The following is a 41,923-nucleotide window of genomic DNA, read 5'->3' on the forward strand; positions in this document are numbered from 1 at the left end:
CCGTCCGGTGTTCCGCGTTCCACCCCGGGCCGTGCGGCGGTGCCGACAGCACGGGGCGGCGGTGTCAGCCGGCGGGATAGGCGTGGGTCTCCGCCGCCTTCACGGCGGCCCAGACCGGCTGCCCGGGCGCGAGGCGGAGCTGGGCGGCGGCGGCCGGCGTGACGTCCGCGGCCACCCCGATCGGCCCGTCGAGGCGCACCCGCAGGTTGTCGCCGTGCCGCTGCACGCCCGCCACCGTCGCCGCCCAGGTGTTGCGCGGGCTGCCCTCGGGGCGGGTGGGGTGCAGGGCCACCGCCGAGGGCCGGAAGGCGACGAAGGCCTCCCCGTCGAGCCGGTCGGCGACGGTGAGGACCAACCCGTCGGCGACCCGGACCCGGTGCCCGTCGGCGTGGCCCCGGTGCAGGTTCAGCCCGACGAGCCGGGCAACGTAGTCGGTGCGCGGCCGCGCCGTGACGCTCGCGGCGTCCCCCTCCTGCACCACCCGCCCCTCCTCGACGACGACGAGCCGGTCGGCCAGCACCAGCGCGTCCAGCGGATCGTGGGTGACCAGTAACGTGGCCCCCGGGTGCGCGGCGAGGTGCCGGTGCAGCTCCGCGCGGGTGTCCAGTCGGGTACGCGCGTCGAGCGCGGCGAGCGGCTCGTCCAGCAGCAGCAACGCCGGCTCGACGGCGAGGGCGCGGGCCAGCGCGACCCGCTGCGCCTGCCCGCCGGAGAGCTGCCGGGGCCGGCGGTCGGCCTGCCCGGCCAGGCCGACCCGCGCCAGCCAGTCGTGGGCCGTCCGGCGGGCGGCGCGCCGGTCCGCACCGTGGCGCCGGGGCCCGAAGGCCACGTTCTCCAGCGCGCTGAGGTGCGGGAAGAGCAGGTAGTCCTGGAAGACCACGCCGATCGGGCGGCGCTCGGTCGGCGTCCAGACGCGCCCCAGCGGCCGGTCCAGGTCGACGCCGCCGAGGGTGAGGTGCCCGGCGGTCAGCGGGAGCAGGCCGGCGAGCGCCCGCAGCGCGGTGGTCTTGCCCGCCCCGTTGGGGCCGAGCAGCGCGACCACCTCGCCGGCGGCGACGCGCAGCGGCACGTCGAGGCGGAAGGCGTCCCGCTGCACCACGAGGTGCGCGTCCAGCAGCGGCGTGCTCACGGGCTGGTGATCCAGCGGTCGCGCAGCCCGGCGAGGATGACCACCGAGACGGTGAGCAGGACGAGGCTGAGCACCACGGCGGCCTGTACGTCCGTCTCCAACGCCAGGTAGACGGCCAGCGGCATGGTCTGCGTACGCCCCGGATAGTTGCCGGCGAAGGTGATGGTGGCGCCGAACTCGCCCAGCGCCCGGGCCCAGCACAGCACCGCGCCGGCCGCCAGGCCGGGAGCCACCAGGGGCAGGGTGACGTGCGTGAACGTCGTCCAGCGGCCGGCGCCGAGGGTGGCCGCCGCCTCCTCGTACCGGCCGTCGGTGGCGCGCAGCGCGCCCTCCACGGCGATCACGAGGAACGGCATCGCCACGAACGCCTCCGCCAGCACCACGCCGGCGGTGGTGAACGGCAGGCTGATCCCGAAGGTCGCGTCCAGCCAGCCGCCGAGCAGGCCCCGCCGCCCGAAGACGAGCAGCAGCGCCACCCCGCCGACGACGGGCGGGAGCACCAGCGGCACGGTGACGAGGGCGCGTACCAGGCGTCGGCCGGGGAACTCCACGCGGGCCAGCAGCCAGGCCAACGGCACCCCGAGCAGCAGGCAGAGCAGCGTGGCCAGGGTGGCGGTCAGCAGGGACAGCCGCAGCGCGGTCAGCACGCCCGGCGCGGCGAGCCGCTGCGGCAGCTCGGCCCACGGCGTACGGGCCAGCAGCCCGACCAGCGGCAGGACGAGGAAGACCAGGCCCAGCGCGGCCGGCAGCAGCAGCGCGACGGGCACCCCGGCACCCCGCCGCCGGACCCGCCCGCCGTGGGTACGCGTCACGGCGCCTGGAACCCCGCCTCGGCGAGCACCGCGCGACCCCGCTCCGAACGGACGTACGCGACGAAGGCCCGCGCGCCGTCGGGGTTCGGCGCGTCGCGCAGCACGACGATCGGGTAGTCGTTGAGGGCGCGGGCGGACTCGGGAAACTCGACGGCCGTCACCTCGGCCGCGGTGGCCAGCGCGTCCGTACGGTAGACGAGCGCCGCGTCGACCTCGCCGAGCCGCAGCTTGGCCAACGCGCCCCGTACGTCCTGCTCCAGGGTGACCGGGGTGACGGCGACGGAGGCGGCGTCGAGCGCCGTGCGCGCCGCCGCGCCGCAGGGCACCTGCTCCGCGCAGAGCGCGACCTTCACGCCCGGCCGAGCCAGGTCGGCCAGCCCGGCGACGCCCCGGGGATTGCCTCTCGGCACGGCGACGACGAGCTGGTTGCGGGCGAAGACCGCCGGGTCGCCGTCGGCGTTGCCCGCCCCGGTGACCGTGGCCATGTTGCGCGGCGCCGCCGAGGCGAACACGTCGGCCGGCGCGCCCTGGTTGAGCTGCGCGGCCAGCGCCGCGCTGCCGGCGAAGTTGAACGCGACGGTGGCGCCGCCGGACGCCTCGAAGTCCCGGCCGAGCCGGGTGAACGACTCCGTCAGCGAGGCCGCGGCGAACACGGTCACCGTGCCGCCGGCGCGCGGGCCACCCGCCGATCCGCCGCCGGAGGCGTTCCCGCCGCCGCACCCGGCCACGCCGGCGAGGACCAGCGCCACCGCCGCCACCCGCTTCGCCCTCACGACGCGTGCCTCCCCCGGGAGCCGCCGGGCGGTGAGAGTCGTTCGACCACCACGGTGGTCGACTTGATCACTGCGACGGCCAGCGATCCGACCCGCAGATCCAGTTCGTCGACCGCCTCCCGGCTCATCAGCGACACGATCCGGAACGGCCCGGCCTGGATGTCGACCTGCGCCATCACGGTGTCCTTGACGACGTTGACCACGATGCCGCGCAGCCGGTTGCGGGCCGAGGAGGCGTCCGACCGGTCGTCCGGGTCGGTGGCCTGGCCGCGCGCGAACGCGGCGAGGTCGACCCCGTCGATCACCCGGTGGCCCTGCGCGTCGCGCCCGGCGGCGAGCCGCCCCGCGTCGACCCAGCGGCGTACGGTGTCGGCGCTGACCCCGAGCAGCTCGGCGGCCTCCCCGATGCGGAACGACGTCACCGGGCCACCCTACCGGGGCGGCAGATACGAGGTGCGACGGCGGTTCCGTCTCGTGGCTGCTGCCATCATCTGCCAGCGGCCCTGGCAGACGCGTAGCAACCGGCCCGGCGACACGACCGCCCGTGCGCATGCTGTCCCCACGGGACGGGATAGACCACAATGAAGGGCTCGCACCGGGGGACGGCGACGGGGAGGGCCGAGTTGGATCGGGACGACGAGACCAGCAGCACCCCACCGCCCCCGGCGGCGCCCGCCCGCGCCTCCCGGTCCCGGCAGCTGCGCCTGGCGGCCCTGCTGTTCCTGCTCGTGGTGGTCGTGGCGGCGACGGTACGGGTCATCGTGGCCACCGGGCCGCCCACCTGGGACGAGCTGCGCGAGCGGGCCGGGCTGACCAACCGGGACCGGCTGATCATCGGGGTCAAGGACGACCAGCCGGGCGTGGCGCAGAAGCTGGAGAACGGCGCGTTCGAGGGCTTCGACATCGACATCGCTTACATGATCGCCGAGGACCTGGGCTTCGACGCCCCGGAGGTGACGCTGCTGTCGATCGAGAGCGAGGACCGGGCCCGCCGGCAGGCGCGCGACGCCGACGGCAGCTTCGTCACGGTCGACCTGGTGGTCGCCTCCTACAGCATCACCGAGCAGCGCCGCGACCAGGGCGTGACCTTCTCCTTCCCCTACCTGGAGACCGAGCAGTCGGTGCTGACGCTCGCGTCGGATCCCCGACAGGTCGCCAGCCTGCGCGACCTCGAACGGGCGAAGGTCTGCACGCTGGGCACCTCCACCTCCGAACAGCGCCTGCGCGAGGCGGGCGCGAACCCGATCGGCCGCAACCGGATCAGCCAGTGCATCCAGGCGCTCTACGACGGCGAGGTCGACGCGGTGACCACCGACGCCGCCATCCTGGCCGGCTTCGTGGGCCCGCGCCCGCCGGGCGAGCTGCCGCCGGCGACGAAGCTGCTGCGGCCCAAGGAGCTGCGGCACTGGGACATCGGCGCGGAGTCGGCGGAGAAGTGGGGCGTGAACACCGGCCCCGTCCCCGAGATGCGCGACCTGGTCAACCTGTCCCTCCAACAGTCGGCGAAGGGCCCCGACGGCGACCGGTGGAAGGCGGCGTTCGACCGGTACCTGGCCTCGGAGCAGCAGTACAGCAACCCGCAGCAGGTGGCGGTCGGCCGGCAGCCGGAGCCCGAGGAGACGGTGGAGGTGCGGCAGTGGCCGTGGGAGAGATGGGCCCTGCCGTCTCCGGGTCGGCCGCGATCGGGGGTGCCGAGCGCCGCCCGGGCACCAAGCAGGCGCAACAGGCGCAGCAGTGGCTGCTGACGCTGCTGCCCGCGTTCCCGGTGCTGCTGCTGGTGCTGCGGCTCTGGCGGCTCAGCCGGCAGGACATGCCGACGATGCTGCTGCTGGTGCAGTACGTCAGCCCGCTCGGGCTGCTCAGCGCCCTGCTGATCGCGCTGGTGTGGGCGTTCCCGCTCGTCGTACTGGTGTTGGCCGTCCTCGGCCGGCTGCTCCAGGTCAGCGCGCCTGACCGGTTCGACCCGGAGCGCTCGCTGCTGGCCTACGGCACCGTGCGTACGCCCGGTTGGGTGCTGGTGGCGGCGATCGCGCTGGCGGCACTCACCTGGCAGCTGCGGTTCCTGCCGTTGCTGCTGATGCTGGCCCTCTGGCTGCTGGCGCTGCGGACCCGGCTGCGTCACCCGGACCGCCCCCGCCGGATCCTCGCCACCGCCCTGGTGCTGCCGGTCGTGGCGGCGGCCGCGAGCTACGCCTGGCTGGCGCCCGCCGTGCCGAGGGCGGTCGGCGAGGGCGAGCTGGCCACGGCCCTGCTGCTGGTCGTGCCGCCGCTGGGGGCCGTGGTGCTCACCGGCCCGGTGCCGCGCCCGGTCGCCCCGGCGCTGACCCGCGTCCTCGCCTACGCGGTGGCGGCGGTGGTGCCACTGGTGACGGGCGTGGTCTTCCTGCGGGTGCCGCTGCTGCCCGCCGTCGCCGTGGAGGTCGGCCCGGAGGCCGGGCCGGTCCGGGAGGTGGTACGCGGCGAGGCGGTCACGGTGACCGACCGGATGACGATCGTGCTCGACGGGCGGGGCGAGGTGCGCTTCCTGCCCAACGACCACGTACGCGGGCAACTGCTCTGCCCCGACCCGGGGCGGATCCCGGTCAGCCGGGTGGACGTCTACGGCTGGCACGTGGAGGAGACGGCGCTGGACTGGATGATCCCCCGGCAGGCGGTGGGCCGGCCGGACCCGCGCTGCCTGGGCCGGCTGCCGGCTGCCGATCCCACCGGGTCGTCCGCGCCGCCGTCCCCGGGGCCCGCCCTGCCGTCCTCGCCGCCGCCGCGCGCCCGCTGACGTCCGGCGGGCGGTGGTCAGCCCCGGCGCGCGGTGCGGCCCTTGAGGTGGCGGCCCAGCTCCCGGGCGATCTCCCGCTCGGCGTCCCGCTCGGCCAGCGCCTGCCGTTTGTCGTACGACTTGCGGCCCTTGGCCAGGGCCAGCTCGACCTTCGCCCAGCCGCCCGAGAAGTACATCGACAGGGGCACCAGGGTCAGGCCACCCTCGCGGGTCCGCTCCAGGATGCGGGCGATCTCCACCCGGCGCAGCAGCAGCTTGCGGGTGCGCCGGGGCGCGTGGTTCGTCCAGCTGCCGAAGCCGTACTCGGCGATGTGCAGACCGTAGAGCATCAGCTCGCCGTCGCGTTCCTGAGCGAACGCGTCGACCAGCGACGCCCGGCCCTCGCGCAGCGACTTGACCTCCGTGCCGGCCAGCACGATGCCCGCCTCGTAGGTCTTGAGGACGGTGTAGTCGTGCCGCGCCTTCTTGTTGGAGGCGATCAGCCTGCGCTCGGTCTGCCGGGCCGCGTTCACCCGGTCGAGGATATCGCCTCGCGGCCGGTTCCTCCCCGCGCCACCGCCGCTCGCGGCGGGCGTGCGGTGCTCGGCCCGGCCCTCCCGCGTCGCCGCAGCAGGAGGGGCGCCGTGGCCGAATCCGATGGCGCCGGCCGGGCCTGGCGGGGGAGACTCCGCCAATGGATCATCGGACGATGGTGCGGCTGAGCAAGCGGATGTCCCTGGCGTTGCGGCACGAGCCCGCCCGCTTCGGCCTCGCGCCCGACCGGGCGGGCTGGGTGCCCGTCGACGACCTGCTCGCCGCGCTGCGGATCGACCGCGTCGACCTGGACGCCGTGGTGGCCGGCAACGACAAGCAGCGCTTCGCCGTCGAACGCGGTGCCGACGGCGCCGAGCGGATCCGCGCCAACCAGGGGCACTCGATCCCGGTCGACCTGGGCCTCACGCCCAGCGACCCGCCGGCGCGGCTCTACCACGGCACCAGCCGCGTCGCGCTCGACTCGATCCGCGCCAGCGGCCTGCACCGGGCCGGCCGGCACCACGTCCACCTGTCGCCGGACGTGGCGACGGCCCGGCGGGTGGGTGCGCGCCGGGCGGGCGAGCTGGTGGTGTTGACCGTGGACGCGGCGGCGATGGCCCGCGACGGGCACGCCTTCTACCGCAGCGCCAACGGCGTCTGGCTCACCGACGCGGTGCCCGCCCGCTACCTGGCGGACTGAGCGCCCGGCTCAGCCCGCGCGTCGGGCGAGGAACTCGGCGAGCACCCTCGTGTGGGTGGAGAAGGCCAGCTCCGTCGGCTCGGTGAGCACCAGCCACTCGGTGGCCTCCTCGGTCGGCGCCGACGGGGGCAGCGCCTCGGCCGGCCGCTCGGGCAACTCGCCGAAGACCATCATCGTGCCGCCGGCCGGAGCGCCGTACACCGAGAGCAGCCGGGCGTCGGCGGCGTCGGCGCGCAGGCCCGTCTCCTCCCACAGCTCCCGCACCAGCGCCTCCTGCCACTCCTCGCCGTACTCGACGAAGCCGCCCGGCAGCGCGAGCTGGCCGCGCGCCGGCTCGATGTCGCGGCGTACGACGACCACGCCGAGGCCCCGGGCCGTGCGGACCGGCAGCACCGCCACCGCGACGGGCAGCGGGTTACGCCAGACCGTCTCGCCGCAGACCGCGCAGATCCGCGGCCACCCGGTCGCCGCCGGGTAGGCGGCGCCGCAGAAGGAGCAGTGGGAGTACGCCGCGGCGGTCATGCCGCAGCACGTTACCCCGCGCGCCCGGCGCCCCCGCGACCTGCCGCCCGTCGCGCCCCACGGCGCATCCCCACGGCGGGGGACGGGCACGAGCGGTGAGCGGCTCCGCCTTCCTCCGGGCCGGATCCCGGCGCTCACGGGCGGCCCGCGCCCAGGGCGTCGCGGGCCGCCATGAGGGCGAACCCGAGCAGGTTGGCGCCCTGCCAGCGCGCCGGATCCTCCGCGCGCGGGTCGTCGGCGGCCAGGCCGATGCCCCAGACGCGGTCGACCGGGCTCGCCTCCACGAGCACCCGCTCGCCGGTGCCGAGCAGGAACTCCCGCAGGTCGTCGTGCTGGCCGAACTTGGCGACGCTGCCCGCCACCACGATGTCGTGGCGCCGGGCCTCCCAGGTCGCCTGGTCGAAGCCGCGCACCTGGCGGCCGAGCGACTTGGCGCGGTGGGGATGCCCGGCCGCCAGGATCCGCCCGGCGACCGCGGTGTCGCCGAACAGCATCGCCTTGTGCCACATCATCCAGTGCTCGGCGGTGGCGTAGGTCCGCTCGCCGTCACTGAACGGGGCGGGCCACCACTGGCTCAGGCAGCCGGGCCCGACGCTGCCGTCGCGCTGCGGTCGGTGACCCCAGAAGCACAGGTAGCGGATCTTCCCACCGGCGCGGACGGCGGCGACGAGCTCGTCGACGGATCGAGGCGACATGGCGGCGAGTCTGCCGCAGGGGTCCGACGGAACGCGCGCGATTTCCGGGCCCGTCGGCTCCGCGCGGTCAGGCCGTCGGCGCGCCGGTGTAGAACGCCGTGGTGCGTTCCATGGCGGCCCGTGCCTGTCCGGCGTCGGTGCCGTGGGCGACGCTCGCCTCGCCCCACCGCTCGCTGCTGGCCGTGACGAACTGCCGGCCCTGCTCGGAGACCATCCAGGCCTCGCTCTCCTGCGGGGTGACCCCGCTGCCGTCGGCGGCGAGGTGCGAGGCCAGCCCGAGCAGTCCCAGGTCCCAGCCGACCCCGAGCGCGCCCGGACCGAACTGGTCCCAGCGCTCCTGGTCGACGTGCGCGACGTGCTCCAGCTCGAACCGGGTCCGACCGTCCTCCACCGGCGTCAGGCGCACCTCGATCCAGCTCACCTCGCCGCCGAACTCCCAGGTGGCGGCGAAGCTCTTCGGCGGGTCGCAGCGTTCGACCGTGCCGCCGGCGTTGCCCTCGAGCTGGTAGCGGCCGTGCAGCCGCAGGTCGCCCGAGACGGGCAGGAACCAGCGGGGGATGCGTTCGGCGTTGGTGCAGGCGTCCCAGACGTCCTCCAGCGGCGCGTCGTACGTCTGGCTGATGGTCATCACCCGGGCCTCGCCGGCCTCCAGCACCCGCCGGCCGAGCTGGCGGCGTACGGCGTTGATCTGCTCGGTCGCGTCGATCATCGGTCTCTCCCGTGGTCGGTCGTGTCGTCGGTCGGGGGCGGCTGCTCGCGCAGCCGCCGTTCGCGCTTGCCTCGGGCCAGCTCGGTGGCGAGGGCGTGCAGGGGCGGCGTCCAGAACCGCCGGAAGTTCTCGAGCCAGCGGTCGACCTCCCGCAGCGGGCGGGTGTCGACGGCGTAGAGGCGTCGGGTCCCCTCCGCCCGGACGGTGGCGAAGCCGTTGTCCCGCAGCACCTTCAGGTGCTGGGAGACCGCGGGCTGGGAGATGCCGAACTCCCGCCGGATCACGTCGCACAGTCCGCCGGCGGTCATCTCGCCGTCGGTGAGCAGTTCGAGGATGCGACGCCGCACCGGGTCACCGAGTACGTCGAAGGCGTGCACGGAAACCTTTATATCAGCCGCGCCTTATTTAAGCGACTCATGATGTGGCGGTGTGTCGCCGACGCCTGCGCGGAAGCGTCGGGGATACGACTCTCCACGGGTCGGTGCGAAGATCCGCACGACGCTACCCTGGCATCGACGGACATATACTTTCCGTACGATCGTGGAACCCGTGAGCGGAGGCGGGCGTGCCACTCTTCTTCCTGAGCTACGCCCATGAGGACAACCGCAACGGCCAGGTGCAGGAGTTCTTCGGCGATCTCAGCGAGGCGGTGGCCCGGCTGGCCGGCGTGGGCTGGGACCAGGCGGGATTCGTCGACGGGCAGATGCCGCTCGGCGCGACCTGGTCGCAGGAGTTGGCCGACGCCCTCGCCACCAGTTCCTGCCTGGTGGCGCTGACCTCCCCCCGCTACGTGGTCAGTGACTACTGCGGACGCGAGTTCCGGGTCTTCGCCGACCGGGTCGACGCGCACGAGCGGGAGTTCCGCCGCCGTCCCCCCGCCGTGCTGCCGATCCGCTGGATCCCCTGCGACCGCGTGCCCGGGGCGTTGACCGGCTTCCAGCACAAGAACTTCCCGGCCGGCGCCGTGTACGCCCAGGACGGGCTGCTCACCCTGAAGCAGCGCCGCCGGCACCACGACGAATACCAGGACTTCGTCGACGCGCTGGCCAAGCACATCGTGCAGACCGACCGCGACCACCGCCTGCTCCGGCCCGCCCGACGGCCGGTACTCGCCGAGGTCACCAGCGCCTTCGAGACCACGCGCCGGCGACCGGCTCCCGGGTCGTCCGCAGCCCGGTCGCCCCGATCGACCAGCGCCCGGCACGTCTGGTTCGTTCTGGCCGCCGGCAGCGCGGCGGAGCTGGCCGGCACCCGGAGCGGGGCGGAGGAACGCTACGGCGCGCTGGCCCGGGACTGGCGGCCGTACCGCCCCGAGCTGGAGGCGCCGATCGGCAGCTACGCCGGGGCGGTCGCCACCACCAAGAGCTACGGCTGGACGGTCGAGGACGCCGTCGACCTCGCCGAGGTGCGGGAGTGGGCCCGGGCGCACAACCAGATCGTCGTGCTCGTGGTGGACGTCTGGTCGGCCGGCCTGCCGCGCTACGAGCTGACCCTCGTCGGCTACGACCGCGACCCCGACACCACCACCCCGGTGCTGGTGCCCTGGACGGCCGCCGACGACGCGGCGGCCGACGGCAACCAGCGGTTGTGGGAGACCCTCGCGCGCGTCCTGTCGCACCACGTCGTGCGCAACGATCCCGCGATGTGGCGACCGGAGATCGCCACCGCCGGCCGGTTCCACGCCGAGCTGGAGGACGCGCTGGTCGTGGCCCAGAGCCGCATCTACCGTACGGGCACGGTCTACCAGGAGCCGCCGTCGGACGGCCCGGTGCACCGCCCGATCCTCGAAGGTCCCTGATGGAGGCGGGCAGCCGATGACGGTGAACGACGCGGCACGCGGGCAGATCGTCACGTTCTATTCGTACAAGGGCGGCACGGGACGCACGATGGCGCTGGCCAACGTCGCCTGGATCCTGGCCAGCCAGGGCCTTCAGGTGCTCGTGGTGGACTGGGACCTGGAGTCGCCCGGCCTGCACCGCTACTTCCACCCGTTCCTGCGCGACTCGGAGCTGCGCGCCACCCCCGGGGTCATCGAGATGATCTGGGATTACTCGATGGCCACGATGCAGCGCAACCCCGGCGACGACCCGCAGGAACTGCTCGCCGGGCACGCCAAGATCCAGCGGCGGGCGGTCTCGCTGAACTGGGAGTTCCCGCACGGCGGCGTCATCGACTTCGTGGCGGCCGGCCAGCAGGATTCGGCGTACTCGCGGTTGGTGAGCACCTTCGACTGGTCGAACTTCTACGAACGCCAGGGCGGGGCGGCCTTCTTCGACGCGGTCCGCGCGCAGATGCGCGCCGAGTACGACATCGTGCTGATCGACAGCCGTACGGGCCTGAGCGACGTCGCCGGCATCTGCACCGTGCAGCTGCCCGACACCGTCGTCAACTGCTTCACCATGTCGACGCAGAGCATCCGGGGCGCGTCGGCCGTGGCCCGCTCGATCCGCGCCCAGCGCCCGGACGACCCACCGCTGCTGGTGCCGGTGCCGACCCGGGTGGAGGACGCCGAGCTGCGCAAGCTGGAGACCGGCCGGGACCTGGTCCGGGCCGAGTTCGCGTCGTTCCTCGACCACCTCTCCGACGCCGCGCGGGCCCGCTACTGGAACACCATCGAGGTGCCCTACCGCGCGTTCTACGCCTACGAGGAGATCCTCGCCGCGTTCGGCGACCGTCCGGAGCAGGCGGGCACCCTGCTGGCGGCGTACGAGCAGCTCGCGTCGGTGGTGACCGGTGGCCGGGTCACCCGGCTGGAGCCGATGCCGGAGGAGGAGCGGCGCCGCTCGCTGACCGCGTTCGAGCGGTCCCGGCTCACCGCCGAGCAGACCGTGCTGGTCGGCTACGCCTCGATGGACCGGCTCTGGGCGGAGTGGATCAGCGACCAGCTCGAGGAGGCCGGGCTGCGGGTGGACCGGCGCGCGGTCGACGTGCCGGTCCGCGCGGGTGGCCGCACCGAGTTCGACCGGGCGCTCGCCGCCGCCAGCCGGGTGCTGGTCGTGCTGACCCGGCACTTCGCGGCCACGCCGCTGGCGGGGGAGGCGTGGAAGGCCGCCGCCAGCCGGGACCAGGTCGCCGGCACCGGCGTGCTGGTGCCGCTGCGGGTCGACGAGTCCCGGCTAGCCCTGCCGTACACCGACCGCACCCCGGTCGACCTCAGCGACGTCGACGCCGGCACCGCCCGGACCCTGCTGCTCGAGGAGGCGGGCGCACCCGCGCACGCGGTGACCGGCCGGGCGGTCGGCCGGTTCCCCGGATCGTTCCCGGCGGTGTGGAACGTGCGCCAGCACGGCACCACCTTCGTCGGCCGGGCGGCGCAGCTGGAGGCGCTGCGCGACCGGCTGATCGCCTCGCCCGCCTCCGGCGTGCAGGTGATCCACGGCCTCGGCGGGGTCGGCAAGACCCAGCTCGCCGCCGAGTACGCGCTCCGCTTCGCCCGCGACTACGACATCGTCTGGTGGATCCCCGCCGACAGCGAGGAACGGATCCGGGGCGGGCTGGCCGACCTCGCCGAGGCGATGGGGCTCGGCGCCGGCGGCGGTGGCGAGGCGGTCCGGCGGGTGCTCGACGCGCTACGCCGGGGCGGCCCCGGCCGGCGCTGGCTGATCGTCATGGACAACGCCGACGAGCCGTCGCGGGCCACCCGGGCGCTGCTGCCGCAGGGCCCCGGGCACGTCCTGCTCACCACGCGCGACCAGACCTGGAGCGAGTACGCGGGCGCCACGGAGCTGACCGTCTTCGACCGGGTGGAGAGCGTCCAGCTGCTGCGCGACCGTGTCCGCGGCCTCACCGAGGAGGAGGCGACCCAGGTCGCGGAGAAGCTCGGCGACCTGCCGCTGGCGGTGGAGCAGGGCGCGGCCTACCTGCGGGCCACGGCGCTGCCCGTGCAGCAGTACCTCGCCTCGCTGGACACCCCCGGCCTGCTGCGCATCCTGGAGGGCCGGCAGTCGGCTGGGTACTCCAAGACGCTCGCCGCGACCTGGCTGGTCACCCTGCGCCAGCTGCGGCAGGAGAAGCCCGCCGCCGCGCGCCTGCTGGAGCTGTGCTCGTACTACGCGCCGGAGCCGATCCCGGTCGCGATGCTCACCGGCGAGCGGTTCGCCGTCTTCATGGCCCCGTTCGACCCCACCCTCACCGACCCGATCCTGCAGGGGCTGGTCACCGCCGAGCTGGGCCGCTACGGCCTCGCCCAGGTCGACGCGGAGAACAACACCGTCCGCATCCACCGGCTGGTGCAGCTGGTCATCAGGGACCAGCTCGACGACCCCGCCGAGACCCGTCGCCAGGCCCAGTCGCTGCTCGCCGCCGCCAGCCCCCGCGACCCGGACAAGCCGGCCAACTGGCCGCGCTACGCCGAGCTGTGGCCGCACGTACGTCCCTCGGCGCTGCACGAGTCGACGGCCGAGGAGGCCCGCCAGCTCGTCGCCGACACGGTGCGCTACCTCTACCGGCGCGGGGACTACGAGTCCGCGCGCTCGCTGGCCGAGGACGCGTTGGAACGCTGGCGCGACACCGACGAGGACGACCCCACCAAGCTGCGGATGCGGTTCCACCTGGCCAACGTCCTGCGCGCGCAGAGCCTGTTCGACCTGGCCTTCGACATCGACCAGGACGTCTACGACCGGCAGCGGCGGATCTTCGGCGAGCACCACCTCTACACCCTGATGACGGCTCGCAGCCTCGGGGCCGACCTGCGTGCCCAGGGCCGCTACCACGACGCCGAGCAGCGCGACCGACGAACCCTGGAGCTGAGCGTCCGCAGCTTCGGCGAGGACAGCGGCCGTACGCTGACCGCCGAGAACAACCTCGCCGTCTCGCTGCGGCTCGTCGGCCACTTCCGGGAGGCGGCCCAGCTCGACCAGCACATCTACGAGCGGCGCCGGGAACGCTTCGGGGACGAGGACCCGTCCACTCTCGCCTCCGCCAGCAACTACGGCCGGGGGCTGCGCGACACCGGGGAGCTGTGGCGCTCGCACAGCGTCCTGCAACGCACCTCCGCCAACCAGCAGAAGATCATCGGCCCCGACCATCCGGAGACCCTGCGTACCGCCAAGGAGCTGGCACTGACCCTGCGCCAGCTCGGCCGCTTCGCCGACGCGCACCGGGTGCTGGAACGCACGGTGGTGCGTTACCAGCGCACCCTCGGCGGCGAGCACGCCGACACCCTCTCCTGCGAGATGGCGCTCGCGACCACCTGGTCGGCGGTGGGCGACAACCCGACCGCGCTGCGGATGGCGCGGCGGCTGCGCGACGCGTACACCGAGGTCCTCGGCGCCGACCACGCCATCACCCTGGCCTGCCTCAACAACCTCGGCGTGTTCCTGCGCAAGGGCGGCGAACACCCGCAGGCGCTCGACCTTGCCCAGCGGGTCCGCGACCAGCTGCTCGCCAGCCTCGGCGAGCGGCACCCGCACACCCTGCTCGCCACCCTCAACCTCGCCAACGACCTGTTCGCGCTCGGCGAGCGAGACGCCGCCCTGCTGCTGGACACCACCGCGTACGTCGAGCTGATCCGGGCCCTCGGCGCCGAGCACCCGGACAGCGTCTCGGCGGCGCTCAACCTCGCGGTCAGCAGGATCGCCACCGAGAGCGAGGCCGACGCCGGCCGCGCCCTCTACGACGACGCGTTCGGCCAACTGGTGCAGCTGTTCGGTGGCGACAACCCGCGGGTGGTCCAGGCCCGCCAGCGCGACCGGTTCAACGGCTACATCGAGCCCGCCCTGCTCTGAGCGCCCGCCCTGCTCTGAGCGCCCGGGCCGGTCCGTGCCCGGCCTGGACGAGCGCTGCGGTCTGCTTCACAGACCGTGACTGGCTGCGCCGGATCTCGCGACGGCGGTGTAGTCCGTTCGTCCGATACCGGACAGGTATCAGCGTTCCGGTGGCAGTGGTTCGTCGGGGTCGCCGGCCAGCCAGGTCGCGACCGCCAGGGGGTCGGCGCCGGGCAGCCGGTGGCACAGCGCCCGGACCAGGTCGGCGCGGGCGGTCAGCACCCGCGCGGCGGCGGTACGCCCCAGCCGTCCGGCGACCAGCGCGACGCCGACCAGCGCGTCGGCGTCCCCGGGATCCTCGGCGAGCCGGCGGCGGTAGCCGGCCAGGGCGCCCCCGGTGTCACCCGCCGCGTACGACCGGTCGGCGTGGTCCACCCGTTCCGCCTCGCTGGGGCTGGTGCCCGTACCGCCGTGGTCCGTCGCCAGCAGCCGCCGCCGCACCGCCGCCTCCGGGCCGGTGTCGCCGGTCGACGCGGGCCGGGCCGGGCCGGGCACGACGGCGGGTGCGGCGATCGGGGGCGGGCGCCGACCCCTCCGCCACGCGTACGCCACCTCCGCCACGGCGTCGTCTTCGGGGGCCAGGTTGGCCAGCGCCCAGCGCACCGCCCCGCCGTCCGCGACGTCGCGCGCCGCGGCCTCGACCCGCGCGTCGCCGGCGGGCTCCCAGCCGCGCAGGGTGCCGGCCATGCCCGCCACGAAGGCCCGCCCGTCGTCCGTCAGCTCCGCGCTGCCGGCGAGCTGCGCGACGGCCCGCGCGGTCTGCACCCGCCAGTAAGCGTACTCGAACGCGCAGCGGACGTCCTCGTGCCGCCGGCAGCGCCACACCTCGGCCACCCCGAGGTGGGCGTACGCGCCCTGCAACAGCGCGCCGACGGGGCGGGGGTCCCACCGCCACGGCGCCCGGTAGCGGGCCGGACCGCCCGGCGCGTGCAGCGGCAGCAGGTCCAGCAGCGCGCCCAGCTTGGTGTGCTGCAACTCGTGCACCAGCAGCAGCGCGAGTGTCTGCGGGTCGGCCGGCACGGAGAGCGCGATGGCACCCAGTGCGGCACGGCTGGTGGCGCTCACCGGGTGCCCGGACGGCGCCGGCGTGAGCGGCACCAGCGTACGCAGCAGCGTGGCCAGGCCCCGGGCGTGCGCCGGCAGCCGGTCGGTCAGCCAGTGCCACGCCTGCCCGGTCAGCCGGTCGAGCCGGTCCGCCGTGGCGTCGTCCAGGCGGCTCGTCGGCGGTCGGTGGTAGCGGCTCCGGTGCGGATCCTGGTCGTCGACGAGCACCTGGGCCGGGGGCGCGTCGCGGCCCGGGGTGAGCCGGCGGCTCGGCAGCCACCCGCGTGCCGGGGCGTGACCGTCGCCCGACCCGTCGGTGGCGTGCACGGCGCCGGCCGGCCCGTACACCGACAACCCCGGCGGCGGTCGACCGTCGCCGGCCGACCCGGGGTCGTAGCGCCGTCCCCTGCCGCGGACGACTGCGGTGCCGGCGCCGAGCCCGACCGCGCCGCCCACCGTGGGCAGCAGCAGCGCACCCCGCGGGCAGGGCACGGCGAGCGTGAAGGGAAGGCCCGCGCGCAGGGCGGCGGCTGCCGCCAGCCCGCCCAGGTAGGCCGTGTCGGGGCGGCCGTGCAGGGCGTCGGTGGCCCAGCCGGTGACCGGCGGGTGTGCCAGGACGTGGGCGACGGCCGCCGGATCCGCCCGCTCGGCGAGGGTGAGCAGGGCGAGGCACTGCGCGGCCGGCGAACCGGTCCCGCCCGCGCGCGCGGCGGCGACGGTCAGCAGCCGCCGCCGGCCGAGCTGACCGACGCGCAGCACCTCGAGCGTGGCGTCGTCACCGTGCCCCGCGGCGAGGCCGGCGAGCTGGGCGGGGGAGAGCACCACCGGCTCACCGCCGTCGCGAGGCAGGCCGCCGGGCTGGGGCGGCGTCGGGCGAAGCGGCCAGGGCGCGGCGGCGCAGGGCGTCGACGTCCGCGGCCACCACCCGTCGTACGTGTCGGATCAGCCGGTAGAGGTCGGGGCAGTAGACCGAGGGGTGCGCGAACCCGGCGCCGGCGCGGAAGCGGTGCGCGTACAGGCCGCCACCGCAGGCGCTGAGCACGGGGCAGGCCCGGCACGCGGCGGCCAGGGCGGCCGGACCGGTCGGCCGGCCCGCCAGCGACGGGTGCCGCAGCGCCTCGTCGAAGGAGTGGCGGAAGACGTCGAGGCCGGTACGCATCGACGCGTCGTCGGTCGTCTTCAGGGTGTCGGTGCCCTCGATGGTGCCGTCGGTCTCGATCGTCATGACGTCGGGCTCGGCGAACCCCACCGCCCGGGTGCCGCTGCGGCCGCCGAGCAGCAGCGCGATCAGCGACTCGAACAACCGGATCCCGGTGCGGCGGGGCGTCGTGGCGTACCAGCGGTCGAAGACGGCCACCAGCCAGTCGCCGTACGGGGTGTCGGTGCCGCCCGGCCGGCGCCCGGGCGGGGGAGCGGTCCAGTTGCCGTGCGGCAGCAGCAGGTCCAGGCGGGGCGGGTCGAACGCGAGCAGCGACTCGTAGACGTCCACCGGATCGTTGGCCAGGTCGACCGTGCAGAGCAGCCCCGCCCAGCGCGACCGGTGCCGCGGGTGGTCGAGCAGCCGCAGCGCGGCGGCCACGTCGGCGAAACTGCCCCGTCCGTCGGGGTAGCGGCGATGCCGGTCGTTGGCGGCCCGGTCGCCGTCGAGGCTCACCCCGACGTCGATGTCGTGGCGGTGGCACAGCGCCAGGAACTCCTCGTCCAGCAGTACGCCGTTGGTCTGCACGCCGACGTCGAGCGACGCTCCCGGGGGCAGTGCCGCCCGCAGGGTGCGTACGGTCCGGTCGAGGGTCGCCGGGCCGGCCAGCAGCGGCTCGCCGCCGTGCAGCACGACGCGTACCCGGTCGGGGCCGTGCCGTGCCAGGTGCTCGCCGAGGCGCCGCGCGACCTGGGCCACGGTGCCCGGCGCGATCATCCGTGGCCGCTCCCGCCACCGCTGGTCGGCGCTGCGGTAGACGTAACAGTGGTCGCACGCCAGGTTGCAGCGGCTGTGCACCTTGAGTACGAGCTGCCGGACCCGGGTCGGCGGATCGGCGTGGTCAGGGTGGGGTGGGGCGGCCGACGTCGGGGCGTCGGCGGACACGTCAGAAGCTCGACTCGAACGCCGACACGTCGAGCTGCCGGCCCGGCTCGTCGCCGGCCACGAGCGTGCCGAGCACGTGGGCCAGCACGCCGTCGCCGGCACCGGCGAGCAGGTCGGCCAGCGGTACGTCCCCCAGCCGCACCAGGGCGGCCCCCGTGTCGACCGACGGTGGCGGCAGCTCGGTCTCAGCCACGGTGGACCGTCCGGCGACCATGTGTCCTGCCGCGCGTCATCGCTGCGCTCACCCCGCCTTTTCTACACCATCGGGTGCCTGTCCCGACGGCCCGACACCGCACCCCGGGGTGGGCGTCGGCGGCACCCCGACGGCCCCGGCCGACCGAACCGCCGCCGGTGTGTCCGGCCACGGGGACGCGTCCGGCGGCGCGCGGTGACAGGCGGTGGACCCGGGTGGCACCGGCACTGCCCACGACCGCGATGACCGGTGACATCCCGCCTCCCGTCGGCGTCGGTGTCCGAAGCATAGGGGCGCGGCGGCCTCCGCAGCGACCACCGTCCGTAAACCCGACTCAGGGTCGTGTCGTACCCGTGGTCCATGATCCTTGTCGTCACAGCGACGCCGGCGACCCTTCCGGCGTCCGGGTCGTCACGGGCTGCGCGGAGCGGCGGACGGGAGGTCGGACAGTGGCTGACGCGGAACGGACCGCGTGGCGACGGCGCAGCACGGTGCGGGTGGTGCCGCCCTCGCGGCCCCGCAAGCTGGCCAAGGTGCCCTTCGTCGAGTTGGCCGACGGGCGGTTGCAGGGAGTGGTCTCCAGCGGGTCGGACGTCGACCGGGTCTACGTGTCGTCGATCGCCTCCGGCACCCACGCCTACCACTGCAGCACCAACAACAACCGGCCCTGCGGCGGGCTGCGCGGCGCGCCCTGCAAGCACCTGCACGCCCTGGCCGACGAGGCACTGCTCCAGTACGGCGGCGACCGGGTGGCCCGCTACCTGCGCGTCGACGTCGGCGCGGGGGCGGACAGCGCCCGGGAGCTGCTCGCCGCCCTGGACGGGCGGCACGAGCCGACCCCCGCCGCCGTCGTGTTCAGCCGCTTCCTGCGCCACCTGTCCTACCTGGAACTGCCCGGCAGCACGGTCCCCCTGCCCGAGCTGCACTGGTTCCCGGCCACCGGGACGGTTCGCTGATGCTCGGCACACAGCTCACCGTCCTGCGCGACGACACGCCGACCGGCCTGGCCGACGCCCTCGACCTGGTCACCGGCCTCGACGACGCCCTGGTCCGCGGCCTCGCCCGGGTGGGTGCGGACGACGCCGCCGCGCTGGCCGCCCTGGCGGGCGCGCTGGCCGCCACCCCGCTCGGCGACCGGCTCGCCGAGGCGGCCGCCAAGGTCACCGCCGGCTCGGTCGCCGAGGAACACCTGCTCGCCCTCGCCGGCGCCCGGTGCGCGCTGCTCGGCGCCGCCCACGACGCGCTGCTCGGGCAGCTCGACGCCGCGCTGGGCAGGACCCGCACCCCCTGGACCCCCGGCCCGGTCGAGGCCGCGGGTGACGGGTCCCCGGCCCGCGCCGGCGCGCGCGCCTGGCTGCACGAGGTTGCGGTGACCGGGTGGGCCGGCCTCGACCACGAACTCGTGGCCGCGGCCGGGGCGCCGGTCGAGGCGGCCCTCGCCGAGCCCCACCTCCGCAGGCTGGCCGTGCTGCTCGACGGCCTCGCCGCCGAGCTGCGGGCCTGCGTGCCGGTGGCCACGATGGCGCAGCCGCCGGTCCGGCGCTGGGCCGATCTCTGGGCCCGGGGTGTGCTGCTCGCCCAGGACGCGGCGGCCGCCGCCGTCCCGACGGCCGTCGAGGAGGTCTCCGGGCGGCTGCTCGTGCTCGGCGTCGACGTGCACGAGCACGACACCGCCGTGCAGGCGCAACTGCACGCGATCCTCGAACCGGCCGACGGCGGGCCGCCCCGGCTCGTCCGCAGCGCGGTCGGCGCGGTCAAGGTCGAGACGATCGTCGGCCCGGCGCTGTGGCGCCTGCTGGACGCCCATCCCGTGCTGCTGGCCGCGCTGGCCGAGCGGCGCAGTGTGACGGTCACCGGCCTGCCGCTGCGCGGCGCGGACCTGATCTGGCACGACGAGCGGGTGCGACCCGGCGAGCCCGCCGACCCGTTCGCCACCGCCCGCGTGCTGTTGCCGGCGGCGGTCGCGACGGCGTCGGCGCCGCTGGAGCGGCACCCCGTGGGGATCGCCGAGCCCGTGCTGGTGGAGGGCTACACCGTGCGCGACGACGACGGCACGACGACCTTCGCGCTCGACGGGCAGGCGATCGACGTCGCGGTCGACCGGCTGCCCTCCTGCGGCCCGCTCACCCCCGAGCTGGTGGCCACCTCCTCCGCCTGCCTCGGCCTGCTGCGGTGGGACGACGGTCGGTGGCTGCTGCAACCCCTGGCCGTGCGGGCCACCGTCAAGCGCCGGCCGGTCGACGTGCACACCGGCGACTGGGCGGGCGGCGTCACCGATCCGAAGATCGCCAAGGCCGAGGCCAAGGCGGGCGATGCCGTGGCGGTGCTGCGCGAGCGCGCGGGACGGTTGCTGCGCCGATGACCGACACCCCGAACCCCGCGGACCTCACCGACGCCAACCGGCGTCAGGTGCTCTACTGGCGGCTGCTGGCCCGGCTCTTCGATCCCGAGGAGCAGCCCACCCTGGAATCGGCCAGCATGGCGGTCGTCGACGACCTCGGCCTGCCGGCCGCCCTGCTGGACCCGGCGGTCTCGGTGGACACCGTCGTCCAGCGCTTCCCGGCCGTCGCCGACGAGCTGCGCGGCCTGCTCAGCCCGACGCCCGACGTCCCTGCGGCCGCTGACCTGCCCGACGTCCCTGCGGCCGCTGACCTGCCTGACGCGCCGGCTGCCGAGGAAGAAGGCGACGGGCCGCCGGGCGCATCCGGTGCGCCCGGCGCCGCCGAGGTACGCCGCGCCGCCCTGGTGTCGAAGCTGCTGCTCAACGTCTTCGCCACCGGCCATGGGCCGGTCGACGCCGGCCAACTGGCCCGGTGGCAGTCCGACGCCGGCTGGTTCGAGCAGGCGCTCGGACTGGAACCGGGCGGGCTGCGCCGGCAGGGCGGCGGCGACGGCCTGGGCGGGGTGCTGGCCGGCCTCGAGGGTGACCTGGTCCGCCGGATGCACCTGCGGGAGGTGCTCGCCGACCCGGTGCTGGCGAGCCGGCTGACGCCGAGCATGTCGCTGATCGAGCAGCTGCTGCGGGACAAGGCCAACCTCTCCGGGGTGGCCCTGGCCAACGCCAAGGCACTCATCCGGCGCTTCGTCGACGAGGTCGCCGAGGTGCTGCGTACGCAGGTCGCACAGACCAGCGTCGGCGTCGTCGACCGGTCCGTGCCGCCCAAGCGGGTCTACCGCAACCTCGACCTGGACCGCACGATCTGGCAGAACCTGACCAACTGGAGCCCGGAGGACGAGCGCCTCTACGTCGACCGGCTCTACTACCGGCAGACCGCCCGCCGGGTCACCCCGGCCCGGCTCATCGTGGTGGTCGACCAGTCGGGCTCCATGGTCGACTCGATGGTCAACTGCACCATCCTCGCGTCGATCTTCGCCGGCCTGCCCAAGGTGGACGTGCACCTGATCGCGTACGACACGCGGGCGCTGGACCTCACGCCGTGGGTGCACGACCCGTTCGAGGTGCTGCTGCGTACGAAGCTGGGCGGCGGCAACGACGGGCCGGTCGCCATGGCGCTGGCCCGCCCGAAGATCGTCGAGCCGCGGAACACGGTCATGGTGTGGATCTCGGACTTCTACGAGTTCGACCGCTCCCAGCCGCTGTTCGACGGCATCGAGGCCGTGCACCGCTCCGGCGTGCGCTTCATCCCGGTCGGCTCGGTCAACAGCTCGGGCCAGCAGAGCGTCAACCCCTGGTTCCGGCAACGCTTCAAGGACCTGGGCACGCCGGTGATCTCCGGCCACATCCGCAAACTCGTCTTCGAGCTCAAGAGCTTCCTCACCTAGGAGAACAACCCCTCATGTCCGAGATGTTGCGTGCCCCCGCCGAGGTCAAGTACGCCGAGGAACTCGACTTCCTGGAGTCGGTCGACACCGACCCGAAGCCGTTCTCGTGGCGGCTGAGCCCACGGATGGTCCGACTGTTCATCCTCGGCTCGGAACGGGCCGACGGGCTCGACCGGGAGATCCCGCAGAAGTGGTTCGGCGACCGCACGTTCGTCGAACGCAGCATCGTGACCCTGGCGTCGGACCGGGGCCTGCTGCTGATCGGCGACCCGGGCACCGGCAAGAGCTGGCTGGCCGAGCTGCTGGCCGCCGCCGTCTGCCGCAACTCGACGCTGGTGGTCCAGGGCACCGCCGGCACCACCGAGGACCACATCAAGTACTCGTGGAACGTCTCCATGGTCATCGCCCGGGGCCAGTCCCGGGAGTCGATGATCCCCTCGCCGATCATGACGGCGATGGAGCAGGGCACCGTCGGCCGGTTCGAGGAGCTGACCCGTTCCACGAGCGACGTGCAGGACGCGTTGATCTCGATCCTGTCGGAGAAGTACGTCTCCATCCCGGAGCTGGACCACGACAACATCGTCTTCGCCAAGCCCGGTTTCTCGATCATCGCCACCGCGAACAGCCGGGACCGGGGCGTGAACGACCTCTCCTCGGCGCTCAAGCGGCGGTTCAACTTCGTCCGGATCCCGGTGGTGACCAACAAGCGCAGCGAGGCCGAGATCGTCCGCTTCCGCACCGAGGAGCTGCTGCGCCGTCACCAGATCACCCTGGACGTGCCGCCGACCCTGCTGGACATCCTGCTCCAGAGCTTCGCCGACCTGCGCGCCGCCGCCTCCTCGGCGACCAGCGACGACGAGAAGCTGGAGTCGGCGCTGTCCACCGCCGAGCAGATCGGTGTCCTGGAGGACGCCATCCTGCACAGTCAGTTCTTCGGCGACCGCACCCTGCGCGCCGCGACGCTGGCCGGATCGCTGGTGGGTTCGCTGGCCCGCCGCAGCCCGGAGGACCTGGCGATCCTCAACAAGTACCTGCACGGGGTGGTCGAGCCGCGCGCCAAGCAGGACGGCGGCGGCTGGGAGGGCTTCCTCGACGGTGGCCGCCAGGCGATCGCCGCCCTGTCGTGACCGCCCCCACCACCCCCGGGCCGTTCGGCGCGCTGCGCGAGCAGCTCACCGCCGCCGCCAGCACCTTCGCCGGCAGCTCGGACGCCGTCGCGGAGATCCTCGCCGGCATCGTCGACGACGTCGACCGTGCCCTCGGCGAGGAGCTGGAGATCTTCCCGGTCTGCCACCACTCCCCGTCGTCGGCGCTGGCCATGGTGCGCAGGCTGCGGGCGAAGCAGCCGAAGGTGATCTACCTGGAGCTCTGCGAGGACCTCCAGCCGCTGCTGGGCGAGCTGCGCAACTGCCGCCTCCCGGTCGCCGTGCAGGCGTTCGCCTCGGAGCTGGACGGCTTTCCGGCCGACTGGGGGCCGCTCAGCGTGGTCGCGCCGATCACCGAGGCCAGCGCCGAATACCAGGCCATCGCGTACGCGCTGGAGACGCCGGGCGTCGAGCTGGTGCTGGTGGACCGCTCCACGGACCACGTCTTCCAGTGGCTGCCCCGCCCGCCCGGCACCGCCGACAAGGTCCCGCCCGGCACCGCCGGAGAGGCCCCGTCCGGCGGGGACGTCGAGACCGCCACGCCGGCGGGGGAGGAGGCGGCCCTGCACGGCGACGCGATCGGCGTCGAGATCGGCGACCTGCGGCCCCGCTTCGCGGAGCTGGAGGCGTACCTGCTGCACCACGGCAAGGTCCGGCACTGGTCGGAGTGGTGGGACCAGTACGTCGAGCAGCCGCTGGCCGACGCCGACCACGACACCTACCGGCAGGTGATGGTGCTGATCGGCAGCCTGTTCCGGCGGCTGCGTCCGGCCGGGTCGGACGCCCGGGACCGGGACGAGGACCGCGAGCGCTACATGTGGACCCGGATGCGGCAGCACCTCGCGGCCTCCGGCGCCGACCCCGCCGACTGCCTCTACGTCTGCGGCGCGTTCCACGCCGCCAGCCGGGTGGAGCAGTTCGGGCTGCGGGCCGACGCCCCGTTCGACATCGGTCCCCGCACCGGCACCCGGTGGCACTACGGCCTGATTCCGTCGAGCCACTCCGCCATCGAGGCGCAGTTCGGCCTCGCTCCCGGCTCGGTGTCGATCGCCGCCGCCACCTGGACCAAGGCGGTCGCCCGCACCGGGCTGGCCCCGTTCCGCCTGGAAGGGCAGCGCGGCGGCCGCACCCGCACCGCCGGCCGCCGCCGGGCCACCGCGGCCCCCGCGCCCGCCGCCGGCCTCGCCGACCGGCTCTCGGGCTACCTCGCCCGGCCGCCGGTGGCGCAGGGCCTGGACGAGGCGGAGCTGCGGGGCTGGTGCGTCGACATCGTCCGGCTTGCCCGGCGCAACGGCTACCTGGCCAGCACCGCCGACGCGATCGCCGTCTTCGAGACCTCGATCCTCCTCGCCGGCCTGCGCAACCGCGCCCGCCCCACGCCGTACGACTTCGCCGACGCGGCGGTCACCTGCATCGAGAAGGACGTCGTCCCGGGCCGCCGCGACGTCCGCCGGCTGTGCGAGATCCTGTTCGGCGGCGACCGGGTCGGCCAGGTGGGCTACGAGGCCCTTCCGCCGCTCGCCCGCGACGTCCACGACCGGCTCGCCCCGCTCGGGCTCGACCTGGAGAAGCGCACCATCCAGCGGGCCCTGGTGGACCTGCGGGCCAGCCCCGAGTTGGTGCCGTGCTCGGATCTGCTGTGGCGGCTGCGGCACCTGCTGCCGTCCGACGCGGTCCGGCCCATCATGGGCGAGCGCCGGCTGGGGCAGCGCTCGATCCAGGAGAGCTGGGACCTGGCGCTCGGCCGCAACCAACGCTCGCTCATCGAGCTGGGCTACGAGGGGGTGACCGTCGAGCAGGTGCTGGAGCAGCGCCTGCGCCGCGCCGTACGGGGCCCGGACGCGACGGCCTCGGTGGCGTTGGGGGCCGTCGAGGACGCCATCCGGCTGCTCGACAGCCCGCGCCTGGTCGACGAGCTCGGCACCCGCGCGGTGGAGCTGCTGGCCGCCGAACGCACCGTCGACGACGCCCCCGAGGTGCTGCGCCGGATCCGGCGGCTGCTGGCCCACCACCGCGCCACCGGGCCGCTGCCGGCCTGGTGCGAGGCGTTCGTGACCACGGGGTACGCGCACTACTGCACGCTGCTGCCCACCGCGTTCCTCGACGAGGACAGCGGCGTACGTCAGGTCGGCGCCATGCTCGGCTTCCTGTTCGGCATGGAGAGCCTGGCGCTCTCCCTGGGCTGCGACCGCTCCCAGCTCGAACTCGCCGTCGCGCAGTCGCACCCGGAGGCGCCGGCCAAGGTGGCGCTGCTCTGGGCCGCCCGTCACCAACTGGGCCTGCTGCCGCTGGCCGAGTTGCGCGAACGGTGTGCCGAGCTGCTCGGCAATCCGCTGGTGGTGCCCGCCTTCCCGCAGTACCTCAGCGGCTTCGTGCAGGCCCTGGAGCCGGTGCCGGGGCTCGCCCCGTTCGTCGTGGAGGTGATGTCGTCCGCGTTCGCCCGGTTGCCCGACCCGGTCCTGCTGCCGTGGCTCCCCACGTTGATCACCACCCTGCGCGAGCACGGTGCGGAGCTGGTGCCGCTGCTGGTGCGGGAGGCGGGGCGTACGTTCCCCGGCTCGCTGGCCGCGCTGGACGCCTGGGTGCCGCCATGGTCGGCCCCGACCCCGCCGACGTCGCCGCTCGCCGCCGTGGTGTCCGGTCCGGTGGCCGCCCTGCTGGCGGCCAACCCGCAGAGCGTCGACGCCGTCGCCGCGTTGCTCGGCTGCGACGGCGGCTGGCGCGAGCCGGACGGCGACGCCGCCGCGTCCGCCGGCCTGACCGCCCTGCTGGCCGCGCATCCGGAGACCACCGACGCGGTGGCCGGCCTGTTGGCGGCGACCCCGCGCTGACCGCCGGCCGCGAGAGCGGGTGCCGGCCTGGCCGCCCGGCGCGTCGGGCCGGCCTGCGGCTCGGCCGCTCGGCGGCCCGGCGGCCTGCGGCTCGGCGGCCTGCGGCCCGGCGGTCCGGCGCGTCGGGACGGCCTGTGGCCCGGCCGGCGGACCGCGTCCTGGCCTGCGCGTTTCCCGGTCGGCGGGCCGGGAATCCGGGTCGTCCGGCAGCGCGGCGCCCGGCGCGCCGCCCGACGAACGGACGCCGCGCCCATGACGTACCGTCCGACACTTGCCACCGCCTCCGACACTGCGACGCTGACGCTGGGGGTCGAGGAGGAGTACCTCCTGCTCGACCCGGACACGGGGGAAAGCCTGCCGGTCGCCGACCGGGTGCTCGCCGCGCTGTCCGGCAGCGCCCGGGACCAGAGCCGGCAGGAGTTCCGGCACAGCATGGTGGAGATGGTCACGCCCGTCACCGCCGACCTGGCCGAGCTGCGCGCCCACCTGGTGGCGCTGCGTCGCTCGGTCGGCGACGCGGCCGAGGCCGCCGGGGCCCGGCTCGTCGCGGTCGGCGCCACGCCCGTGCACGAGCCGCACCGGACGGTGCCGGACAAACCGCGCTACCACGCGATGTCCCGGCGGTTCGGGCCGGTGGCGCACGATCCGGCCGTGTGCGGCTGCCACGTGCACGTGGGGATGGCCGACCGCGAACTGGCCATCCAGGTCTGCAACCACCTGCGACCGTGGCTGCCGGTGGTGCAGGCGATCACCGCCAACTCGCCGCTGCACGACGGCCGCGACACCGGGCACGCGAGTTGGCGTTCCATGCAGCTGGAACGCTGGCCCAGCATCGGGCCGACCCCGCACTTCGAGTCCGTCGCCGACTACGACGCGACGGTGGCGGAGCTGATCAACGCCGGGATCATGCTCGACGCGGCGATGGTCTACTGGTACGCCCGCCCGTCGGCCGCGTACCCCACGGTGGAGGTGCGGGTGGGCGACGTCTGCCCCGCCGTGGACGACGCCGTGCTGGTCGCCGGGCTGGTCCGGGCGCTCGTCGCGACGCTGGCCGACGACGCCCGTGCCGGGGTCCCCGCCCGGCGGATCCGCGACTGCCTCGTCTCCGCCGCGCACTGGCGGGCCGCCCACGACGGGTTGGAGGGCGACCTCATCGACCTGCGCGCCGGCATCGCCCGTCCCGCCTGGGACATGGTCGGGGAGCTCGTCGACACGGTCACGCCGGCCCTGGCCCGCCACGGCGACCTCGACTACGTACGCGACCAACTGCTCCGGCTGCGCCGCGACGGCAACGGCGCCACCAGGCAACGCCGCGTCATGGCCCGCACGGGCGACGACGTGCGCGCCGTCCTGGACCATCTCGCCACCGAGACCCGCGCCGGCTGAGCCGTCCCGTTGCCATGACGCCCCCGGGGCGGCGCGGTCAGCGGACGTCGTGGGACTGTAGCCAGAGTTCCAGCAGGCCGAGCTGCCAGAGCTTGTTGCTGCCGGCGGCGGCCTGCGCCCGATCCGGCTCCGCCAGCAGCTCGGCGACGTATTCGCGGCGGAACAGGCCGCGCTCGCGGGCGGCGGGCGCGGCGAGGGCCTCGGCGACGAGCTGCCGTACGGGGCCGTCGACGTTGCGCAGCGCCGGCACCGGGAAGTAGCCCTTCGGCCGGTCGATCACCTCGGCGGGCAGCACCTGACGGGCCACCGCCTTGAGTACGCCCTTGCCGCCGTCGGCCACCTTGTGCTCGGGCGGGCAGGCCGCCGCCAGGGCGACCAGGTCCTGGTCCAGGAACGGGGTGCGCACCTCCAGCCCCCACGCCATGCTCATGCTGTCCACCCGCTTCACCGGGTCGTCGGGCAGCATCAGGTGGGTGTCCAGGCGCAGCACCGCGTCCAGCGCCGTCTGGGCGCCGGGCGCGGCCAGGTCCGCGGCGAGCAGCTCGCGGCTGGCGTCGCGGTCGCAGGCGTACGCGGGGTCGACCACCCGGTTCAGCTCGGCGTGGTCGCGGTCGAAGAACGCCTCGGCGAAGGCCGCCGCCGCGCCGTCGAGGGGCACCCGCGTCAGGGGCTGGTGGTAGCCGTAGCCGGCGAAGACCTCGTCGGCGCCCTGGCCGGACTGGGCCACCTTCACGTGCCGGGCCACCTGCTCGGAGAGCAGATGGAAGGCGACCACGTCGTGGCTGCCCATCGGCTCGGTCATGGCGTGGACGGTCCGTCGTACGGCCGGGACCAGGTCGTCGTCGGCGAGCCGGATGCGGTGGTGGTCGGTGTCGAAGGCGCGGGCGACCAGGTCGGAGTAGTGGAACTCGTCGCCGGCCTCGCCGCCGCGGCTGTCGAAGCCGATGCTGAAGGTCCGCAGGTGCTGCTGCCCGGCCTCGGCGAGCAGGGCCACGATCATGCTGGAGTCCAGGCCGCCCGAGAGCAGCACACCGACGGGGACGTCGGCGACGAGCCGTCGCCGTACCGCCTCGCGCAGCGCGTCCCCGACGGCCGCCCGCCAGTCCTCGGCGTCCATGCCGGCGTGGGCGGGGTCCCGGGCGTAGTCGGGCCGCCAGTACACGTGTTGGCGGCTGCGCCCGTCGGCCTCGACGACGCGCACGGTGGCCGGGGGCAGCTTGCGGATGCCGCGCAGGACGGTGCGGGGCGCCGGCACGATCGAGTGCCAGGAGAGGTAGTGGTGCAGCGCCACGGGGTCGATCGAGGTGTCCACGTCGCCGGCGCGCAGCAGCGCCGGCAGGGTGGAGGCGAAGCGCAGCCGCCCGGGTGACTCGGCGAGGTACAGCGGCTTGATGCCGAGCCGGTCGCGGGCCAGCACGAGCCGGCGCCGCCGCCGGTCCACGAGCACGACGGCGAACATGCCGACCAGGTGGTCGACGAAGCGCTCGCCCCACTGCGCGTACGCCACCAGGACGACCTCGGTGTCGCTGGTGGAGTGGAAGGTGTGCCCGGCGCCGCGCAGCTCCTCGCGCAGCTGCGGGTAGTTGTAGACGCAGCCGTTGAAGACCAGCGCCAGCCCCAGGTCGTCGCGGACCATCGGCTGGGAGCCGGCCTCGGTGAGGTCGATGACGGTGAGGCGGCGGTGCCCGAGGATCACCCAGCCGTCGTCGAACAGGCCCTCACCGTCGGGGCCCCGGGAGCGCATCGCCTCGGTCATCCGGGTCACCGCGTCGGCGTCCGGCGTCGATCCGTCGAACCTCGCCTCGCCGCTGATGCCGCACATGGTCAGTGGTCACCGGGCTTGCGGGGCGTCGGACCCACCGTGATCACTCCCGTCGGCGTCGTGGTTGCGCCGGACCGCCGCTCGCGGGGGCCCGGTCCCGTCCGCAGGACGGGCGGCTGGGCTACCCGCCGCCGGGGGCGACAAACCCGGGTGGGGACCCGGCTGCGCTCCCCGGTGGGCGCGGGCTCGGTGGGCTGCGTCAGTCGCGCAGCGTACGCAGGATGCGGGCGAGCTGTTCCCGGTCGGCGGGCGCGAGGCCCCCGAACAGCTCCTCGGCGGCGGCCCGGCGGGCGGCGCGGATGGCGGCGCCGGTGCGCGTACCCTCCTCGGTCGGCGCGACCAGGGTGGCGCGCCGGTCCGCCGGATCGGGCCGGCGCCGCACGAGCCCGCGCGTCTCGAGGTCGTCGACGACCTCGGTGGCCGAGCGCGGGGCGATGCGCAGGTGCTCGGCGAGCGCGCTGAGCCGCAGCGCGCCGTGCCGGTTGAGTACGCCGAGCGCCCGGGACTGGGCGGGCGTGACGTCCCAGGGCGCGAGTGCCTCGCGGGTGCGGTGGCGCAGTCGACGGCTCACCGCCCAGAACGTCTCGGCGAGCCCGTCCTCGCCGCCGTCGTCGCTGCGGTGCGTGTCTGCCGTCACGGGAATACGGTAGCAGCGAAAGCTGTTGCTCCCTCATGTTGAGGCAACCTCAGCATCTCCGACGTGAGGAAGTACGCCTTGGAACCCGTCCCCGCCGGCCGCGACCGCGGCCCACACAAGGTCAGCGCCGCCGAGAAGGCCCAGGCCCGCCAGGTGTCCCTGCGGCGCATCGGCGCCCTATTCGCCCGGCACCGGGCGGCGCTCGCCGCCGTCACCGCGATCATCGTGGTCTCCTCGGTGCTCGCCATGGCCTCGCCCTTCCTGCTGCGCGCCGTGATCGACCGGGCCCTGCCGGAGCGCGACCTGACGCTGCTGGTCGCGCTGGTGGCCGGCATGGTCGCCGTCGCCGCCGTGACCTCGGTGCTCGGCGTGGCGCAGACCTGGATCTCCACCCGGGTCGGCCAGCAGGTCATGCACCGGCTGCGCACCGATGTCTTCACCCACCTGCAACGGCAGTCGCTGGCGTTCTTCACCCGCACCCGCACCGGCGAGGTGCAGTCGCGCATCACCAACGACATCGGCGGCATGCAGAGCGTGGTCACCTCGACGGCCACCTCGATCGCGGCCAACCTGACCACGGTGGTCGCCACCGCGGCGGCCATGGTCGCGCTCTCCTGGCGACTCTCCCTGGTCTCCCTCGTCGTGCTGCCGCCGGCCATCTGGCTGACTCGCCGCGTCGCCCACCTGCGCCGTGAGATCACCGCGCAGCGCCAGCGCGAACTCGCCGACCTCAACGTCACCGTCGAGGAGGGGTTGTCGGTCAGCGGCGTGCACCTGGCCAAGACGCTGGGCACCGGCCCCGCCCTGGCCGCCCGCTTCGCCGCCTCGTCGGAGCGCCTGGTCGACCTGGAACTGCGCTCCGAACTCGCCGGCCGCTGGCGGATGGCCACCATGAGCGTCGTCTTCGCCGCCATCCCGGCGGTCATCTACCTCAGCGCCGGCCTGCCCGGCGCCGCCGGCACGCTCAGCATCGGCACCCTGGTCGCCTTCACCGCGTTGCAGGGCGGGCTGTTCCGCCCCCTGATGGGCCTGCTCAACGTGGGCGTCTCCGTCACCGCCTCGCTGGCGCTGTTCGCCCGGATCTTCGAGTACCTGGACCTGCCCGTCGAGGTGGCCGATCCCGCCGAGCCGGTCGACGTGGACCCCCGCCGGGTCCGGGGCGACCTGCGCCTGACGGACGTCACCTTCAGCTACCCGGGCAGCGACACCGCCGCCGTCGCGGGGATCACCCTCGACGTGCCGGCCGGCACCGGCCTGGCCCTGGTCGGCGAGACGGGTTCCGGCAAGAGCACCCTGGCCGCGCTCGTCAGCCGCCTGCACGACCCGACGAGCGGCCGGATCAGCATCGACGGCGTCGACCTGCACGACCTGCGCCTGGCCGACCTGGCCGCGATCGTCGGTGTGGTCAGCCAGGAGACGTACCTGCTGCACACCACGGTGCGGGAGAACCTGCGCTACGCCCGCCCGGACGCCACCGACGCCCAGATCGAGGACGCCGCCCGCGCCGCCCAGATCCACGACCTGATCGCCGGGCTGCCCGACGGCTACGACACCGTCGTCGGCTCCCGCGGGCACCGCTTCTCCGGCGGCGAGAAGCAGCGCCTCGCGATCGCCCGTACGCTGCTGCGCGACCCGCGCATCCTGATCCTCGACGAGGCCACGAGCGCGCTGGACACCGAGACCGAGCGCGCCGTGCAGCGGGCGTTCGACGAGGTGGCCCGGGGCCGCACCACCATCACGATCGCCCACCGGCTCTCCACCGTGCGCGACGCGGACCAGATCGCCGTGCTCGACCACGGCCGGATCGTCGAGTCCGGCAGCCACGACAGCCTGCTGGAGCGGGCCGGCCGCTACGCCACCCTCGCCGCCTGATCGGGCCGACGCGCGCTTCTCAAAACAGTCGCGAAAACCGTCTCATTATTCTGCGACGGCCGGGTCGAGGTGGCGGTAGACGGTGGCCCGCGAGACGCCGAGCGCGGCGGCGATCTCGTCGGCCGAGTGGCCGCCCTCGGCGTACATCCGCCGGGCCGTCTCGACCTGCTCCGGACCCATCGCCCGGGGCCGTCCGGGGCGGCGCCGGCCCCTCGCCGCACCGCCGGAAGCCGGCGCACCCGCGCCACCGTCGGCCGCCGTGCCCGCGCCAGCACCGGCTGTCGGCGTGCCCGCGCCGCCCGACGTGCCCGTGCCGTCGGGCGGGCCGGAGCCGACCGGGTCGCCGAGCAGTCGGCGCACGCCGTCCAGCATGTCCGCCCGCAGCGCCGCGTCCGGCACGTCGGCGAAGAAGACGATCGGGTCGCTGCACGCGGCGACCGCCTGCACCGCCCGCACCCGCTCCCGGCGCCCGGCGTCCGGCCCGGCGATCAGGTCGTTCGCGCGCATCGCGATGCGCATCAGACGGTGGAAGGTGTCGCCCCGGGTGATGAGCGCGATGTCGTGGAAGAGCATGCCGAGCGGGCGGCGGTGGGTCAGCATGGTGTCCACCCAGCCCTCCAGCACCGTCCAGCGGGCCCGCTCCGCCGGCCCCGCCTCGGCCGCGTCGAGCAGCGCCTCCAGGTCGGCCACCAGCGGCTCGACCAGGGCGGTGAGCAGGTGCTCCTTGGCGGGGAAGTGGTAGAGGATCGCCGCCTTGGTCAGCCGCAGCCGTTCCGCGATCTGGCGCAGTGAGGTGCGCTGGTAGCCGTGCTCCGCGAACAGGTCCAACGCGGCGCGCAGGATCCGGGTACGCGTGTCGTCGGGGGCGTCCGCCGTCATGGCGGCAAGCGTAGCCGCCGCTGACCGGTGGGAGGCATCACTGTTGATTCGACTGACCATCGGTCAGTACAGTGTGGTCATTGGCACCACCAGCGGCAGGAGGGGTCATGCCCGTCATCTCCATCGACGACCTGGTCAAGACGTTCGGCAGCGTCCGCGCGCTCGACGGGCTCGACCTGACGGTCGAGGCGGGGGAGGTGCACGGCTTCCTCGGCCCCAACGGCTCCGGCAAGTCCACCACCATCCGCGTCCTGCTCGGCCTGCTGCGCCGCGACGCGGGCGACGTGCGGGTCTTCGACGCCGACCCGTGGCGCGACGCGGTGGCCCTGCACCGCCGCCTGGCGTACGTGCCCGGCGACGTGAACCTGTGGCCCAACCTCTCCGGCGGAGAGGCGATCGACCTTTTCGGCCAACTGCGCGGCGGCCTCGACCGGCGCCGCCGAGACGACCTGCTGGAGCGCTTCGACCTCGACCCGACGCGCAAGTGCCGCACCTACTCCAAGGGCAACCGGCAGAAGGTCGCCATCGTCGCCGCCTTCGCCTCGGACGTCGAGCTCTACGTGCTCGACGAGCCCACCTCCGGGCTCGACCCGCTCATGGAGGCCGTGTTCCAGGACGAGGTCCGCCAGCTCAAGCGCGACGGCGCCACCGTCCTGCTCTCCAGCCACGTGCTGGCCGAGGTCGAGGCGCTCTGCGACCGGGTCAGCATCATCCGCGAGGGCCGCACCGTCGAGTCCGGCACCCTCACCGAGCTGCGCCACCTCACGCGTACGGCCGTCACCGTCGAGACCGCGCGGCCGGCGACGGGCCTGGACGCTCTGCCCGGCGTGCACGACGTGCGCGAGGTCGACGGTCGCACCCACCTGGAGGTCGAGCCCGCCCACCTCGACGAGTTGCTCGGGCACCTCGTCCGCTTCGGCGTACGCGCGCTGACCAGCGCCCCGCCCACCCTGGAGGAGCTGTTCCTGCGCCACTACGGCGACGAACGCCCCGCCGTCGCCGCCGGCACCTCCGCGCCGGCCGGCCCGACCGACGGCCACCGCCCCGACGCCGACCGGCCGGCGGGTGCCCGGTGAGCGCGTTCACCGGCACCGGGCGGCTCGCCCGCCTCGTGCTGCGCCGCGACCGGGTCCGGCTGGCGATCTGGGTGCTCGGCACCCCCCTGCTCGGCTACGCCCTCGCCGGCAGCGTCAAGGAGTTCTACCCGGACGAGGCGGCCCGGGTCGGCTACGCCGGCACGTCGGCGTCCAGTCTGGTCGCCCGCGCGTTCAACGGGCCGATCGCCGGCACCGACCTGGGCGCGGTGGTGGTCGCCGAGACGTACGTGACGCTGGCCCTGCTCGCCGCGCTGCTGAGCACCTTCGCGGTCGTCCGGCACACCCGGCAGAACGAGGAGACCGGCCGGGCGGAGCTGCTCGGCGCCTCCGTCGTCGGCCGGTACGCGCTGCTCACCGCCGCCCTGCTGGTGATCGTCGCGGCGAACGTTGCCGCCACCGTCCTGCTCGCCGCCGCCCTGGCCGGCGCCGGGCTGCCGCTCGCCGGGTCCGTCGCCGCGGCCGCCGCCATCGGTGGCGTCGGGGTGGCGTTCACCGGCGTCGCCGCCGTCACCGCCCAACTGTCGGTCACCTCCCGGGGCGCCAACGCGCTCGCCGCCGCCGCGGTCGGGATCTCCTTCCTGCTCCGCGCGGCCGGTGACGTGCTGGGCGAGCAGACCGACGGCGGCCTGCGCGTGGTCAGCGCCTGGCCGTCCTGGCTCTCCCCGCTCGGCTGGGGCAACCAGGTGCGCGCCTTCGGCGGCGAACGTTGGTGGACGCTGGCGCTGCCCGTGGCGCTGCTGGTCGCCGGGGTCGCGGCGGCCTACGCCCTCGCCGAGCGGCGGGACATCGGCGCCGGGCTCGTCGCGCCCCGGCGCGGGCCGGCCACGGCCACGCCCGGCCTGCTCAGTCCCGCCGGGCTGGCCTGGCGGTTGCAGCGCGGCGCGCTGCTCGGCTGGGCGGTCGGGGTGGCGGTGCTCGGGTTCTCGATGGGCATCGCCGGCGACGAGTTCAACGCCATGATCGAGGAGAACCCGGCCGCCGCCGAGGCCATCAGCGCCATAGGCGGCGGCGCGCGGCTGATCGACGCGTACCTGGCGGCGATGCTGGGGCTGTTCGCGCTGACCATCGGGGCGTACGTCGTGCAGGCGCTGCTGCGCACGCGCACCGACGAGGCGGACGGGCTGCTGGAGGCGGTGCTCGCCACGGCGGTCGGGCGTACCCGCTGGCTCGTCACCCAGGTGCTCGCGGCGACGTTCGGCGCACTCGCCCTGGTGCTGTTGGGCGGGCTCACCACCGGGCTCGGCTACGGCCTGGTCGCCGGCGACCCGCTCGGCCGGGCCGTCGAGCTGGGCGGGGCGGCGCTGGTACGGCTGCCGGCACTGCTGGTGGTCGCCGGGGTGGTGACGGCGCTGTTCGGTCTGCTGCCCCGCTGGTCGGTGGCGCTCTCCTGGGCGGCGCTGATCGTGTTCCTGCTGCTCGGGCAGCTCGGTGCGGTGCTCGACCTGCCACAGGCGGCGCTGAACCTGTCGCCGTACACCCATGTGCCGTCGGCCCCGGCGGTCGACCCGGCGGTGCTGCCGCTGGCCGTGCTGACGGCGGTGGCGGCGGCGCTGCTGGCGGCCGGCATGGCCGGCTTCCGCCGCCGCGACGTCCCGAGCTGACGGGGGCGCGTGTCAGGAGGCGGCGAGGGGTTCCCGGGAACCGGCGTCGAGCCGTGCGGCCACCCGGGTGACCGCGTCGCGGATCATCGTGCCGTACCCGTCGTCCGGCAACTCGGCGGCCAGGGGCGCCGCGAGCGCCAGGTGCTCCCGGGCGCCGGCCACGTCGCCGGCGCGACGGTACGCGTCGGCGAGGTTGAGATGCAGGGACGGCAGCAGGGCGCGGACCCGCAACGAAGCGTGGTGCCGCTGGACGCGCTCGTCGCTGAGGTCGGCTACGGCGGCCAGCGCGCGGCGGTCCCACGTCACCTCGTCCGCGACCGCATCCTGAAGGTCGGCCAGGTGGTGCGCGACGGTGCACCGGTGCAGTGCGTCCCCGTCCTCGCCGATCCGGTCCCAGAGCGCCGTGAGGGCCTCCCGTGCGGCGGTACGGTCGCCCGCCGCACCCAGCTCCAGGGCACGGCCGATGTGCGCCATGACGTCGTCGGCGTCGTTCGTGTCCACCGTGCTCCTCGCGGTCGGGGCCGGCAGTCGGCCGTCGGGTCTGCGCGGCACATGCTCGGGTCTCGACCGACTCGAGGGTCAAGCCCTCTACCCGGAGTGGTCCCGTGGCGAAGTCCGCTTGCCGCTGACTGGCAGGCTCCAGGCATGGGAAGCATCGTCACGCAGTTGCCCGCCCTCATCGGCGTACTGGTCGGCACCATCGGCACGATCGTCGCCACCTCCCTCGCCGACCGCACCCGGTGGAAGCGGAACCAGTCCGTCCGCTGGGACGACCGGCGGCTCGACGCGTACGTCGAGTTCGCGCGGGTGATCAAGGAGATCCACGCCGTCGCCGTGCGCATGCTCGCGGATGAGCGCCCGCACTCGCGCGGGCACCGGATGGACCGGGAGGAAGGCCTCACCCGCCTGGCCGACGCGGACGTCCGGCACACGTTGGCCTGGGAGAGCGTCCTGCTGCTCGGGGACGCCTCGACCGTGTCGGCGGCACGCGAGTGGCGGGACGCCGTGTGGGAGATCGAGCGCGTGGCCCGCGGACTCGACCAGGGCAACGACAACGACCTCGCCGACCTGCTGCACCGGGCCAACGAGGCGCGGGACCTCTTCTACCGCGTGGCCCGTGGCGGCCTCAGCGTCCGAGGCGGCTCGGTCGCCCAGGCCGTGGTGCTCGAAGCGAGGCTGGACGAGATCCGGGCGAGCAGGGCGTCACGGCAGACGCCGGAGACGTCCGCCCAGGCGCCAACCGGCAGGTGAGCGCGACCGGAGACCTCTCATCGTCCTGACAGGCCGCGCGACGAGGGCCAGGTCGTGGACGACCTGCGGACCGGTGGACGACGATCATCCCGTCGCACCTTGCGCACAAGCGCGCTCCGATCCGGCGTCAGCTGGGGTAGCGGGTCCTCCAGTGCGGATCGGTCGGGGGGAAGTATTCGCCTCCCGACGGGCTGTCGTGCAGCTCGGTGACGAGGTCGCGGGCCAGCGTGTCGGCCGTCCAGGCCAACTCCAACCGGGACAGCCAGTCGACCGGGAGCGCGTCCGGCCCGTGCGCCGCGCCGAGCAGGGCGCCGGCCACCGTAACGGCATGGCCGCCGTCGCCGGCCGAGGCGGCGAACAGGAGCGCCTCGCGTACCGTCTCCCGGCCCGGGAAGCAGGCCACGGCGTAGACGCCGCCGGCCAGCGCGGAGACCGCTCGCGCGTCAGGGGCGAGGCGGGCCAGCTCACCCCGCGAGGCGGGACCCGACCGGGCCGCCGTCAGGGCCGGAACCAGGGACCGCTCGGCGGCCTCGGGCCACTTCCCGGGCTCCGACGCCACGCTCCCGATGGCCTCGACGAGTGGACGTCCCACGGCGAGCAGACGGACCACCGCACCACCCAGCCCGGCGGCGCCGACGGCGTCGCCCGCGTGTGTGAGGGCGGCCATCTCCGCCGCCTCGCACGGGTAGAGGCTGACCGGCAGGGTCCGGGTGAGCGCGTGCGCCCCGGTGCTCGTACCGCGGGGCTCGTCGATCGTGCCCATCTCGCGCCGTTGCAGCGCCGCCACCGTTGCCGGCGCCGACCCGCGCCGCTCGGCCAGCGCCGGTACCCGCACCAGCCAGCCCCGCAGCCCGTTGCCCTCGCCGCGGACCTCGAAGCCGGGTACGCCCTGGATCGCGGCCCAGTTCCGGTACGACTCCCACACCATGCTCGGCGGGTGGCAGATGCCCCGGTGCCGGTGCCGGACGTGGGCGCGGATCAGGCCGTCGACGGTGAAGCAGGCGAGCTGCCCGGCAGCGGTAGCCGGCAGCGGCCCGGACGCCGGCATCGTGCCGCCTGTCGCGCCGATGGCGTCACCGAGCATCAGCCCGAGCACACAGCCCCGAGCGGTCGCGAGCTGCTGCGCCGTCACCTTGGTCACGCCGTGAAGCATAGGAGCGGGTGGTACGGGGCCGCCTCGGGGCGGGAGAGCCCATGGCCGAACGGAGGCCGGCGAGCTGGACGTAGATCTCGCGCTTGTCGGTCGCCTCGCCGCGCCGGTTCAGGACGTAGCCGGTCAGCCAGATCCAGCCGGCGTACGTCGGTTGGTCGCAGACCGAGACGACGCGGAAGGTCAGGGCGCGGTCGCCGGCGAACTGCACCGAGGCCCGGCCGTCGACGACGAGCAGGTCGCCGGGGGAGGGGCGCGCGGTCAGCAGTGGCCGGCGTTGCGGTGGTGCTCCTCCGGCGGCCGGCACTGCCGCGCGTGCATGGTCTGCCAGTCGCGCAGCGCCCGCTTGATGCGGTCGTTCTCCTGGCTGAGCAGCCGTACCGTCTCGTTGAGCATGGCCAGTTCGTCGGAGACCCGGGCCTGGAACTCGCGTACCTCCACGGGGTCGACGCCGCGCCGGCGTGCAACGAACTCGCGGGTCCGCACCTCGTGCGGCGTCAACCGGCCCGGGTAGCCGGCCGGGTAGGGCTGGCCGCCTCGATACACCTGAGCCACGACGACCCTCTCTCCAGGGCAGGCGGGAGCGCGCAGGCTCCGCGCGGTGGGGTCTGGAAGGGCGGGTCGCCCGCGCGGGGGTCGCGGACGACCCGCCCGCTCGGCCGCCGCAGCCCGATCCAGCGGTACGACAGCAGAGCAGCCGGACAGGGCCGGGACGGGCATGGACACCCGCCCAGACCAGGGGATGAGCCGAACTCGATGCCACGCGAGGACCGGCCTGGAACCAACATAGCTAGACATGTCAGATGAGTCAACGTTGCTTGTTAGGCGCGTCGCGGTGTGATCGAATCGGATTGCCACGCGAGGAGTGCCATGCGAGAAGTGCCGGACTATTGGCGCATCGCCGACGATGTGATCGCCGACGTCAGATCCAAGAAGTTGAAGCCAGGGGACAGGCTGCCCTCGATTGCCGAGCTGCGTCAGAACTACGGCGTCAGTCACGGGACCGTGCAGATGGCCTACGCCCGGCTGGAGGCGTTGCGGGTGATCCGCCGGCAGCAGGGCAAGGGTGTCTTCGTCACGGACCCGAAGACCTGGATGCGGGAGCCGTAGGCAGCGGGGCTGGCCGGCTCGGCGCTCGACCGGACCAGTCGTCTTCGTGGTGACGGGTAGCCGACAGTGCCGATGGCATTGCGACTGTCAGTCTCACCCTGGGGCGGGAAACTCGATGCCGGCTCTCGGAATTGGGGGAGCGGACGTCACGGCGATCGCCCCGGCTGGCCGGCGCGACTGACTTCGTGATGGCGGAAAGTCGGTGCCGCCGGGCGAGGTTCGTAGCGGTACGCGGGGTTGCCGGATCGCACAGGTGGATGGAGCTGTCGGGCCGCACGACTGTCGCGGTCAGCGCGGTGCGACGGGGTGCACGCCTGACTGACGCGTAGGGGGATGACCATGGCACGTCGGCCGCGTTCGCTGGTGCTGCTCCTGGCTGTCGTTCTCGTCGGCGTTGCCGGTGGTGTCGGCGCCCGGCTGCTGCGCGAGAGGCCGCAGCCCGAACTGCTGCCCGTACGGGTGGTCTTCACCTCCTCCGCCGCCGAGATCTCCGTCGCGGGGGAGCGGGACGGGGGGTGCGTCGAGGCGGCGGTGCTCGGCGAGTGCCTGCCGGTCGTACGGGTGATGCAGGAGCCAGGCGAACCCCTGCGGGCGCTCGCGCTGACCGGGGTGGTCTCGCCGGGAATCTCCCTGCTCTACTGGGGCTGCCGTGAGGGGGCCGGTGTTCCGGTCTGTACGGCGGCTCCCCAGCCCGCGGATGCCGTGGTCTGTGTCACCACGTCCAGCGAGCATGACCTCCAGGCGAGCGCGGCGTGCACGGAGCTGAGCGGCACCACCCGCACCCCCGCTCCGGCCGCCCGCACCGAAGTGGTCCAGTTCGTGCCGGTCACCCGGGACGGCCGACCGGCGCCGGGCTACCAGGTCACCGAAGTCGGAAGTCAGCAGCCGGACGAGTGCTTCCCGGCCTATTCGGCGACCGCACCGGACATCGTCTCGTGCCTGCCGTTCGTGCTCGGCGCGCACGCCTGCTGGGTCGAGCCGGACCGCACCAAGGTGCTCTGCGGAAGACCGGGCACCAACCAGTTGATCCGGTACGAGATGCGGCAACCCGTCGCCAGCGCTGATCCGCCGGCAGAAGAACGGCGTGGTCCGCTACTGATCGAGCTGCGAGATGGCACCAAGTGCACCAGGCGGTGGGGCGGCCCGGCCCCGTCGTGGCCAGGCCCGCTCACCGCCTGGTACTACTGCAGCGGCCGCGGGATTATGGTGCAGGTGGCCGATGAACCCCTGATCTCCCGCACAGACCCATACTGGACGGTGCGTCTCGTCGATCCCCTCGACGTCGGCGGCGATCCCGCACTTCAACCCTACGAGGTCGCGTTCGTGCACTACGCGGGGCGGCCGTAGCGCGGCTCACCAATCAAGCTCGACGAGGGAGTTCCCGGACTTCGGGTCGCGGCCGTAGGTCACGCCGTACTTGGACACCGCGCGCCAGCCGACGGTCTGGAACGGTTTTCCCGACCCCAGGTCCACGACCACCGTCTCCCGGCGGCCGTCCTGGGTGACCTCCAGCACGAGCTCCCATTCGTAGCGGACCGGGCGGCGGGTCGCGCCGACCAGCTCGAAGACCAGCGGTTCTCCCTCCGCCGCGAACCGGTTCTCGACATCGGTGAACACCCGACCGGTCGGCTTGCCGTCCCTGTCGGCCGTGAGGGCGTCCTTGCGCGGGGAGTCCAGGTCGAAGTAGACGACGTCGACGGGTCCGCCGCCGTCCGGCGGAATCACCAGCCGCGTCCCGGACGGTGCCGGCTGTTCCGACCGAATCCGGGCCCGCATGGATTCGATGTGCACCGGCTGCTTCCGATTGCCGGTGAGGGTCAGCCGGTAGCGCGAGACGGAGACGCAATCCGGGGCGCAGATCCAGCCGACCCGCGTGCCGCCGAGTGCGGTGAGGCGCCGGTCTTTCTCCGCCAGGCGCTCTTCGAGGCTCTGACCGGGGGCCGGCGAGGCGTCGATGAAGGAGAACGCCTTCAGTGGCAGCACCGTCGGGAACACCCACGCGACACCGTCGTCAGCCTCGTGGAACGCCTCGCGGACGCTGACGTGGAACGGCGGTTCCCCGAGATGCAGCGGGTCGGTCGCCTTGTCCTCCTGCTGCTTGTTGATCGGCGCGCAGGCGTACGTCAATGCGCCTGCGACAAGGACGCCGAGCAACGTGATCGCGAGGGTGTTGAGGTTCTGCCGCCGGGGGGAGACCTCACCGGTCATGCTGCTACGACCTCTCTGCGGGGAGACTTCGGTTCCTCCGTGATGTCAGCGGCTGGTGCTCGATTGTGGGTCATGGGCGGTGGTGAATCTGTCGCCAGTTCGACACTCGCACGTCGGGGACTCACTTGCCCGGACCGACGTGTGGGCTCTCGCGGTGCTACGCGAGGGCTGCGGCCGAGTACCGATCCACCTGCTTGCCGAGCAGGCTGGCCACTACGTCCGCGTCCGCGCTCATCAAGCCGCCAGCACCCGTCGAGATCATGACCGGGCCGACGAGAGCGAAGCCTTGCAGCACCGTGCCGTTGTCCATCTCGATGCGGACGCCCAGACTGGCTTCGCCCGTCTCCGGTAGGTTCATCAGCGCGTACGTCACCTTCTGACCGTTCAGAGTGTCCTTGCGGCAGGTCTGCAGCACCTCCGCCAGCTTGTCGAACGACGCCTTGGCCTGATCGGCACTGCCGTATTGCCGTAGCGTCACCACGGCGACCTCGGTGTTCAGGCCACCGCCCTTCTGGTACGACCGGGATACCTCGACCTTGGCGGTGTGGGGCTGCCGGTAGTTGCAGAACGTCTTGTCGCTACCGTCGTCCTCCTCGTCCGGCGCCTCGCTGTAGCCCGCCGGCATCGACTTCAGCGGCAGCAGTGCCTGGGTGAGGACCGCCTTGTCGAGCCGCTTGTAGGTAGCCGCGGCCGGTGAAGCCGTGGGACCGGTGGCCGGCGCGGAAGCACTGGGAGTTGGAGGCGGCTCGGCTCCGCCACCATCACCGCCGCAGGCAGCCAGGGTGATTGCCGCGGTGACGGCGGTCGCGAGGATCGTGACGGTACGGCTCAAGTGCATTGGAGTCCTTGCTTGTGGCGAGTGGCCGGCACAGCCTACGTTTGTCGGCCAATCTGACGAGGTTGTTGCGTCTGTATGATGATGACTGCTTGATAGGCAACTCGGGTCAGTACACGCGCGTGGGAAAGGAGCGGGAGCGGTCCGTACCGCCGGTGTTCGCAGCAGGCCTCATCGACCGTGCTCCCAAACCGTCCGCTCCACGACATCCGGCTCGGTCCCGCCGCCCCAGCCACTCGCTCTTTCGTGAGTCCAGGTTAGGTACTCGCCGTATTCGGCCGCGCTCCAGGGACCAAGCGGTCGCCAACTCGTGCCCCGGCAGCGGTTCATGCCGATCACCACGTACTGGTCCAGGGTCAGGGGACGGTGGTCGCCCGCCGTCGAGTCCCAGCCGAGGAAGTAGAGCAGCTTGGTGAAGAAGGATGGACCCAGCCGCTTCAGCCTGTAGTCACCGCCGTGATGGAGGGCCGCGTATGCCGCCTCAGGTCCCTTACTCCGCAAGACCTGGAGTGCCGTACCGAGGTGCCGTGAGCCACCCCCGCTTTCATGGAGCTTCTTGATCATGGTCTGATGGCCGTGGGGAGGAAGTCGTCCGTGGCAGCACC

Annotated in this window: 38 protein-coding genes; 17 read left to right on the plus strand and 21 right to left on the minus strand. The window is 74.1% G+C overall.

What is annotated here, in order from left to right; genetic code table 11:
- Nucleotides 1-64 precede the first annotated feature (64 nt).
- From ACTMS2_RS26925 to ACTMS2_RS26940, 4 genes are read right to left on the minus strand one after another with little or no spacing between them, the layout of a single operon-like run.
- A complete protein-coding gene (locus ACTMS2_RS26925; protein WP_441177895.1) occupies nucleotides 65-1,129 on the minus strand; it encodes an ABC transporter ATP-binding protein in 1,065 nt (354 codons plus the stop codon).
- Nucleotides 1,126-1,941 carry an ABC transporter permease gene (locus tag ACTMS2_RS26930; protein ID WP_441177896.1) on the minus strand — a complete coding sequence of 272 codons (816 nt, stop codon included), beginning with the start codon at nucleotides 1,939-1,941 and terminating at the stop codon, nucleotides 1,126-1,128. Before ACTMS2_RS26930 ends, ACTMS2_RS26925 begins: the two co-directional genes overlap by 4 nt.
- Entirely contained in the window at nucleotides 1,938-2,714 is a 777-nt protein-coding gene (gene modA / locus ACTMS2_RS26935) for a molybdate ABC transporter substrate-binding protein (RefSeq protein ID WP_441177897.1), read from the minus strand. The genes ACTMS2_RS26930 and modA overlap by 4 nt, the downstream gene beginning before the upstream one ends.
- Nucleotides 2,711-3,136, minus strand: a complete 426-nt coding sequence (locus tag ACTMS2_RS26940) for a TOBE domain-containing protein (protein ID WP_441177898.1) — start codon at nucleotides 3,134-3,136, stop codon at nucleotides 2,711-2,713. Before ACTMS2_RS26940 ends, modA begins: the two co-directional genes overlap by 4 nt.
- A gap of 201 nt (nucleotides 3,137-3,337) precedes the next feature.
- Between ACTMS2_RS26940 and ACTMS2_RS26945 the strand changes: the two genes are divergently transcribed.
- Nucleotides 3,338-4,459, plus strand: coding sequence for a transporter substrate-binding domain-containing protein (locus ACTMS2_RS26945; protein WP_441177899.1), 1,122 nt, complete (start codon nucleotides 3,338-3,340; stop codon nucleotides 4,457-4,459).
- The gene (locus ACTMS2_RS26950) at nucleotides 4,351-5,487 is read left to right on the plus strand and encodes a hypothetical protein (RefSeq protein WP_441177900.1); all 1,137 of its coding nucleotides are present in this window, start codon (nucleotides 4,351-4,353) and stop codon (nucleotides 5,485-5,487) included. Before ACTMS2_RS26945 ends, ACTMS2_RS26950 begins: the two co-directional genes overlap by 109 nt.
- Nucleotides 5,488-5,504: 17 nt before the next feature.
- On the opposite strand, the gene smpB is transcribed toward ACTMS2_RS26950, so the two are convergent.
- Nucleotides 5,505-5,999, minus strand: coding sequence for an SsrA-binding protein SmpB (gene smpB, locus ACTMS2_RS26955; RefSeq protein ID WP_088999896.1), 495 nt, complete (start codon nucleotides 5,997-5,999; stop codon nucleotides 5,505-5,507).
- Nucleotides 6,000-6,160: 161 nt separating this feature from the next.
- On the opposite strand from smpB, the gene ACTMS2_RS26960 reads away from it, so the two are divergent.
- A complete protein-coding gene (locus ACTMS2_RS26960; RefSeq protein WP_441177901.1) occupies nucleotides 6,161-6,700 on the plus strand; it encodes an RNA 2'-phosphotransferase in 540 nt (179 codons plus the stop codon).
- A 9-nt stretch (nucleotides 6,701-6,709) separates the two neighbouring features.
- On the opposite strand, the gene ACTMS2_RS26965 is transcribed toward ACTMS2_RS26960, so the two are convergent.
- The 4 genes from ACTMS2_RS26965 to ACTMS2_RS26980 all read right to left on the minus strand — a co-directional run bounded on the left by ACTMS2_RS26965 (nucleotide 6,710) and on the right by ACTMS2_RS26980 (nucleotide 9,003).
- Nucleotides 6,710-7,222, minus strand: coding sequence for an NUDIX domain-containing protein (locus tag ACTMS2_RS26965; protein WP_441177902.1), 513 nt, complete (start codon nucleotides 7,220-7,222; stop codon nucleotides 6,710-6,712).
- 134 nt (nucleotides 7,223-7,356) lie between these two features.
- Nucleotides 7,357-7,917, minus strand: a complete 561-nt coding sequence (locus ACTMS2_RS26970) for an NADAR family protein (protein WP_441177903.1) — start codon at nucleotides 7,915-7,917, stop codon at nucleotides 7,357-7,359.
- Between the two features lie 67 nt (nucleotides 7,918-7,984).
- The gene (locus ACTMS2_RS26975; RefSeq protein ID WP_441177904.1) at nucleotides 7,985-8,626 is read right to left on the minus strand and encodes an SRPBCC family protein; all 642 of its coding nucleotides are present in this window, start codon (nucleotides 8,624-8,626) and stop codon (nucleotides 7,985-7,987) included.
- Nucleotides 8,623-9,003 (minus strand): ArsR/SmtB family transcription factor, encoded by a 381-nt coding sequence (locus ACTMS2_RS26980; RefSeq protein ID WP_088999901.1) that lies wholly within the window; start codon nucleotides 9,001-9,003, stop codon nucleotides 8,623-8,625. The genes ACTMS2_RS26975 and ACTMS2_RS26980 overlap by 4 nt, the downstream gene beginning before the upstream one ends.
- A gap of 188 nt (nucleotides 9,004-9,191) precedes the next feature.
- Between ACTMS2_RS26980 and ACTMS2_RS26985 the strand changes: the two genes are divergently transcribed.
- Nucleotides 9,192-10,424, plus strand: coding sequence for a TIR-like protein FxsC (locus ACTMS2_RS26985; RefSeq protein WP_441177905.1), 1,233 nt, complete (start codon nucleotides 9,192-9,194; stop codon nucleotides 10,422-10,424).
- A gap of 16 nt (nucleotides 10,425-10,440) precedes the next feature.
- Complete coding sequence (gene fxsT / locus ACTMS2_RS26990; RefSeq protein ID WP_441177906.1) at nucleotides 10,441-14,352, plus strand: FxSxx-COOH system tetratricopeptide repeat protein; 3,912 nt, start codon at nucleotides 10,441-10,443, stop codon at nucleotides 14,350-14,352.
- Nucleotides 14,353-14,490: 138 nt separating this feature from the next.
- On the opposite strand, the gene ACTMS2_RS26995 is transcribed toward fxsT, so the two are convergent.
- From ACTMS2_RS26995 to fxsA, 3 genes are read right to left on the minus strand one after another with little or no spacing between them, the layout of a single operon-like run.
- Nucleotides 14,491-16,260, minus strand: coding sequence for an aKG-HExxH-type peptide beta-hydroxylase (locus tag ACTMS2_RS26995; RefSeq protein WP_441177907.1), 1,770 nt, complete (start codon nucleotides 16,258-16,260; stop codon nucleotides 14,491-14,493).
- Between the two features lie 4 nt (nucleotides 16,261-16,264).
- On the minus strand, nucleotides 16,265-17,518 hold the full coding sequence (locus ACTMS2_RS27000; protein ID WP_441177908.1) for an FxsB family cyclophane-forming radical SAM/SPASM peptide maturase: 1,254 nt from the start codon (nucleotides 17,516-17,518) through the stop codon (nucleotides 16,265-16,267).
- 1 nt (nucleotide 17,519) lies between these two features.
- Entirely contained in the window at nucleotides 17,520-17,711 is a 192-nt protein-coding gene (gene fxsA / locus ACTMS2_RS27005) for an FxSxx-COOH cyclophane-containing RiPP peptide (protein ID WP_158241992.1), read from the minus strand.
- 449 nt (nucleotides 17,712-18,160) lie between these two features.
- Between fxsA and ACTMS2_RS27010 the strand changes: the two genes are divergently transcribed.
- The 6 genes from ACTMS2_RS27010 (at nucleotide 18,161) to ACTMS2_RS27035 (ending at nucleotide 26,856) form a co-directional block, all read left to right on the plus strand.
- Nucleotides 18,161-18,667 (plus strand): hypothetical protein, encoded by a 507-nt coding sequence (locus ACTMS2_RS27010; protein WP_441177909.1) that lies wholly within the window; start codon nucleotides 18,161-18,163, stop codon nucleotides 18,665-18,667.
- A complete protein-coding gene (locus ACTMS2_RS27015) occupies nucleotides 18,667-20,073 on the plus strand; it encodes a hypothetical protein (RefSeq protein ID WP_441177910.1) in 1,407 nt (468 codons plus the stop codon). The genes ACTMS2_RS27010 and ACTMS2_RS27015 overlap by 1 nt, the downstream gene beginning before the upstream one ends.
- Entirely contained in the window at nucleotides 20,070-21,494 is a 1,425-nt protein-coding gene (locus tag ACTMS2_RS27020) for a VWA domain-containing protein (RefSeq protein ID WP_441177911.1), read from the plus strand. Before ACTMS2_RS27015 ends, ACTMS2_RS27020 begins: the two co-directional genes overlap by 4 nt.
- Before the next feature lie 14 nt (nucleotides 21,495-21,508).
- Nucleotides 21,509-22,621: an ATP-binding protein gene (locus ACTMS2_RS27025; RefSeq protein WP_101410573.1), complete on the plus strand. Its 1,113-nt coding sequence runs from the start codon at nucleotides 21,509-21,511 to the stop codon at nucleotides 22,619-22,621.
- Nucleotides 22,618-25,470 (plus strand): hypothetical protein, encoded by a 2,853-nt coding sequence (locus tag ACTMS2_RS27030; protein WP_441177912.1) that lies wholly within the window; start codon nucleotides 22,618-22,620, stop codon nucleotides 25,468-25,470. The genes ACTMS2_RS27025 and ACTMS2_RS27030 overlap by 4 nt, the downstream gene beginning before the upstream one ends.
- A gap of 252 nt (nucleotides 25,471-25,722) precedes the next feature.
- On the plus strand, nucleotides 25,723-26,856 hold the full coding sequence (locus ACTMS2_RS27035; protein WP_441177913.1) for a carboxylate-amine ligase: 1,134 nt from the start codon (nucleotides 25,723-25,725) through the stop codon (nucleotides 26,854-26,856).
- A 37-nt stretch (nucleotides 26,857-26,893) separates the two neighbouring features.
- Here ACTMS2_RS27035 and ACTMS2_RS27040 read toward each other — a convergent pair whose 3' ends face one another.
- The gene (locus ACTMS2_RS27040) at nucleotides 26,894-28,678 is read right to left on the minus strand and encodes an N-acetylglutaminylglutamine amidotransferase (protein WP_441177914.1); all 1,785 of its coding nucleotides are present in this window, start codon (nucleotides 28,676-28,678) and stop codon (nucleotides 26,894-26,896) included.
- A 199-nt stretch (nucleotides 28,679-28,877) separates the two neighbouring features.
- Nucleotides 28,878-29,315, minus strand: coding sequence for a MarR family winged helix-turn-helix transcriptional regulator (locus tag ACTMS2_RS27045; RefSeq protein ID WP_441177915.1), 438 nt, complete (start codon nucleotides 29,313-29,315; stop codon nucleotides 28,878-28,880).
- A gap of 153 nt (nucleotides 29,316-29,468) precedes the next feature.
- Between ACTMS2_RS27045 and ACTMS2_RS27050 the strand changes: the two genes are divergently transcribed.
- Nucleotides 29,469-31,187, plus strand: a complete 1,719-nt coding sequence (locus tag ACTMS2_RS27050) for an ABC transporter ATP-binding protein (protein WP_441177930.1) — start codon at nucleotides 29,469-29,471, stop codon at nucleotides 31,185-31,187.
- 45 nt (nucleotides 31,188-31,232) lie between these two features.
- On the opposite strand, the gene ACTMS2_RS27055 is transcribed toward ACTMS2_RS27050, so the two are convergent.
- A complete protein-coding gene (locus ACTMS2_RS27055; protein WP_441177916.1) occupies nucleotides 31,233-32,066 on the minus strand; it encodes a TetR family transcriptional regulator in 834 nt (277 codons plus the stop codon).
- A 107-nt stretch (nucleotides 32,067-32,173) separates the two neighbouring features.
- Here ACTMS2_RS27055 and ACTMS2_RS27060 point away from each other — a divergent pair, with 107 nt between their 5' ends.
- Both ACTMS2_RS27060 and ACTMS2_RS27065 read left to right on the plus strand, forming a co-directional pair.
- Nucleotides 32,174-33,142 (plus strand): ABC transporter ATP-binding protein, encoded by a 969-nt coding sequence (locus ACTMS2_RS27060; RefSeq protein WP_441177917.1) that lies wholly within the window; start codon nucleotides 32,174-32,176, stop codon nucleotides 33,140-33,142.
- The gene (locus ACTMS2_RS27065) at nucleotides 33,139-34,764 is read left to right on the plus strand and encodes an ABC transporter permease (RefSeq protein ID WP_441177918.1); all 1,626 of its coding nucleotides are present in this window, start codon (nucleotides 33,139-33,141) and stop codon (nucleotides 34,762-34,764) included. The genes ACTMS2_RS27060 and ACTMS2_RS27065 overlap by 4 nt, the downstream gene beginning before the upstream one ends.
- A gap of 12 nt (nucleotides 34,765-34,776) precedes the next feature.
- On the opposite strand, the gene ACTMS2_RS27070 is transcribed toward ACTMS2_RS27065, so the two are convergent.
- Nucleotides 34,777-35,238, minus strand: a complete 462-nt coding sequence (locus ACTMS2_RS27070) for a hypothetical protein (RefSeq protein WP_441177931.1) — start codon at nucleotides 35,236-35,238, stop codon at nucleotides 34,777-34,779.
- 171 nt (nucleotides 35,239-35,409) lie between these two features.
- On the opposite strand from ACTMS2_RS27070, the gene ACTMS2_RS27075 reads away from it, so the two are divergent.
- Nucleotides 35,410-36,015, plus strand: a complete 606-nt coding sequence (locus ACTMS2_RS27075; protein ID WP_441177919.1) for a hypothetical protein — start codon at nucleotides 35,410-35,412, stop codon at nucleotides 36,013-36,015.
- A gap of 127 nt (nucleotides 36,016-36,142) precedes the next feature.
- On the opposite strand, the gene ACTMS2_RS27080 is transcribed toward ACTMS2_RS27075, so the two are convergent.
- Both ACTMS2_RS27080 and ACTMS2_RS27085 read right to left on the minus strand, forming a co-directional pair.
- Entirely contained in the window at nucleotides 36,143-37,156 is a 1,014-nt protein-coding gene (locus ACTMS2_RS27080; protein ID WP_441177920.1) for an ADP-ribosylglycohydrolase family protein, read from the minus strand.
- A 270-nt stretch (nucleotides 37,157-37,426) separates the two neighbouring features.
- Entirely contained in the window at nucleotides 37,427-37,720 is a 294-nt protein-coding gene (locus tag ACTMS2_RS27085; protein ID WP_441177921.1) for a DivIVA domain-containing protein, read from the minus strand.
- Nucleotides 37,721-38,035: 315 nt separating this feature from the next.
- On the opposite strand from ACTMS2_RS27085, the gene ACTMS2_RS27090 reads away from it, so the two are divergent.
- Together ACTMS2_RS27090 and ACTMS2_RS27095 are read left to right on the plus strand one after the other, a co-directional pair.
- Nucleotides 38,036-38,275, plus strand: coding sequence for a winged helix-turn-helix domain-containing protein (locus ACTMS2_RS27090; RefSeq protein ID WP_357565614.1), 240 nt, complete (start codon nucleotides 38,036-38,038; stop codon nucleotides 38,273-38,275).
- 339 nt (nucleotides 38,276-38,614) lie between these two features.
- Nucleotides 38,615-39,622, plus strand: coding sequence for a hypothetical protein (locus tag ACTMS2_RS27095; RefSeq protein WP_441177922.1), 1,008 nt, complete (start codon nucleotides 38,615-38,617; stop codon nucleotides 39,620-39,622).
- 6 nt (nucleotides 39,623-39,628) lie between these two features.
- Here the strand turns inward: ACTMS2_RS27095 and ACTMS2_RS27100 are convergent, their stop codons facing one another.
- The 3 genes from ACTMS2_RS27100 to ACTMS2_RS27110 all read right to left on the minus strand — a co-directional run.
- On the minus strand, nucleotides 39,629-40,483 hold the full coding sequence (locus ACTMS2_RS27100; protein WP_441177923.1) for a hypothetical protein: 855 nt from the start codon (nucleotides 40,481-40,483) through the stop codon (nucleotides 39,629-39,631).
- Between the two features lie 157 nt (nucleotides 40,484-40,640).
- Nucleotides 40,641-41,315 (minus strand): hypothetical protein, encoded by a 675-nt coding sequence (locus ACTMS2_RS27105; RefSeq protein WP_441177924.1) that lies wholly within the window; start codon nucleotides 41,313-41,315, stop codon nucleotides 40,641-40,643.
- 174 nt (nucleotides 41,316-41,489) lie between these two features.
- Nucleotides 41,490-41,923: 8-oxoguanine DNA glycosylase OGG fold protein (locus tag ACTMS2_RS27110; protein ID WP_441177925.1), on the minus strand; the 434-nt coding region annotated here is incomplete at its 5' end.

It is taken from the genome of Micromonospora sp. SD12 (assembly GCF_052068495.1).
GTDB classification, from domain to species: domain Bacteria; phylum Actinomycetota; class Actinomycetes; order Mycobacteriales; family Micromonosporaceae; genus Micromonospora; species Micromonospora echinofusca.

Bases quoted from the DNA above. Each gene is read 5' to 3' on its own strand.
- ACTMS2_RS26960 (WP_441177901.1), top strand. From the start codon at position 6,161: ATGGATCATCGGACGATGGTGCGGCTGAGCAAGCGGATGTCCCTGGCG.
- ACTMS2_RS26965 (WP_441177902.1), bottom strand. From the start codon at position 7,222: ATGACCGCCGCGGCGTACTCCCACTGCTCCTTCTGCGGCGCCGCCTAC.
- ACTMS2_RS26970 (WP_441177903.1), bottom strand. From the start codon at position 7,917: ATGTCGCCTCGATCCGTCGACGAGCTCGTCGCCGCCGTCCGCGCCGGT.
- ACTMS2_RS26975 (WP_441177904.1), bottom strand. From the start codon at position 8,626: ATGATCGACGCGACCGAGCAGATCAACGCCGTACGCCGCCAGCTCGGC.
- fxsT (WP_441177906.1), top strand. From the start codon at position 10,441: ATGACGGTGAACGACGCGGCACGCGGGCAGATCGTCACGTTCTATTCG.
- ACTMS2_RS27015 (WP_441177910.1), top strand. From the start codon at position 18,667: ATGCTCGGCACACAGCTCACCGTCCTGCGCGACGACACGCCGACCGGC.
- ACTMS2_RS27020 (WP_441177911.1), top strand. From the start codon at position 20,070: ATGACCGACACCCCGAACCCCGCGGACCTCACCGACGCCAACCGGCGT.
- ACTMS2_RS27025 (WP_101410573.1), top strand. From the start codon at position 21,509: ATGTCCGAGATGTTGCGTGCCCCCGCCGAGGTCAAGTACGCCGAGGAA.
- ACTMS2_RS27035 (WP_441177913.1), top strand. From the start codon at position 25,723: ATGACGTACCGTCCGACACTTGCCACCGCCTCCGACACTGCGACGCTG.
- ACTMS2_RS27040 (WP_441177914.1), bottom strand. From the start codon at position 28,678: ATGTGCGGCATCAGCGGCGAGGCGAGGTTCGACGGATCGACGCCGGAC.
- ACTMS2_RS27055 (WP_441177916.1), bottom strand. From the start codon at position 32,066: ATGACGGCGGACGCCCCCGACGACACGCGTACCCGGATCCTGCGCGCC.
- ACTMS2_RS27060 (WP_441177917.1), top strand. From the start codon at position 32,174: ATGCCCGTCATCTCCATCGACGACCTGGTCAAGACGTTCGGCAGCGTC.
- ACTMS2_RS27070 (WP_441177931.1), bottom strand. From the start codon at position 35,238: ATGGCGCACATCGGCCGTGCCCTGGAGCTGGGTGCGGCGGGCGACCGT.
- ACTMS2_RS27075 (WP_441177919.1), top strand. From the start codon at position 35,410: ATGGGAAGCATCGTCACGCAGTTGCCCGCCCTCATCGGCGTACTGGTC.
- ACTMS2_RS27090 (WP_357565614.1), top strand. From the start codon at position 38,036: ATGCGAGAAGTGCCGGACTATTGGCGCATCGCCGACGATGTGATCGCC.
- ACTMS2_RS27095 (WP_441177922.1), top strand. From the start codon at position 38,615: ATGGCACGTCGGCCGCGTTCGCTGGTGCTGCTCCTGGCTGTCGTTCTC.
- ACTMS2_RS27100 (WP_441177923.1), bottom strand. From the start codon at position 40,483: ATGACCGGTGAGGTCTCCCCCCGGCGGCAGAACCTCAACACCCTCGCG.